The organism is Nocardia ignorata NBRC 108230 (assembly GCF_001612905.1).
GTDB lineage: Bacteria > Actinomycetota > Actinomycetes > Mycobacteriales > Mycobacteriaceae > Nocardia > Nocardia ignorata.
Genome location: NZ_BDBI01000016.1, coordinates 229,719 through 284,074, shown reverse-complemented (window position 1 = coordinate 284,074; position 54,356 = coordinate 229,719). Strand labels below are relative to the sequence as shown.

The 54,356-nt window shown below is 68.5% G+C and carries 45 protein-coding genes (1 of these 45 only partly in view); 30 read left to right on the top strand and 15 right to left on the bottom strand.

Annotation, left to right across the window (positions count from 1 at the left end):
- From NI2_RS15025 to NI2_RS15015, 3 genes are all read left to right on the top strand, one after another.
- The coding region (locus tag NI2_RS15025) for a non-ribosomal peptide synthetase (protein WP_157104665.1) at positions 1–5,350 on the top strand (5,350 nt) is incomplete at its 5' end.
- A 205-nt stretch (positions 5,351–5,555) separates the two neighbouring features.
- Positions 5,556–6,578, top strand: coding sequence for an alpha/beta hydrolase (locus tag NI2_RS15020; RefSeq protein WP_067491167.1), 1,023 nt, complete (start codon positions 5,556–5,558; stop codon positions 6,576–6,578).
- A 183-nt stretch (positions 6,579–6,761) separates the two neighbouring features.
- Positions 6,762–8,000, top strand: coding sequence for a TetR/AcrR family transcriptional regulator (locus tag NI2_RS15015; RefSeq protein WP_067491165.1), 1,239 nt, complete (start codon positions 6,762–6,764; stop codon positions 7,998–8,000).
- Here NI2_RS15015 and NI2_RS15010 read toward each other — a convergent pair.
- Entirely contained in the window at positions 7,983–9,482 is a 1,500-nt protein-coding gene (locus tag NI2_RS15010; RefSeq protein WP_067491229.1) for an aldehyde dehydrogenase family protein, read from the bottom strand. The genes NI2_RS15015 and NI2_RS15010 overlap by 18 nt on opposite strands.
- A gap of 214 nt (positions 9,483–9,696) precedes the next feature.
- Here NI2_RS15010 and NI2_RS15005 point away from each other — a divergent pair, with 214 nt between their 5' ends.
- Genes NI2_RS15005 through NI2_RS14995 form a run of 3 tightly spaced genes read left to right on the top strand, consistent with a single transcriptional unit; the run spans position 9,697 to position 12,331 of the window.
- Positions 9,697–10,698 (top strand): daunorubicin/doxorubicin resistance ABC transporter ATP-binding protein DrrA, encoded by a 1,002-nt coding sequence (locus NI2_RS15005; RefSeq protein WP_067491227.1) that lies wholly within the window; start codon positions 9,697–9,699, stop codon positions 10,696–10,698.
- A gap of 5 nt (positions 10,699–10,703) precedes the next feature.
- The gene (locus tag NI2_RS15000) at positions 10,704–11,507 is read left to right on the top strand and encodes an ABC transporter permease (protein ID WP_243749843.1); all 804 of its coding nucleotides are present in this window, start codon (positions 10,704–10,706) and stop codon (positions 11,505–11,507) included.
- Positions 11,504–12,331: an ABC transporter permease gene (locus NI2_RS14995; RefSeq protein ID WP_067491225.1), complete on the top strand. Its 828-nt coding sequence runs from the start codon at positions 11,504–11,506 to the stop codon at positions 12,329–12,331. Before NI2_RS15000 ends, NI2_RS14995 begins: the two co-directional genes overlap by 4 nt.
- 39 nt (positions 12,332–12,370) lie before the next feature.
- Here NI2_RS14995 and NI2_RS14990 read toward each other — a convergent pair whose 3' ends face one another.
- Genes NI2_RS14990 through NI2_RS14975 form a run of 4 tightly spaced genes read right to left on the bottom strand, consistent with a single transcriptional unit; the run spans position 12,371 to position 16,212 of the window.
- Positions 12,371–13,534 (bottom strand): lycopene cyclase family protein, encoded by a 1,164-nt coding sequence (locus NI2_RS14990; RefSeq protein WP_243749844.1) that lies wholly within the window; start codon positions 13,532–13,534, stop codon positions 12,371–12,373.
- 60 nt (positions 13,535–13,594) lie between these two features.
- Positions 13,595–14,761, bottom strand: a complete 1,167-nt coding sequence (locus tag NI2_RS14985; protein ID WP_067491160.1) for an ABC transporter permease — start codon at positions 14,759–14,761, stop codon at positions 13,595–13,597.
- A gap of 52 nt (positions 14,762–14,813) precedes the next feature.
- Entirely contained in the window at positions 14,814–15,686 is an 873-nt protein-coding gene (locus NI2_RS14980) for an ABC transporter ATP-binding protein (RefSeq protein ID WP_067491158.1), read from the bottom strand.
- A gap of 49 nt (positions 15,687–15,735) precedes the next feature.
- Positions 15,736–16,212 (bottom strand): hotdog fold domain-containing protein, encoded by a 477-nt coding sequence (locus NI2_RS14975; protein ID WP_067491156.1) that lies wholly within the window; start codon positions 16,210–16,212, stop codon positions 15,736–15,738.
- A 449-nt stretch (positions 16,213–16,661) separates the two neighbouring features.
- Between NI2_RS14975 and rpsJ the strand changes: the two genes are divergently transcribed.
- The 13 genes from rpsJ to NI2_RS14910 all read left to right on the top strand — a co-directional run bounded on the left by rpsJ (position 16,662) and on the right by NI2_RS14910 (position 22,691).
- The gene (gene rpsJ / locus NI2_RS14970; protein WP_003938093.1) at positions 16,662–16,967 is read left to right on the top strand and encodes a 30S ribosomal protein S10; all 306 of its coding nucleotides are present in this window, start codon (positions 16,662–16,664) and stop codon (positions 16,965–16,967) included.
- 14 nt (positions 16,968–16,981) lie between these two features.
- Entirely contained in the window at positions 16,982–17,647 is a 666-nt protein-coding gene (gene rplC / locus NI2_RS14965) for a 50S ribosomal protein L3 (RefSeq protein WP_067491154.1), read from the top strand.
- The gene (rplD, locus tag NI2_RS14960) at positions 17,644–18,318 is read left to right on the top strand and encodes a 50S ribosomal protein L4 (protein ID WP_067491153.1); all 675 of its coding nucleotides are present in this window, start codon (positions 17,644–17,646) and stop codon (positions 18,316–18,318) included. Before rplC ends, rplD begins: the two co-directional genes overlap by 4 nt.
- On the top strand, positions 18,315–18,620 hold the full coding sequence (gene rplW / locus NI2_RS14955) for a 50S ribosomal protein L23 (RefSeq protein WP_019045018.1): 306 nt from the start codon (positions 18,315–18,317) through the stop codon (positions 18,618–18,620). Before rplD ends, rplW begins: the two co-directional genes overlap by 4 nt.
- Before the next feature lie 33 nt (positions 18,621–18,653).
- Positions 18,654–19,490 carry a 50S ribosomal protein L2 gene (rplB, locus tag NI2_RS14950; protein WP_067491152.1) on the top strand — a complete coding sequence of 279 codons (837 nt, stop codon included), beginning with the start codon at positions 18,654–18,656 and terminating at the stop codon, positions 19,488–19,490.
- A gap of 15 nt (positions 19,491–19,505) precedes the next feature.
- On the top strand, positions 19,506–19,787 hold the full coding sequence (gene rpsS / locus NI2_RS14945) for a 30S ribosomal protein S19 (protein WP_067491151.1): 282 nt from the start codon (positions 19,506–19,508) through the stop codon (positions 19,785–19,787).
- Entirely contained in the window at positions 19,784–20,197 is a 414-nt protein-coding gene (gene rplV, locus NI2_RS14940) for a 50S ribosomal protein L22 (RefSeq protein WP_067491149.1), read from the top strand. The genes rpsS and rplV overlap by 4 nt, the downstream gene beginning before the upstream one ends.
- Positions 20,198–20,995: a 30S ribosomal protein S3 gene (gene rpsC / locus NI2_RS14935; protein ID WP_067491148.1), complete on the top strand. Its 798-nt coding sequence runs from the start codon at positions 20,198–20,200 to the stop codon at positions 20,993–20,995. It abuts the gene before it with no gap.
- Positions 20,996–20,998: 3 nt separating this feature from the next.
- A complete protein-coding gene (rplP, locus tag NI2_RS14930) occupies positions 20,999–21,415 on the top strand; it encodes a 50S ribosomal protein L16 (protein WP_067491147.1) in 417 nt (138 codons plus the stop codon).
- On the top strand, positions 21,415–21,654 hold the full coding sequence (gene rpmC, locus NI2_RS14925; RefSeq protein ID WP_019045024.1) for a 50S ribosomal protein L29: 240 nt from the start codon (positions 21,415–21,417) through the stop codon (positions 21,652–21,654). The genes rplP and rpmC overlap by 1 nt, the downstream gene beginning before the upstream one ends.
- Complete coding sequence (gene rpsQ / locus NI2_RS14920) at positions 21,651–21,920, top strand: 30S ribosomal protein S17 (protein ID WP_067491145.1); 270 nt, start codon at positions 21,651–21,653, stop codon at positions 21,918–21,920. The genes rpmC and rpsQ overlap by 4 nt, the downstream gene beginning before the upstream one ends.
- Positions 21,921–22,032: 112 nt before the next feature.
- Complete coding sequence (locus tag NI2_RS14915) at positions 22,033–22,257, top strand: ribbon-helix-helix protein, CopG family (protein ID WP_133733958.1); 225 nt, start codon at positions 22,033–22,035, stop codon at positions 22,255–22,257.
- On the top strand, positions 22,254–22,691 hold the full coding sequence (locus NI2_RS14910; protein WP_067491141.1) for a type II toxin-antitoxin system VapC family toxin: 438 nt from the start codon (positions 22,254–22,256) through the stop codon (positions 22,689–22,691). The genes NI2_RS14915 and NI2_RS14910 overlap by 4 nt, the downstream gene beginning before the upstream one ends.
- Before the next feature lie 158 nt (positions 22,692–22,849).
- Here NI2_RS14910 and NI2_RS34645 read toward each other — a convergent pair whose 3' ends face one another.
- The 6 genes from NI2_RS34645 to NI2_RS33800 form a co-directional block, all read right to left on the bottom strand.
- Complete coding sequence (locus tag NI2_RS34645; protein WP_174552210.1) at positions 22,850–25,153, bottom strand: hypothetical protein; 2,304 nt, start codon at positions 25,151–25,153, stop codon at positions 22,850–22,852.
- 122 nt (positions 25,154–25,275) lie between these two features.
- Positions 25,276–26,112: an SDR family oxidoreductase gene (locus NI2_RS14900; RefSeq protein WP_067491140.1), complete on the bottom strand. Its 837-nt coding sequence runs from the start codon at positions 26,110–26,112 to the stop codon at positions 25,276–25,278.
- A gap of 10 nt (positions 26,113–26,122) precedes the next feature.
- On the bottom strand, positions 26,123–26,851 hold the full coding sequence (locus NI2_RS14895) for a CPBP family intramembrane glutamic endopeptidase (RefSeq protein ID WP_133733959.1): 729 nt from the start codon (positions 26,849–26,851) through the stop codon (positions 26,123–26,125).
- Between the two features lie 46 nt (positions 26,852–26,897).
- The gene (locus NI2_RS14890) at positions 26,898–27,839 is read right to left on the bottom strand and encodes an RluA family pseudouridine synthase (RefSeq protein WP_067491137.1); all 942 of its coding nucleotides are present in this window, start codon (positions 27,837–27,839) and stop codon (positions 26,898–26,900) included.
- Positions 27,840–27,888: 49 nt separating this feature from the next.
- Positions 27,889–28,467 (bottom strand): putative glycolipid-binding domain-containing protein, encoded by a 579-nt coding sequence (locus tag NI2_RS14885; protein ID WP_255284020.1) that lies wholly within the window; start codon positions 28,465–28,467, stop codon positions 27,889–27,891.
- Between the two features lie 35 nt (positions 28,468–28,502).
- Positions 28,503–28,694, bottom strand: a complete 192-nt coding sequence (locus NI2_RS33800; RefSeq protein ID WP_067491136.1) for a hypothetical protein — start codon at positions 28,692–28,694, stop codon at positions 28,503–28,505.
- 180 nt (positions 28,695–28,874) lie between these two features.
- Between NI2_RS33800 and NI2_RS14875 the strand changes: the two genes are divergently transcribed.
- Together NI2_RS14875 and NI2_RS14870 are read left to right on the top strand one after the other, a co-directional pair.
- The gene (locus NI2_RS14875; protein ID WP_067491135.1) at positions 28,875–30,713 is read left to right on the top strand and encodes an ABC transporter ATP-binding protein; all 1,839 of its coding nucleotides are present in this window, start codon (positions 28,875–28,877) and stop codon (positions 30,711–30,713) included.
- Entirely contained in the window at positions 30,710–32,446 is a 1,737-nt protein-coding gene (locus tag NI2_RS14870) for an ABC transporter ATP-binding protein (protein WP_067491133.1), read from the top strand. The genes NI2_RS14875 and NI2_RS14870 overlap by 4 nt, the downstream gene beginning before the upstream one ends.
- A gap of 14 nt (positions 32,447–32,460) precedes the next feature.
- Here NI2_RS14870 and NI2_RS14865 read toward each other — a convergent pair whose 3' ends face one another.
- Together NI2_RS14865 and NI2_RS14860 are read right to left on the bottom strand one after the other, a co-directional pair.
- Positions 32,461–33,789, bottom strand: coding sequence for an alpha/beta hydrolase family protein (locus tag NI2_RS14865; protein WP_067491131.1), 1,329 nt, complete (start codon positions 33,787–33,789; stop codon positions 32,461–32,463).
- Positions 33,790–33,911: 122 nt separating this feature from the next.
- Complete coding sequence (locus NI2_RS14860; RefSeq protein ID WP_067491129.1) at positions 33,912–34,619, bottom strand: siderophore-interacting protein; 708 nt, start codon at positions 34,617–34,619, stop codon at positions 33,912–33,914.
- A gap of 78 nt (positions 34,620–34,697) precedes the next feature.
- On the opposite strand from NI2_RS14860, the gene NI2_RS14855 reads away from it, so the two are divergent.
- Positions 34,698–35,999 (top strand): SidA/IucD/PvdA family monooxygenase, encoded by a 1,302-nt coding sequence (locus tag NI2_RS14855; RefSeq protein WP_243749846.1) that lies wholly within the window; start codon positions 34,698–34,700, stop codon positions 35,997–35,999.
- A 55-nt stretch (positions 36,000–36,054) separates the two neighbouring features.
- On the opposite strand, the gene NI2_RS14850 is transcribed toward NI2_RS14855, so the two are convergent.
- A complete protein-coding gene (locus NI2_RS14850; protein WP_067491127.1) occupies positions 36,055–36,717 on the bottom strand; it encodes a GNAT family N-acetyltransferase in 663 nt (220 codons plus the stop codon).
- Between the two features lie 254 nt (positions 36,718–36,971).
- Between NI2_RS14850 and NI2_RS14845 the strand changes: the two genes are divergently transcribed.
- From NI2_RS14845 to NI2_RS14820, 6 genes are all read left to right on the top strand, one after another.
- On the top strand, positions 36,972–37,724 hold the full coding sequence (locus tag NI2_RS14845; RefSeq protein WP_067491125.1) for a thioesterase II family protein: 753 nt from the start codon (positions 36,972–36,974) through the stop codon (positions 37,722–37,724).
- Entirely contained in the window at positions 37,721–39,034 is a 1,314-nt protein-coding gene (locus NI2_RS14840) for a beta-ketoacyl [acyl carrier protein] synthase domain-containing protein (protein WP_067491123.1), read from the top strand. The genes NI2_RS14845 and NI2_RS14840 overlap by 4 nt, the downstream gene beginning before the upstream one ends.
- Positions 39,027–42,305, top strand: a complete 3,279-nt coding sequence (gene nbtC, locus NI2_RS14835; RefSeq protein WP_067491121.1) for a nocobactin polyketide synthase NbtC — start codon at positions 39,027–39,029, stop codon at positions 42,303–42,305. Before NI2_RS14840 ends, nbtC begins: the two co-directional genes overlap by 8 nt.
- A gap of 13 nt (positions 42,306–42,318) precedes the next feature.
- Positions 42,319–47,457, top strand: a complete 5,139-nt coding sequence (locus tag NI2_RS14830; protein WP_067491119.1) for a non-ribosomal peptide synthetase — start codon at positions 42,319–42,321, stop codon at positions 47,455–47,457.
- Between the two features lie 32 nt (positions 47,458–47,489).
- Complete coding sequence (locus NI2_RS14825) at positions 47,490–52,088, top strand: non-ribosomal peptide synthetase (RefSeq protein WP_067491117.1); 4,599 nt, start codon at positions 47,490–47,492, stop codon at positions 52,086–52,088.
- Between the two features lie 144 nt (positions 52,089–52,232).
- Complete coding sequence (locus tag NI2_RS14820; protein ID WP_067491115.1) at positions 52,233–52,565, top strand: VOC family protein; 333 nt, start codon at positions 52,233–52,235, stop codon at positions 52,563–52,565.
- Position 52,566: 1 nt separating this feature from the next.
- Here the strand turns inward: NI2_RS14820 and NI2_RS14815 are convergent, their stop codons facing one another.
- Complete coding sequence (locus NI2_RS14815) at positions 52,567–53,268, bottom strand: TetR/AcrR family transcriptional regulator (protein ID WP_208115340.1); 702 nt, start codon at positions 53,266–53,268, stop codon at positions 52,567–52,569.
- A 55-nt stretch (positions 53,269–53,323) separates the two neighbouring features.
- Here NI2_RS14815 and NI2_RS14810 point away from each other — a divergent pair, with 55 nt between their 5' ends.
- Both NI2_RS14810 and NI2_RS14805 read left to right on the top strand, forming a co-directional pair.
- On the top strand, positions 53,324–53,944 hold the full coding sequence (locus NI2_RS14810; RefSeq protein ID WP_067491111.1) for a DUF998 domain-containing protein: 621 nt from the start codon (positions 53,324–53,326) through the stop codon (positions 53,942–53,944).
- 114 nt (positions 53,945–54,058) lie between these two features.
- Positions 54,059–54,356: the beginning of a histidine phosphatase family protein gene (locus NI2_RS14805; protein WP_067491109.1), read on the top strand. 407 nt of this gene lie beyond the right edge of the window; only the first 298 of its 705 coding nucleotides appear in the window; the start codon lies at positions 54,059–54,061; its stop codon lies beyond the right edge, outside the window.

Genomic DNA, 54,356 nt, shown 5'->3' with positions numbered 1-54,356 from the left:
GTTCGCCGCGCGCACCGTCGGCGCCCTCGCCGAGCGCGCGCAACTCACCGCCGAGGCGACCACCCGGACCGGCGCCCTGCCGCTCACCGCCACCGCCGCCCAGCTCCTGGGAGCGGGGGAGCAGGCCGTCGAACCACGTGCCCTGCTGCTCGACGTGCCCGCCGACTGCCCCGACGAGGCCGTCGCCGCCGTCGCGGCCGCGGTGATGAACCAGCACCCCATGCTGTGGGCGGTCCTCGACCGCACCGAATCCGACCCGGTACTGCGCATCCCCCCGCCCGCGGAACGCACCGGTGGTGCCTTCCGCAGGCTGGCCGGTGAGGACGGCGAGGCCTCGCTGCCCGTGGACGACATCGTCGCCGCCGCGGCCGCCGCGCTCGACCCCGACGAGGGTCGCAACATCCACTTCATCCTCACCGGCGACGGCCCGTCCACCCTTGTCGTGGTCGCCAATGCGCTCGTGCTGGACGAGGTTTCCTGGCGGGCCGTGGTCGACCAGCTCACCACCGCGTGGAGCCGCGGCCGTCACGCCGCACCCTCGGCGCCCGACGCGGGTCTCGGCGACCTGATCCGCCGCCTGGCCGACTACCCGTCCTCGCCCGCCGCCCGCGCCGAACGCGAGTACTGGCACCGCGCCGTGCGCGCCAGGACAGCCGACTCGGGCGACCTGCGCCAGCGCCGCCGGGTATCGCTGAGCATCACCGGCGAGGGCACCGCCGCCGTCGGCACCGTCGCCGAGGCCTACCGCGCCACGGTCGACGAGGTGCTGCTCACCGCCGTCGCCATCGCACTGCACACCGCCGCCGATTCGGCGGCCGTCCGCGCGATCGGCAGCGTCGTCCGGTTGCGTGCCGACCAGCGCGTCCTCGGACGGCACGACGCCCAGAACGTGGTCGGCGGATTCACCACCGACTTCCCGCTCGCGCTTCGCCTCGACGGCGTCGACCCGGCCGACGCGCTCGTCGGCGGCCCCGCCGCGGGCACGGCGTTGTCCCAGATCAAAGAACTGTGCCGCACGGTCCCGGCCGGCGGCGCCGGCTTCGGACTGCTGCGCTACCTCGACGCAGACGCGGCCGACACCGTGCGCACCGTCGACCGCGGCCGCTTCGCGCTCCGGGTGCGCGACCTGCGACCCGCCCGCGTCCACACGGACGTGGCCGTCGACGATCTGGTTCTCGTGCTCACCGTCGACGCCACCGCCGACGGCATGGTCGCCCGCTTCGACTACGCCGCGACGGTCCTCGACGCCGACGCGGTGAAGCACTTCGCCGAGCACTGGATCCGCGCCCTCGGCGGACTCGCCGAACACGGCCTGCGACCCGACGCGGGCGGGTTCACCCCGTCGGACTTCGCCCTGGTCCGCCTCGGCCAGACCGAACTCGACCGCCTGGTGCGCCGCTACCCCCGGCTCAGCGACATCTGGCCGGTGACACCGCTGCAGTCCGGAATGCTGTTCCACGCCCTGCTCGCCGAGAACTCGGTCGACCCCTACATCACCCAGTTCGTGCTCGACCTCGACCCGGCCGTCGACACCGAACGCCTGCACACCGCCGCCCAGACCGTGCTCGACCGGCACGACAACCTGCGCGTCGCCTTCTCCACCGACCCGTCGGGCACACCGCTGCAGGTGGTCCTCGACGACGTGGACGTGCCGTGGCAGGTGATCGATGCCGACGAAGCCACCTACGAACGCATCCGAAGTGCGGACCTGGCAACGCATTTCGACATGGCCGTGGCGCCACAGCTGCGTTTCACCCTGGTCCGGACACCCCAGCGCGCACACCTGCTGGTGACCAGCCACCACATCCTCATCGACGGCTGGTCGATGCCGCTGCTGCTGCAGGAGCTGCTCGCCGCCTACACCGTCGGGCGCACCCGCCGCCTGCCGAAACCGGCGCCCTACCGCGACTACCTGGCCTGGCTCACCGAACAAGATCTCGACGCCGCCCGCCAGGCCTGGCGTGGCGCGCTCACCGGCCTGGCCGAACCGACCCCGCTGGCCCCGGTCGAGAAGGGCCGCGAAATCGCCTCGGGCACCGGGGAAACCGGCTTCGCGCTCACACCCGCCGATACCGCGGCCCTGACCCGGCTCGCCGCCGACCTCGGTGTCACGGTGAACACCGTGGTCCAGGCGGCCTGGGGTCTGCTCATCGCCCGCCTCGTCGACCGCGACGACGTGGTGTTCGGCGCCACGGTGTCGGGCAGGCCCGCCGCGCTGCCCGGCGTGGAACGCATGGTCGGGCTGTTCCTCAACGCCATCCCGGTGCGGGTGCGGGTGCGGCCCGAGCACACCGTCGCCGAGCTGCTGCGGACCCTGCAGGACGAGCAGGCCGCCCTGTTCGACTACCACTACCTCGGTCTCGGTGAGATCCAGGAGATCGTCGGTGTCGACGCGCTGTTCGATTCGCTCGTCGTGTTCGAGTCGTTCCCCGTCGACCGGGCGGCGATCGACCGGGCCGCCGGTGGGTCGGCCACCATCACCGGTCTCGACGCGACCAACGGCACCCACTACCCGCTCACCGTGCAGGTGGTGGCTGGCGAACAACTGCGCGTGTCGGTGAAGTACCTGCGCGACGTGTTCGACGCCTACACCGCACACCTGCTGTCCCAACGGTTCTCACTGCTGCTGGCCCGCTTCACCGCCGACCCGCAGTCCCGCCTCGGCGCACTCGACGTGCTGCTCGCCGACGAACGCGGCACCCTCACCGCGCTCAACGCCACCGACGCACCGGAACTGCTCGACGAGTCGACGCTGCTGACGCTGTTCGACGCCCAGGTGGCCCGCACACCCGACGCGGTCGCGGTGATCGACGGCGAGAACAGCTACACCTACGAGCAATTCGACGCCAGGTCACGGAAACTGGCCGCCACGCTGAGCGCGCTCGGAGCCGGTCCGGAGGTGCTGATCGCGGTCGCCATGCGTCGCGGTATCGACCTCGTCACCAGCATCTACGCGGTGTTGCGCACAGGGGCGGCCTACGTCCCGGTCGACCCGGACCATCCGGCCGAACGCACCGAACGCGTGCTCGCCGCCGCGGCACCGCTGTGTGTGCTCACGACCACGGGCACCGGATTCCACAGCAGCGCAAGGGTCGTAGAGATCGACACCCTCGCTCCCGATTCCGCCCTGCCGGCCGAACCGGCACCGGACAACCTCGCCTATGTGATCCACACTTCCGGTTCCACCGGAAAACCCAAGGGCGTCATGCTGACCCACCGTCAGCTCGTCGCCCAGTTCCGCTGGGCCCAACGCGACTACCTGCACAGCCCCGGCGATGTGGTGCTGCACAAGACACCGGTCACCTTCGACATCTCCACCTGGGAACTACTGTGGCCGTTGCAGACCGGTGCGGCGGTGGTCATCGCCCGGCCGGATGGTCATCGCGACCCCGACTACCTCGCCGAGGTCATCACCGAACATTCCGTCACCACCGTGCACTTCGTGCCGTCCATGCTCGACGCCTTCCTGACCGACCGCCGGGCGGGCCAACTGCCCTCGCTGCGACGGGTGTTCGCCGCAGGTGAGGCGCTGCAGGCAGCGACCGCGCGCCGGTTCGCCGAGGTGCTCCCCGGAGCCGACCTCGTCAACTGGTACGGCCCGGCCGAGGCCACCGTCGTCACGGCGACCGAAGTGACTGCGGGGGAGCAGATTCCGATCGGCGTACCGGTCGCCAACACTCGCGTCCACGTACTCGACCGGCACCTGCGGCCGGTCCCGCCCGGCATCGCGGGCGAGCTGTACCTCGAAGGCGTGCAGCTGGCGCGTGGGTACCTCGCCGCGCCCGCGCTCACCGCCGAACGGTTCGTCGCCCACCCGGGTGGCGGCAGGCTCTACCGCACCGGCGACGTGGTGCGGCTCGACGCCGACGGCGCACTGGAATACCTGGGGCGCAGCGACTTCCAGGTGAAGCTACGCGGTCAGCGGATCGAGCTCGGTGAAGTCGAAGCGGTCCTGCGCGGGCATCCGGCGGTGCGACACGCCGCCGTCGCCCTGGTCCACGGCCCGACCGGTGACCGCCTCGTCGGCTATGTCGTCCCCGCCGAAACGCGCGCCGAGCAGCCGGGAACCGTCACCCCGGCAGCTGGCTACTCCATCGAAAGTGGCGCGGGTACAAGTCGATTGGACGAAGCCGAAGTGCTGTCCTATGCCCGAACCGCGCTCCCGCCGTACATGGTCCCGGCCACGTTGGTCGTGCTCGCCGCGTTGCCGCTCAACGCCAGCGGCAAGCTCGACCGCAAAGCCCTGCCTGTCCCGGCGGCGACCACCCGGCCCTACCGGCCGCCGACCACCCCGGTCCAGCGCGCGGTCGCCGAGGTCTTCGCCGAGGTGCTCGGCGCGGGCAAGGTCGGCCTCGACGACGACTTCTTCGAGCTCGGCGGCAACTCGCTCGTCGCGACCAAGGCCATCAGCAGGCTGCGCACCCGCGTCGGCGCCGACGTGCGCGTGCAATGGTTCTTCAGCGACGCCACCGTGGCCGCGCTCGCCGAACGCATCGACGCCACCCAGGCGGGCGCCGGCGACTACGATCTCGAATCCGACGACGCCCTCGGCGTGCTGCTGCCCATCCGCAACCGCGTGCCGCACGGCACCGAGGCGGGTGGACCGCTGTTCTGCGTGCACCCGATGTACGGGCTGGCCTGGTGCTATGCCGGGCTGGCTCAATACATTCCGGCGCGCAGACCGATCTTCGGCCTGCAGTCACCCGCGCTCAGTGAGTCCGGATATCTGCCGGGCACCCTCGCCGCCATGGCCCGCCGCTATGTCATCGAGATCAAAGCCGTCCAGCCACAAGGCCCCTACCGGCTGATGGGCTGGTCGCTCGGCGGTGTGCTCGCCCACGCCGTCGCTACCGAACTGCAGGCCGACGGCGAGCAGGTGAGCCTGCTCGCCATGCTCGACTCGCATCCCGACATCGACGTCCCCGATTTCCACACCGCCGTGCGCGACGCGCTGGCCGAACTCGGGGTCGACCTGAGCGCCGCCGTGGCGACCAACGGGGTGCGCGAACTCAGCGACGAGGCGCTGGCCGCCCTGCACGCGATCATCCCGGCCAACATGGCCGTGCTCACCCCCGAGCGGGTGCGCCGCATCTATCGCAGCGCGGTGCGTTCGGCGGAACTGATCGCCGAGCACCGGCCCGCCGTATTCCGGGGCAGGCTGGAGTATTTCAGCGCGCTCGGACACGAGAAGGCGGCCGCGAACTGGGCCCGGTATGTCGACGGCGAAATCCGCGATCGGCCGGTCGCGGTGGTGCACGATCAGATGACCTCACCGCAGGCACTCGCCGAGATCGGGCCGCGGCTGGCGGAACTGCTCGACGCGGGCGACCGGGCAACCGGGGCGCGGTGAGGCGGCTGTGGCTGATGCGGCATGATGTGACCGCGCTGTTGTAACGATTACTACTGTTGTATCGAGTGCATAACCCGTAAGGTTCTGCCGTGGTGCAACTACGCCCCGGGAAACCGGGTGCGGACCGAGTCGGAATTCGAGACGAAGCGAAGGTGCGAAAGTGATCCGTCGGCACACCCGGCGTCGTGGCCTCCGAGCCGCGGCGATGATCGCGGCAACGGCAGTGGCCGCCGGACTGTTGTCCGGCCTCGGCATCGCACCGGCTTCGGCCGACCCGATCATCGATTCCAAGAGCCTGCTCGCCAACCCGGTCTCCGAGGACGGTTCCAAGATCGTCAAGGCCGAGGTGAAGGATTCGCGCAGCCTGCGGTTGCACGTGTACTCGGCGGCCATGGACCAGAACATCATCGTCGACGTGCAGCGTCCCGCCGACGCCTCGGTCCCGCGCCCCACCCTGTACCTGCTCAACGGTGCGGGCGGCGGCGAGGATTCGGCGTCCTGGGTCGCCAAGACCGACGCGCTGGAATTCCTGTCGGACAAGAACGTCAACGTGATCCAGCCGATCGGTGGCTCCTGGAGCTACTACACCGACTGGATCAAGGACGACCCGGTCGTCGGCCGCAACAAGTGGAAGACCTTCTTCACCGAGGAACTGCCCCCGCTCGTCGACGGCGCACTCGGCACCAACGGGGTGAACGCCATCGCGGGTCTGTCGACCTCCGGCACCACCGTCCTCGCGCTGCCGATCGCCAAGCCCGGCCTGTACAAGGCGGCCGCGGCCTACAGCGGTTGCGCGCAGACCTCCGACCCGGTCGGTTCGGAATTCGTGAAGCTCACCGTCGAGACCTGGGGCGGCGGCGACACCATGAACATGTGGGGTCCGCAGGGCTCGGAGGAATGGGTCAAGAACGACCCGTATGTGAACGCCGAAGGCCTGCGCGGCGTGGAACTCTACGTCTCCACCGGCAACGGCCTGCCCGGACCGTACGACACCCTCAACGGTCCCTACGCGCTGCCCGGTGCCTACGGTCTGGCCAACCAGATCGTCATCGGCGGCATCATCGAGGCGGGCACCAACTACTGCACCAACAACCTGGCCAACCGGCTGAAAGAGCTGAACATCCCGGCCACCTTCAACTTCCGTCCCAACGGCACCCACTCGTGGGGCTACTGGCAGGACGAGCTGAAGCTGTCGTGGCCGACGCTGGCCCGGGGTCTCGGCCTCTAAGTTCCCCACGATTCCACCCGAACCGTCCCGCTCGCACCGTCGCGAGCGGGACGGTTCGCGTTTGCCCGACTTCGTCACGCCGTTTGCGAATTGTGGTTAACTTAGGTTGACTGGTCCAGCGCCGTTGCCGGACGGCGCCGAGCCGTCGACGACGGTTCGCGCAACGGGAAGTGAGCAACGTACATGGTCGCCGATCGCAGGGAGTCCCACCGCGGCCCCGAGCAGGCGACCGCGCAGGCCAAGGTGGTCCGCCGCAGGCCAAAGGACCGCAAGATGCAGATCATGCGCGCCGCCGCCAGGGCGTTCAGCGCGCGCGGCTACTACCCGGTCGGCGTCGACGAGATCGCGGCCGAGGTCGGCATCTCCGGCCCCGCGCTCTACCGGCACTTCGCCAACAAATACGCACTGCTCGTCGCCGCCGCCGAAGAGGGCGCGCGTGGGCTGCGCGACGTGGCGAAAGCGGCCGATGACCCGGCACTGAGCCCGCACGACCGCCTCGACGCGCTGCTCACCGCCGTGGCCGAGCACAATATCGACATCCGGCGCGAAGCCGGTCTGTACCGCTGGGAACGTCGCTACCTCGAGCGTGAGGACCGGGTCCGTATCCGCGCGTTCTACCGGGAACTCGAGGCGATGGTCGCCACGCCCATCGCGGAATTGCGGCCCGACGCGAGCCCCGAGGACATCACGCTGCTCGCCGTCGGCGCACTCAGCGCCCTGGCGAGCATCGCCGCGCACCGCACCACCCTGTCGCATTCGCGCATGCTCGCCCTGCAACTCGACATGGCCTGGTCCATCGTGCGCGCCGACCTGCCGCCCACACCGGCGCCGGCCGAGCCCGGCAAGCAGAATCGTGGGCTGCCGGTGACATCGAAACGTGAACAGCTGCTCACCGAGGCGATCCGCATCTTCGGCCGCAACGGCTACCACGAGTCGGGTATCGAGGAGATCGGCGCCGCCGTCGGCATCAACGCCTCCAGCGTGTACCGCCACTTCGACAGCAAAGCCGACCTGCTCGCCGCCGCCTTCCACCGTGCGGGCGACCGCCTCGCCGTGGGGATCAGCGAGGCGCTCGCGCAGTCGAACGACCGCGCCGACGCCGCCCGTCGCATCGCCGACGAGCACGCCCGCCTCACCTTCGCGACGCCCGAGATCATGCCGGTGTACTACGCCGAATTCAGCAATCTGCCCCAGGCCGAACAGCATCGGCTGCGCGCGATCCAGCGCCAGAACATCCTCGAATGGGCCAACCTGCTCGACGGCGACCCGATCGAGGCGCGGTTCCGGGTGCACGCCGCGATCGGTCAGATCATCGACGTGGGCAGGCTGCTGCGCTTCGACTCCCGGCCCGAACAGCTCGCCCGGCTCGGCGCGCTCACCGGTGCGGTGCTGCTCGGCGGGCAGTCAGCGCCCGTGGCGTAACCGGAACGCCGCCTTGGCCAGGCGCAGATGTCCCGGCCTGCGATCGAACGTCGACAGGCGCACCGGCGCGCGGAAGCGCCTGCGCGCGATCGACATCGTCCGGCTGAATTCCTGCAAACCCTGCTGACCGTGGCTGTGCCCCTGCCCGTACTCGCCGACCCCGCCGAACGGCAGGGCCGGGATACCGGTGAAAGCGGTCGACGAATTCACCGTCACCACACCGACTTTCAGCTGGGCGGCGATGAACTCGGCGCTGACGATATCGCGGGTGAACACGGTGACGGCGATGCCGTTGCCCGCCGCGTTCACCCGGGTCACCGCGTCGGCCAGGTCCGACACCCGGTTCACCACCAGCACCGGGCCGATGCCCTCGCCGGTGATCGCGATGCTCTCCTCCGGCACCTCGGCGAGCACGATCGGCTCCACGTAGGGGTCGCGGAAGGAGTCGAGTCCGCCGAGCACGGCGTGCCCGCCGCGGGCGATGGCATCGCGCACCTGGGAGCGCACCACGTCGACCTGGTCGGCATTGATCATCGGCCCGTAGGCGGCGCGGTTGTCGGCGCCCGGCCGCAGCTTGGCGGCCCGGTCGGCGGCGCGGGCGAGGAAATCGTCGAAGACCGAGTCGGCGACATAGCAGCGCTGGATGCCCGAGGCGTTCTGACCGGAATTGGCCATGGCCCCGAACACGGCGGCCTCGGCGGCTTCGTCGAGGGCGGCGTCGACGTGCACGATCATGCTGCCCTTGCCGCTGTGCTCGACGACCACCGGCGTGAGCGAGCGCGCACACTGCGCGATCACCTCGCGGCCACCGGCCTCGGGACCGGCGTAGGCGATCTTGTCCACCTCCGCGCCGCACAGCGCGGTCGCGGTGCGCGCGTCGCCCGTCACGGCCTGCAGCACCGGATAATCAGGTACCACGCGCGACCAGCTCGCGGCCAGCCAGAGGCCGACACCGGTGGTGATCTCGTGCGGTTTGAACACCACCGTGTTTCCCGCGGCCATGGCGTAGGCGATGGAACCCATCGGCGTGAACACCGGGTTGTTCCACGCACCGAGCACGCCGACCACACCGAGCGGCAGATACCCCACCGACGCGTATTGATTGCGGGTGAACCAGCCCGAACGCAATCGTTTGCGGCCGAGTGCGCGTTCGGCATTGCGGGCGGCCCAATCCAGGTTCTCCACCGCGAGCATCACCTCGAGCGCGGCATCGGCCTCCGGTTTACCCGTCTCGTTGCGCAGGATCTCGACCAATTCGCCACTGCGCCTGGCGATATGGCTGCGCCAATCCAGCAGCAGGCTCCGGCGTTCACCGAAATCCAGTTCCCCCCACCAGTTCTGTGTCGCCCTCGCGGTGCGGACCGCGCGCGTGACCTCGGCGCCGCCCTGCACCGGATATTGCGCGAGTTGTTCGCCGGTGCGCGGATCGAACGACATCAGCAGATCGGTACGGCCCGGCAATGCGGCGGCCGATTCGGCCATGGTCACCTCCCTCTACCCGGATGCCAGGGTATGGGCGTGTCGTCGCGGCGACAAGGAATCGGACCGAATCTCCCCGGGCCTGCTGGAGTACCGACCCGGAAAATCGCCGGACCGGTAACATCGCGCCGAACGGTATGGATCACTTACCGGGAAGAAAAATTCCGTGGCGCGCACCCGTTCGATCGGCGCCGCCGCGGCCGATGGTGGAGAGTTGATGCCGAGTTCTATCTCAGTGGATTCGCCCGTGGGCGGCGTCGCGTCGCACGGCGGTGAGCCCGCGGTGCTCGTTTCCGACGTGCGCAAATCCTTCGGCGACGTGCACGCGCTGCAGGGCATCAGTTTCCAGGCAGAGAAGGCCAGCGTGCTCGGTATCCTCGGGCCCAACGGCGCGGGCAAGACCACCACGGTCAAAATCCTGTCCACGCTGCTGCGTCCGGACTCCGGCACCGCCGTCGTCGCCGGGCACGACGTGCTCACCGATGCCGCGGGCGTGCGCCGCTCGATCATGATGACCGGCCAGTACGCCGCGCTCGACGAGAACCTCACCGGACGCGAGAACCTCGAACTGTTCGGTCGCCTGATGGGCCTGACCAAGTCGGCCGCCCGCAAGCGCGCCGAGGTGCTGCTCGAGGAATTCGACCTGGTCAGCGCCGGTAAACGGGCCGTGCGCAACTATTCGGGTGGTATGCGTCGCCGGGTCGATATCGCCTGCGGGCTGGTGGTCCGGCCCGAGGTGGTGTTCCTCGACGAACCGACCACCGGGCTCGACCCGCGCAGCCGCCAGGGCGTGTGGGACCTGGTGACCGCGCTGAAGAACCAGGGCATCACGGTGCTGCTCACCACGCAGTACCTCGAAGAAGCCGACGTGCTCAGCGACAACATCATCGTCATCGACAAGGGCACCGTCATCGCCGAAGGCACCGCCGACCAGCTCAAGGCCAAGACCGGCGGCAGCTATTGCGAGATCATCCCGCTCGACCTCAGCCGCATCGCGGCCGCCGTGCAGGCCCTCGGCGACCTGGTCCCGGCCGCCGTCGCCGCCGAGATCGCGGGCGCCGACAAGCTGTCCATCCCCGCGCCCGACGGCGCGGCCACCCTCGCCGAGGCGCTGCGCAGGCTCGACAACGCGGGCATCGAACTGGCCGACATCGCCCTGCGGCGGCCCTCCCTCGACGACGTGTTCCTGTCGATCACCGGTCATTCGGGCGGCCACTAGTGAGCGTGTCCACCCCCGCGGCGCAGGGGCTCTTCGCCGACCTACCCGCGGTGCATCAGAGCAGTTTCGCGCAGTGGCGCGCGCTGACCGGTCGCATCGTGCGGACCATGGCGACCAAGGGTGAACTGATCGTCGCCGTGCTCACCCCGCTGGTGGTGACCGTCGCGTTCTACCTGCCGCTGCGCTACGTGATGAAGGTGCAGGGCATCGACTACGCGCAGTACGTGATGCCCATCATCGTGCTGCAGACCATGGCGATGACCATGATGTCGAATGCGCAGCTCGCGGCGTTCGAGGCGCTCACCGGGTTGAGTACCCGGTTGCAGACCATGCCGATCGGGTCGCTGGTTCCGCTGATGTCGCGGATCTGCGCCGGTCTTGTCCGTTCGCTGGTCTCGCTGGTCGCGACCGTCGGCTACGGGTACCTGATCGGATTCCGGTTCACCGGCGGCGTGGTGCAGGCACTGGCGTTCTGCGGGTTCGCGCTCGCCGTCGGTGTTGTGCTCACCCTCGGCGCCGACGCGCTGGGCAGCCTCACCAAGAACCCCGAGGCGCTCAGCCAGGCACTCACCCTGCCGATCCTGATCTTCGGCATGATGTCGACCGGCTTCGTGCCCGAGAACAGTTTCCCCACCTGGGCGCGCGGGTTCGCCCGCAATCAGCCGATCTCGCAGTTCGCGCAGACGCTCAGCGACATGGCCGCGGGTCAGCTGTCGTGGGCGGGTACCTGGGTGTCGCTGGTGTGGCTCGGCGTCGCGGCAGTTGTTTTCCTCCCACTGGCGGTGTGGGCGAGTGTGAGGCGATCATGACGACAACGGAAACGGCGGCCCAGCTGCCGGTGGTGCACGCCAAGCCGGAGAACTCGGTGTCGGTGTGGTTCAGCCACAGTCTCATCCAGACCAAACGACTGCTGATGGTGTGGTTGCGCGACCCGTCGACCACCATCCAGACCATCGCCTACCCGGCCGTGACGCTGCTGATGTTCCGCATCGTCCTCGGTGACTCCATCACCGCCGCGACCGGCACACCCAGCATCTACGGCCAGGCCGCGCTGCTCACCCTCGTGGCGGCGATGACCGGTGCGGTGGTGAGTGCGCTCGGCTTCAAACGCGAGAAGGCCTCGGGCCTGCTCAGCCGCTTCTACACGATGCCGCTGAACAAGGCCTCGCTGCTCACCGGGCGGCTGATCGCGGAGGCGTTGCGCATTCTCATCACCACGGTGATCGTGCTGCTCGTCGCCGTGCCGCTCGGCTTCCTCTTCATGGAAGACCCGCTCACCAATATCGCGCTGGTCTGCGTGCCGATCCTGTTCGGGCTCGGCTTCGCGGTGATGGTGACCGCGCTGGCCACCATCACCGAGGGCGTGATGCTCATCAGCCTGATCGGCATTCTCAACACCCTGCTGATGTTCTTCAACACCGGCTTCGTCCCGATCATCGCCTACCCCACCTGGTTGCAGACCGTGGTGGCGAACCAGCCGATGAGCTGCGCGATCGACGCGATGAAGGGGCTGTCCTACGGCGGTCCCGTCGCGGACCCGCTGCTCAAGACGGCCATGTGGACGGTGGGGATGATCGCGGTGTTCGCCTACCCAGCCATCCGTGGCTACAAGAAGGCCGCCGAGACCGCGTAGTTCTGTGGAAGGCCGCGCCGTTGCCCGGCGCGGCCTTTCTCATGCCGGTGCCGCGAACGGGTAGTCGACCCAGCGGTTGCGGTTGGTCCAGCCGACCAGGTCGTAGCGCCAGCGGAACGGCCAGGTGTGGGCGACGGTGTTGAACAGCACCGCGCCGAGGGCGGTGTAGTCGTCGTGGGCCGACAGCAGCGCGCGCTGGCCGCGTTCTGACTCGGTGAAGAACGCTTCGAACATGGCGATCGACTGGTCGGTGGTGAGTCGGCCCAGGCCCCACAGGCCGCGCATCCGCATCCAGTACACCGCGCGCGCCTGCCACGGCCACAGCGCCTCGACGGGGTCGGTGCCCTGCTGCACGGCCGAGACGGCGGTGTCGATGAGGGCGAGCGAATCGGCCACGCTGTAGCCGGTGCACGGGTGCATCATGCCGCCACGGGACCCGAACGGGATCGCCGCCGCGGCGCCCTTCTTCGGTGGCGGCTGGTCGAGCGGGTAGTGGGCGGCCTCGTGCGGTTCGTCGCCGGTGAGCCGAATACCGTGGGCGGCAAGACGATTCAACGTCCGCCTGCGCAGTTCGTGCTGGGGCATACCGCCGCGCAGACCAAGGCTCGTCTCTTCGAAGATGACGGTTCCGTCGCCGAGCGGCACCGCGTACAGGAACGACGGCGGTTCGTCCGGGCCCGCACCGTTCTCCGGTCGCCAGTCCAGCAGCAGACCCTCGCCGTCACCGACCATCGGCGCCGCGGTCTCGGCATCGACGAAGATCCCGTGCGCCGACGCCGCCCGCCGCTTGCCGAGCGTCGGCAGCCCACGGGTGTCGAACACCGTGCCCGCTGAGATCACCGTCCCGTCGGCCAGCTCCACTTCGTGCTGGTCCACCCGCCCGGCCCGCTGCGCGAACACCGTCGCGTCGTCGATCGCGAGCGCCGCGTGCAACCCCGCCTTCGACAGCACACAGTAGGCGCGCTCGATCCGATGCTCGGTCTTGGTCCACACCGTCGGCGCCGCGATCCGCTGCGCGATGGCACTCTCGGGCAACCAGCCCGGCAACTCGTCCACCCAGCACGAGAACGTCGGCGGAAACAGCCGCTCCGGCCGCGGATCCACCGCCGCCACCCGCAACCCGGCCCCGGCAGCCCGATGCGCCAACCCCCGCCCAGTCGGCCCCAACCCGACCACGCAAATATCGAACTCCCGCACACTCACCCCCGCATTCAATCCACACCCCACACCCGGGCGCAAGGAGACGTGACCGGTGTCCCGGTGTCAGTCCTCGAGGGCGAGGGCTTGGCGGAGGGTGAGGCGGCCCTGGGTTTGCATGAGGGAGCGGCGGTAGATCTTTTCGGCCAGGATGACGATGGCGTAGGTGGCGGCGGCCATCAGGGTGAGGGCGATGAGGGGTTCCCACCAGGCGGCGGTGCCTTCGGCCAGGCGGCTCGGCATGGCGATGATCGAGGTGATGGGGACGTAGGAGGCGATGACGCGGGCGGTTCCGGAGAGGAAGATGCCCGCGAACAGCACGATCATGATGAGCATCGACAGGGGAGTGGAGGTGGACTGCAGGTCCTCGCTGCGCGTCGACAGGGAGCCGGCCACCGCCCACAGGCTGGCCAGGGCGAGGAAGCCGACCACGAAGAACACGATGAACCAGCCTGCGGCACCGGCGATCCGGCCCAGCTGATCGGCCTTGCCGAGGAAGACCAATCCGCCGAGCCCGGCTGCGACGAACAGCACGAGCTGCCCGAACGCCAGCACCGCATTGCCGACCACCTTGCCGATCAGCAGCTGCCGCAACGGGATCGCGCTCGCCAGGATCTCCACGATCCGGTTCTGCTTCTCCTCGACCACACTCTGTGCGATCGACATCCCGAACAGAATCGACGCGAGATAGAAGAGGAAGGCGAAGACCAACGCCACGATTTTGGCCAGGCCAGGATCGATCGCGCTCTTGTCCAGCAACGTGTAGCTCACCTGGGCGCCACGGGTGAGGTCGTCCATGGTTGCCCCGAAATCGGCGGCATTGTGTTGCAAGGCCAGCTGCTGTGCGGCGGCGGTGATGTAGGTGGTCGCGTCGTCGTTCTCGGCGGAGTTGCCGATGAGCTCCCACCCGCCGGGTGTGGGAGCGAGACCGGCTTCCGCCTTTTCGTTCCGAACGTTCTGCTCGACCTCGGCTCGGTCGCGGGCCTGGTACCCCCGGAAGCTGATGTCGGTTCCCGACCGAGCGGCCAGCTCGTTGGCCAGGCTCAGCACTTCGCCTGCGCCGCTGCCGGTGGCGACGATGTCGATTCGTTCGGGTCTGCTGCCGAGAAACCCGCTCACCGCCACCGAGGCGATGATCGCCACGATGGTCACCACCGTAGAGATCACGAAATTGCGATCCCGCAGCTTCACCACGATCTCGCGCGCGGAAACGATCCGCCACACCCCGTTCACGCCGCACCTCCTCGGCACGCCGCGATCACGCGATCCGCTGACTCCGGCCGCATCACGCCGTCACCTCCCGATAGATCTCGGCAACGGTCGGCCTGACCTCGGTGAACTCACGCACCGATCCACGCGACAACGCCTCTTTCAGAATGGCATCGGTCTCCGAGGCCTCGAAAACCGCACGCCCACCGTCTATTTCAACGGACCGAATCCCGGGATGGGACCGTAACCACTCCGCGTCACCGTCGACGACGAGCCGATACCGCAACCCACCGGCGGAGCGGAGCTCGTCGACCGACCCCTGCCCGACCACCCGCCCCGAGGACAGAATGACGAGCCGGTCGCACAACCGCTCGACCAGATCGAGCTGATGCGAGGAGAACAGCACCGGCACACCCTTCGCCGCGTACTCCCGCAACAACTCCACCATCGAGTCGACGGCCAGCGGGTCCAGCCCGGAGAACGGTTCGTCGAGAATCAGCGCCGACGGCTCCGCGATCACCGCGGCCGCGATCTGCACCCGCTGCTGATTGCCGAGCGACAGCGACTCGAGCTTGTCCTTGGCCCGGTCGGCCAAACCGAACCGGTCGAGCAGGCCGAGCGCACGGGTCTCGGCCTCCTCGGCGGGCACAGCACGCAAGCGTGCGAGGTAGACGAGCTGATCGAGCACCGGTTGCTTGGGATAGAGCCCGCGTTCCTCCGGCATGTACCCGAAGGAGCGGCGATCCAGCGCCGTGACCGGCCGCCCGTCCCAGCGGACCTCGCCGGACTGCACGGCGAGCACGCCCATGATCATCCGCATGGTCGTGGTCTTGCCCGCCCCGTTCCCGCCGACGAACCCGGTGAGCATCCCCGGCGCCACCGTGAACGACACGTCGTCGACCGCGACCTTGTCGCCGAACCGGCGGACCACATGCGCGACTTCCAGCATCGAACCTCCCCGTCTGTAGCCGTGCTCACAACCGTACCGGCCCAACGGATTACCGTGGCGTGACCCAGGTGGTGATCTCGGCGTGCACCACCTCGACGCCGTCCTTGTCGAAGATCGACACCGGCACCGTCAGCTCGCGCCCTTCGGTGATCGCCGCGAAATCGGGGATCTCGGCCAGCTTCGCGACCGCGCGCAACCCCGACTCGGCCTTCGCCAGGTACTGCACATTCATGCCCTTGGGGATCCAGCGATGGGTGGTCGGCACCGTCGCCTCGCTCAGCATCCCCATCGCCACCTCGGCCAGATTGCACGCGGCGATGGCGTGGAAGGTGCCGAGATGATTGTGGATGCCGAACCATTTCGGCGAGGTCACCTCGCACAGCCCGGGCTCGAGCCGCACCACTTGCGGCAGCACCGTGCCGAAGTAGGGGACCCGGGCCACCATCCCGAGTGAGAACAGCGCGTGCCCGATGCGGTTGTCGGGCAGCTTCTTCCAGCCGCGGTACGTCGCGGTTTCCTGTGCCATCCCCGTATCTTACTCAAAAGTAAGATAAGCGGGAAGCCCACCTGACCAGCGCCGGTGACCCGCCAGCTACCATGGTCGAGCACAGTCCGATCAGTGACCGATGCCTCATGCCCCCCGATTTGAAGAGCCTTGTCGGCATGGTGCATACTGTTCGGGTTGCCTTGCGCAGGATCGTCGCCCTTCGGGGCCGACGGGTCGAGCAGGGCAGGCAGCAGTTGTGTATCCCACCGGTTCGCCGGTGTGGATACGTTCGGGACCACGTTGTAGCAAAAAGGGCGACACGCCCGACCGCGTGGACCGGAGAACCATGACAGATGAACAGCGGCGAGGACTGGGCGGTGCCCGGTGGCGATCTCGAAACCTCACGTGTGTTCGGGCTGTGCAAATGAGGGTGGTGCGGGAGCTTGCTCCTGTGACCACGAAGGAAAGCGGAGAAAAGGACACTTAGCGTGGCGGGACAAAAGATCCGCATCAGGCTCAAGGCCTATGACCACGAGGCGATCGATGCGTCTGCGCGCAAGATCGTGGAGACGGTGACCCGCACCGGCGCCCGTGTGGTCGGGCCTGTGCCGTTGCCCACCGAGAAGAACGTGTACTGCGTCATCCGTTCGCCGCACAAGTACAAGGACTCGCGCGAACACTTCGAGATGCGTACACACAAGCGCCTCATCGACATCCTCGACCCGACGCCGAAGACGGTCGACGCGCTCATGCGCATCGACCTGCCGGCCAGCGTCGACGTCAACATTCAGTGACGGGGACTCGAGATATGACTGACAACAAGAACCGGCCCGCAGCCGGCATCCTGGGCACCAAGCTCGGCATGACCCAGGTCTTCGACGAGAAGAACCGCGTCGTCCCGGTCACCGTCATCAAGGCGGGCCCGAACGTGGTCACCCAGATCCGCACCGTGGAGCGCGACGGCTACTCGGCCGTCCAGATCGCTTTCGGCGCCATCGACCCGCGCAAGGTGAACAAGCCGGTTTCCGGCCAGTTCGCCAAGGCCGGTGTCACCCCGCGCCGCCACGTCACCGAGATCCGCGTCGCGGATGCCTCCACCTTCGAGGTCGGCCAGGAGCTTTCCGCCGACGTCTTCGAAGAGGGCACCTACGTCGACGTGACCGGAATCAGCAAGGGCAAGGGTTTCGCAGGCACCATGAAGCGTCACGGCTTCAAGGGCCAGGGCGCCTCGCACGGTGCGCAGGCTGTGCACCGTCGCCCGGGTTCCATCGGTGGCTGTGCCACTCCCGGCCGCGTGTTCAAGGGCATGCGCATGTCGGGCCGTATGGGTAACGACCGCGTGACCACGCAGAACCTGTCGGTTCACAAGGTCGACGCCGAGAACGGCCTGCTCCTGGTCAAGGGTGCCATCCCCGGCCGCAAGGGCAACGTCGTGATCGTCAAGAGCGCCGTGAAGGGTGGTGCGCACGCATGACCAGCCTCGAGAAGAAGGCCAACCTGACGCTGACCGTTAAGGCTGCAGGCGGCAAGACCGAAGGCACCGTCGACCTCCCCGCGGAGATCTTCGACGTGACCGCCAACGTCGCGCTGATGCACCAGGTCGTCATCGCGCAGCTGGCCGCCGCTCGCCAGGGCACCCACGCCACGAAGACTCGTGGCCAGGTCTCCGGTGGTGGCAAGAAGCCTTACCGCCAGAAGGGCACCGGCCGCGCCCGCCAGGGTTCGACCCGTGCGCCGCAGTTCGCCGGCGGTGGCACCGTCCACGGCCCGCAGCCGCGTGACTACAGCCAGCGGACCCCCAAGAAGATGAAGGCCGCCGCCCTGCGCGGTGCCCTGTCCGACCGGGCCCGCAACGAGCGCATCCACGTGATCACCGAACTGGTCTCGGGTCAGACCCCGTCGACCAAGGCCGCGAAGAGCTTCCTGTCCGAGCTTTCGGACCGCAAGAAGTTCCTCGTCGTGGTCGGTCGCGAGGACGTCGCCGCGTGGAAGAGCGTGGCGAACCTGCAGAACGTGCTGCCGATCGCCCCGGATCAGCTCAACACCTACGACGTCCTCAACAGCGACGAACTGGTGTTCAGCGTCGAGGCCCTGAACGCGTTCGTTCACGGTCCCGCCGAGGCGGCCCAGGAGGAGAGCAAGTGAGCACCATCGCCGACCCCCGCGACATCCTGCTCGCACCGGTCATCTCGGAGAAGTCCTACGGACTGATCGAGGAAGGTACCTACACCTTCCTGGTGCACCCGGATTCGAACAAGACGCAGATCAAGATCGCCGTCGAGAAGGTTTTCGGCGTCAAGGTCACCAGCGTCAACACCGCCAACCGTCAGGGCAAGCGCAAGCGGACCCGCTTCGGTTACGGCAAGCGCAAGGACACCAAGCGCGCGCTCGTGACCATCTCGGCCGACAGCAAGCCCATCGAGATCTTCGGAGGACCGGTCGCGTAAGCGGCTGGCGATCCAGAAAGCAGAGAAGAACTCATGGCAATCCGTAAATACAAGCCGACTACACCGGGCCGTCGTGGCTCGAGTGTCTCGGACTTCGCCGAGATCACCCGGTCGACGCCGGAGAAGTCGCTGCTGCGCCCGCTCACCAAGTCCGGTGGTCGTAACGCGCACGGTCGCATCACCACGCGTCACCGCGGTGGCGGTCACAAGCGTGCCTACCGTGTCATCGACTTCCGTCGACTGGACAAGGACGGCATCCCGGCCAAGGTCGCGCACATCGAGTACGACCCCAACCGCACCGCCAACATCGCACTGCTGCACTTCGCCGACGGCGAGAAGCGCTACATCATCGCGCCGAAGGGCATCAAGCAGGGCAGCCCGATCGAGTCCGGCCCCACGGCCGACATCAAGCCGGGTAACAACCTGCCGCTGCGCAACATCCCGACCGGTACCACGATCCACAACGTGGAACTGCGTCCGGGCGGTGGCGCCAAGATGGCCCGTGCCGCAGGCATGAGCATCCAGCTGCTCGGCAAGGAAGGGCCGTACGCGACCCTTCGTATGCCGTCGGGTGAAATCCGCCGTGTCGACGTGCGCTGCCGCGCCACCGTCGGCGAGGTCGGCAACGCCGAGCAGTCGAACATCAACTGGGGCAAGGCCGGCCGTATGCGCTGGAAGGGCCGTCGTCCTACCGTCCGTGGTGTCGTCATGAACCCGGTCGACCACCCGCACGGTGGTGGTGAGGGTAAGACCTCCGGTGGTCGCCACCCGGTCTCCCCGTGGGGCCAGCCTGAGGGCCGTACCCGCAAGCCCAACCGCCCGAGCGACAAGCTCATCGTCCGCCGTCGCAAGACCGGCAAGAAGCGCTAAAGGAGGAGGTAAGAAATGCCACGCAGCCTCAAGAAGGGCCCGTTCGTCGACGACCACCTCCTGAAGAAGGTGGACGTCCAGAACGAAAAAGGCACCAAGCAGGTCATCAAGACCTGGTCGCGTCGCTCGACCATCATCCCCGATTTCATCGGTCACACTTTCGCCGTCCACGACGGTCGCAAGCACGTCCCGGTGTTCGTCTCGGACAACATGGTCGGCCACAAGCTCGGTGAGTTCGCGCCGACCAGGACGTTCAAGAGCCACGTCAAGGACGACCGGAAGAGCAAGCGGCGATGACTGAAACCAACACCGAAACGGTTCAGAACCCGACTGCCCGCGCTACCGCTAAGCATGTGCGGGTCACCCCGATGAAGGCGCGTCGCGTCGTGGACATGGTCCGCGGCAAGCGTGTCGAGGACGCGCTGGCCATCCTGCGGTTCGCCCCGCAGGCCGCCAGCGAGCCGGTGGCCAAGGTCGTGGCTTCGGCCGCGGCGAACGCCGAGAACAACCTCGGCCTCAACCCGGCCACCCTGGTCATCTCGACTGCGTTCGTCGACGAGGGTGCCACCATGAAGCGTTTCCAGCCGCGGGCCCAGGGCCGCGCGTTCCGGATTCGCAAGCGCACCAGCCACATCACCATCGAGGTCGAGAGCGTGCCCACTGCCGGCGCTGCCACTCGTAGCCGCCGGAAGGGAGGGGCAAAGTAAATGGGACAGAAAATCAACCCCCATGGCTTCCGCCTCGGTATCACCACCGACTGGAAGTCGCGTTGGTACGCGGACAAGCAGTACGCGGAATACGTGAAGGAAGACGTTCAGATCCGCAAGCTCCTCGCCACTGGCATGGAGCGGGCCGGCATCTCGAAGGTCGAGATCGAGCGCACCCGTGATCGCGTCCGTGTGGATATCCACACCGCGCGTCCCGGCATCGTGATCGGTCGCCGTGGCGCGGAGGCCGACCGCATCCGCGCCGAGCTGGAGAAGCTCACCAAGAAGCAGGTTCAGCTGAACATCCTCGAGGTCAAGAACCCCGAGTCGGATGCGCAGCTGGTTGCTCAGGGTGTCGCCGAGCAGCTGTCCAACCGTGTGGCGTTCCGTCGCGCGATGCGTAAGGCCATCCAGTCGGCCATGCGTTCGCCGAACGTCAAGGGCATCCGTGTGCAGTGCTCGGGCCGCCTCGGTGGCGCCGAAATGTCGCGCTCGGAGTTCTACCGTGAAGGTCGCGTCCCGCTGCACACGCTGCGCGCGGACATCGACTACGGCCTCTACGAGGCCAAGACCACCTTCGGTCGCATCGGCGTGAAGGTCTGGATCTACAAGGGTGACATCGTCGGTGGTCGTCGTGAGGTGACCGCTGCCGCTGCCGCTGCTCCGGATCGCCAGCGTCGCGAGCGTCCGAGCCGCCCCCGTCGGTCCGGTGCCACTGGCACCACCGCGACCAGCACCGAGGTCGGTCGCGCCGCCACCGCAGTGGCGGAGGCTCCGGCAGAGAACAAGGAGGGCTGACGCATGCTGATGCCCCGTAGGGTCAAGCACCGCAAGCAGCACCACCCCAGCCGCTCCGGCATGTCCAAGGGCGGCACCGCGGTGGCGTTCGGTGACTACGGCATCCAGGCTCTCGAGCCTGCCTACGTCACCAACCGTCAGATCGAGTCGGCGCGTATCGCGATGACCCGCCACATCAAGCGTGGCGGCAAGATCTGGATCAACATCTACCCCGACCGCCCGCTCACCAAGAAGCCTGCCGAGACCCGCATGGGTTCCGGTAAGGGTTCGCCGGAGTGGTGGGTCGCGAACGTGAAGCCCGGTCGGGTCATGTTCGAGATGTCTTACCCCAACGAGGAGACCGCTCGCGAGGCCCTGCGCCGCGCGATGCACAAGCTCCCCATGAAGTGCAGGATCGTGACCAGGGAGGAGCAGTTCTGATGGCTACCGGAACACCGGCCGCAGAGCTCCGCGAGCTCAACGAAGAAGAGCTCGTGGCCAAACTGCGCGAGTCGAAGGAAGAGCTGTTCAACCTGCGCTTCCAGATGGCGACGGGTCAGCTCGACAACAACCGTCGTCTGCGCGTCGTCCGCCACGAGATCGCGCGCATTTACACGGTCATGCGTGAGCGCGAGCTCGGCCTGGCCACGGCGCCCGCGGGCAAGGGAGATGCGGCATGAGCGAGAAGAAGGAAGAGCGCGGCAGCCGCAAGGTTCGTAGCGGCTACGTCGTCTCGGACAAGATGAACAAGACGATCGTCGTCGAGCTGGAAGACCGTCACCGGCACCCGCTCTACGGCAAGATCATTCGCACCACCTCCAAGGTGAAGGCGCATGACGAGAACGAGATCGCCGGCGTCGGCGACCGCGTTCAGCTGATGGAGACCCGTCCGCTGTCGGCCACCAAGCGCTGGCGTCTGGTCGAGGTCCTGGAGAAGGCCAAGTAAGGTCCCTCCTCGATCCATCGAGATCGTTGCCACGAAGGCCCGTTTCCCTCTGGGAAACGGGCCTTCGTCGTTGGTCTGGTCCATGTGGTGTCATGGTTGATACCATGTGCTCATGGCATGGACGATGCGGCTGACCGATGAGGAAGAAGCGGCGTTGGCGGCACAGGCCGACGGTGAAGGCCGCTCCAAGAACGAGATCATGCGCGATGCGCTGCGGGCTTATCTGCTGCGGAATCGCGTATGGGACACACCACTGTTGACGGATGAGGAGACCTTCGACCTCGGCGGGCCCATCGGTAAGGACGATATTCACGATGCGATGAACCGATCCGCATGATCGTCGTCGCCGATACTTCCGGCCTGCTCGCCATGTTCAACCGCAGTGACCCCGAGCATTTCGCTGTGCGCCGCGCGGCGGATTCAGCGAGTGCGCTCGTGGTGAGTCCGATGGCGTTGACCGAGGTACATCACGTCGCGAGCGTTCGCGCGGGTCGAAAGGTTGCCGATCGCATCATCGAGTTGCTCGCCGAGCGGGTCGCTTCGTCGCGTATCGTCCTCGCGGAGGTGGATGCGATCCAGCTCGCAACGTCGATCAAGGTTCGTGCGAACTATGGCGGCCTCGATCTCGATCTCGTCGACGCCGTGTGTGTGGTCCTGGCGGCCGAGTTCGATACCGACGCGGTCCTCACACTGGATCGCCGCGATTTCCGCGCACTCCGACCGCTCAACGGGTACCCGGCATTTCGTGTGCTTCCGGACGACGCCGACTGAACAATCGGCCATTCGAAGAAGGGCTTATGAGCAGCACTCATTCGTACAGCCGAGACCGCTTTCTTGCGGAGTTCTTCCCGGATGTGAACGAGCGCCGCGTGGTAGAAGAAGGGGCTCGGCGCATTGTCGCTGCCGGATTTCAGCGCTTCAGCGGGGTCTCAGCCGGTGAAGGCGTAGGGGTGGCGAATTTTTCGGGCGAATTCGACGACGTTGGTGACGGTTTTGCCGGGGACGCCCACTTCGGCGCCGATGCTGCGGGCTGACCAGGACTGGTCGGTGAGTTCGAGGATTTCCTCGATTTGTTCGAGGGTCAGGCGCAGGGGGCTGTGGGTGGCTATGCGGCGGGCCAAGGCGCGGACTTCGGTGTCGTCGTAGTCGAAGTCGTCGACAGGGTGGTCTTCGAGGAGGTCGTCCTCTGGGGCGGCTTCCTGCGCGGTGAGCGGTTCGTCGGCATCTGAGGTGTCAGTTGGCAGTGCGACCGGCGCAGTGGGCTCGGGGTCTTCGGCGGACGTCTCGGTCGGTGCGACCGGCTCAGATGTTCGGGCCGACGGTTCGACCCGTGCGATCGACTCGGATTTGCGGGTAGACGGGGTGGCCGGCGCGACGGTCTCGGTGACCGGGGTGGCCGGTGCCGTGGGCTTGGCGACTGCGGTGGCCGACGCGATCGGCTCGGTGACCTCAGTGACCGGTGCGACGGGCTCGGTGACCGCGGTGGGCGATGCGACGGGCTTGGTGACCCGGGCGGGTTCGGGCTCCAGCACCAGTTGCTCGGCGGGTTCCGTGGCGAGGGTGAGTTGTTCGGGCTCGTCGGCGGGGGCCGGTGAATTGTGTTGCGCTACCACCGGAGTGGGGGCAGACGTGTCGCCGTTGTGGTCACGGGCGACGGTGCCGGCGTGCGCCGTCGCCTCGGGAACGGGGTCGGTGCCGGTCGCTTCGCCGGGAGTGGGCTGGGCGGCGGCGGTGACAGGTATTCGCCGCAACGAGGGGGTGGCGCCATTGGTGTCGGCGTGGCCGTTGCGGCGGTGGTCGGCGGCGGCCCGGTGGATGAGTTCGAGAGTGCCGGGAGCAGTGTGTTTTTCGACGCTCGCGCGACGGCCGCCAGGGCGGTGGGCGGTCACCGGAATCTTGTTGCCCGCGCCGACTGCCGAGCCGGTGCGGGTATCGGTCGGGTCGCTGTGCGGGGCGGTGCCATCGTGCTGGACTTCATCACTGGACGTGGCGTCGTCGTCGGCCTGTGGGGATTCGCCGCGCTGGGCCTCGCTGTCGTGCGTGGCGTCGGCGTCGAGCGGGACGTCGGCATAGAGCGTGGGCTCGCTGCCGAGCTGGGTGCCCTTGCGGAGCCGGGCCTCGCTGTCGAGCGGGGTGTTGTTGTCGAGCCGGGCTTCGTGGCTGAGAGAAGCGCCGTCGCGAAGCGATTCATCGCCGCCGAGCCGTGCGCTGTCGCCATCTCGATCGCCTGGGAGTGTGCTCTCACCGTGTTCCGTGCGGTTGTCGAAGACGGCATCCTCGCCGACGACCACCGCGGGCTCGGCCCGGTCGGAATCCACGGGCCTTGCCGCACCGGCAGCAGCCGTCTGTGCTGTGGGGAGTGTCGCGGTATCGACCGTGGACAGGCGCGGGTCGTTGCCGATCGTCGACAGCGAGTTCGGCTGGGCGACAGCAGTATCCATCCGTTCGGCAGGCGAGTAGCTTCCCGGCACCTCGACCGAGGCTCCCTCGATCAACATCGCGTACCGCGCCGAAACCCAGGCATGCAACCAGATCACGACACCGACCATCACCGGCGCGATGGAGAACTCGGCCGCCCGCCCCCATGCACCGGAGGCCAGGTGGGGCCCGGCGTTGAGGGCGACGGTGGTGCCGAGGAGGGCGAGTTCGAACACGATGACCTTGCCGCGTTCGAGTTCACGCCCCCAGCGGGCGGCGGTGGTCGCGGCGATCATGATGACGATGATCGGGATGGAGATCATCGCCTCGATGCCGAAACTGAGCCAGTACAGCGGGTCGCTCATGTCCCCGCTCGGCACGAGGTTGTGCTGCACGTTCACCCCGGCCCACACCATGCCGAGCAGCACCACACCGATCAGTGCGCGCGAGGACCATTCGGCGCGCCGGTAGAGCTGCGCGAGCCGCGCGTCGGCACTCGACACGCGGCGGCGCGCGGCCAGTGCTCTGCGGTGCCAGCGGGCGTCGGCTTCGTCGGTGCGCCGGATCAGAGCGCCGGTGCGACGGTCACGTTTGTCGGCGGCGAGTTCGTCGGCGACAGCGCGACGCCGCTGTTTACGGCGCTGGGCCCGAATCCATTCGGCGAGTTCGCGTTCGGCGCGGATCTCCGCTTCCGAGAGGGCGTCGTAGAGCGCCGTGTCGTGCTGTAGCGGCAGCTTGCCCCTGGCGGTGGCGACCTGCTTGGCGAGGGCCGTGATCTCGGTATCGGCAGGGTCGATCGACCGATCGTCGGACATCTCGCGCCTTCCGCGTCACTCGAACATATGGACTATCGAACATATGTGTGATTGCAGAGAGCGTAAACGCCGACCGTTCCCGGGTCAACGATCATGGTGTGAAATCGGAGCGGAGAAAGCCTTCAGTCCCCGGAATCGCCGTCGAGTAAACGCTTTTCGTAAGTGGCTCGTGCGGACGAACCGCTAACGGCCGCAAGCTGATTCGGAACGGTCCGCCGCAGTATCAGATCTCGGGCCCACTGGGGAAGCACTCCGGCCCATCGCAGCATCGGCCCGAGCGATCCCGGCACCGTCATCTCGAACCGTGGCCGCTGGATCACCTCGACAACCGCCCGCGCCACGTCGACGGGCTGCAACAGCGGCGCCGCACCGGTGGACGTGCCCTTCGCGAGTTCGGTGTCGACGACCCCCGGCATGATCGCGCTCAACCGCACACCGCTACCGCGCAACTCCTCACGCACCCCCGTCAGGTACCCGAGCACGCCGTGTTTGGTCGCCGCGTAGGTCGCCTCCCCGGCGGGTGACACCTTCGATGCCACCGAGGCGATGGTGACGATATGTCCCCGCCCCCGTGCGCGCATGGCGGGCGCCGCCAGCCGCACACCCCGGATCACCCCGTGCAGATTCACCGCGAGCATCCGCGCGGTAGCACTGTCGGGTTCGTCGTCGAACGCCCCGACCCACATCACCCCGGCATTGTTGACCAGCACGTCGACCGGCCCGAGTAGCGCCTCGGTGACGGCGAGGAAGTCGTGGAACGACCGCTCCGAGGTCACATCGAGCTCGCACCCGTGCACCGTCCCCGGCAACTCGGCCGCCGCCGCCCGAGCCGCGTCACCGGACAGGTCCCCGATGCACACCAAGGCCCCCGCGGCCCCGAGTTCCCGGGCGATCTCCCGCCCGATCCCGGCCGCCCCGCCGGTCACCGCGACTACCAATCCGACAAGCACACGTTTCACCGGACCGATGCTAGGCCAGTGCGGTGTGCCAGACGAGGGCCGCGGCGAGGGCGCCTGCTCCGTTGAGGGACCAGTGCAGGGCGATGGGGGCGAGGAGGCTGCCGCTGCGGCGGCGCAGCCAGGTGAAGACGACGCCCGCGGCGGCGGTGGCGGCGACCGCGAGGGTGATGCCGATGACCTGACCCGCTAGGCCGCCGCCGACGATGCCGGACAGGCCGGTGTTGCTCGCGGTGAGGCCGAGGGAGGAGGCGATGTGCCAGAGGCCGAAGAGCAGCGAGCCCGCCGCGAACAGGCCGCGCACGCCGAGCACCCGGTCGAGGGTGCCGTGCAGGACGCCGCGGAAGGCGAGTTCCTCGGGGATCACGGTCTGCAACGGGATGACGATCATCGACGCGATCAGGGCGCCGGAGATCGTCGCGTACCGGTCGGCGAGGAAGAAGGGCCTGGTGATCGGCAGTAATGCCCCGATCGCGACAGCCGTGAGCACGATCCCCACCGCGCCGAGCGCGTAGACCGTTCCGCGTCGCCAGTGCCGAGGCGACAGCCCGAGTTCGGCCCAGCCGAGCCCGCGTTTGCGCATCAGGGCGAGCAGCAGAAAGGCCGCGACCGGCACTGTGACGATATTGGCCCAGGCGGTGGTGAAGTGTGCGATCAGATTGGTTCCGGCGAGCACAACCACCACGACGGCGATATCGATATAGGCGTGCAGTCCGGGTCGGGGATCGGCGGAGACGGGCACCCGGTCGAGTGTACGGATTTATTACAGAAGGGAAACGGTCCGTGAGCTACTCGACAGCTGATCCGGACCAACCGGGCAAATCGTGCCACGCCTGCAGAGTTCGCCGCGATTCGAATCGCCGTGGCACGCGACTGATCGGGTCGGTGAATTCGAGGGTGGCCGCCAGTAATTGCAGTGGCCGCGTGTAGTCGTCGACGGATTTGTCGGTGACGGCCGGATAGAAATCGTCACCGAGGATCGGCACGCCGAGGCTGTTCATATGCAGCCGGAGTTGATGGGTGCGCCCGGTGTGCGGCCGCAATCGGTACCGGCCGAGCCCGTCGCGATGCTCGACGAGCTCCACGTGGGTCTCGGCATTGGGCACTCCGGGCACTTCCTGCGCGGCGAGCACATGCTTTTCCTTGATGATCCGGCTGCGCACGACCCTCGGCAGTTCCAACGCGGGGTCGTAGGGCGCGATCGCCTCGTATTCCTTGCGCACGGTCCGGTGCCCGAACATCGTCTGATACGCCCCGCGCACGGCCGGGTTCACCACGAACAGGATCAGCCCGGCGGTCACCCGGTCGAGGCGGTGCGCCGGGATCAGGTCGGGCAGGTCGAGTTCGCGCCGCAACCGGACCAGCGCGGTCTGCACGATGTGCTGACCGCGCGGAATGGTCGCGAGGAAATGCGGTTTGTCGACGACGAGGATGTCGTCGTCACGGTGCACGATGCCGATCTCGAACGGCACCTCCTGTTCCACGGGCAGGTCGCGATGGAACCAGACCGCACCGCCCGCGACGTACGGCGCGTCGGGCGCGAGCGGCCCGTCCAGGTCGACGATCTCGCCCGCCCGCAACATCTCGTCGATGCGCGCCGGATCCACGCGCGGCAACCGCTCGACGAGGTGGTCGCGCACGGTCGCCCAGTGCCCGTCCTCCGGGAGCCGGAGCCGGGCTGGGTCGAGGCCGTGCCGCTTGGGCAGCGGCGGCTGCTGCCTGCGTCGCATACCGACAGTCTCGCCGCCGGACGACCCGGCCCCGTCACAGCCCCCCGGTTCAGACCGTGCGCCGGGCCAGACCCGGGTAGTCGACGATCAACCCCGCATCGTCGTAGGACAGGGTGGCACGGTAGTCGAAATCCGACGAGGTGTAGTCGTAGCGTGGCCCGTCGTCGCCGTCGGTGGCCCGGCGGTAGTGCTGCGGCAGTCGCACCGTCTTCAGGTCGGCGGCGCGGATGTAGACCGCGGGCGCGTCGGCGGAGTCGCCGATGTCGAGTGCCAGCCTGCGCACCGGGAGCGAGTTGGTGAATACCGATGCCTCGAGGTCGACGTCGAGGCACCCGTCCAGTTCGGGTGCGGTTGCGCCGTCGACCTGCCAGCGTCCGAGCCCGTCGGATTGCACGGTGAGCGTGCGCCTGCCGTCGGGATAGCGGCCGGTGATCTGCGCCGAACGGGTGTGCCAGCTGCCGTCGAGCCGCAGCCGGTAGTCGATCACCCAGACGGCGCCGTCCTCGGTTCCGGTGGCGCACCCTTCGACGAGCACGCCACGATCACCGTCGCGGAAATACGTCACTTCGAAACCGGTTCGCGCCTGGTGCTGTATCCAGGCGGCCGATGGGGGCAGGTGAGTGAACACGAAGGGGGCATGCCCCGAAATTCGGGTATCAATCCTCAGCCGGCGCGTTGATCCAGAACCATCAATTTCGCCTCGACGAGAATCTGGCGCGCACGCCGCCGCACCCGGCACAGGTCGACGCTGCATTCGAGGTGTATCTGCATGGCCCGATGCGCTTGTTCGGGTGTCATATTCCCGGGGTCGGTCCGGCAGTCCGCAATTGCCGAAATAATTGACGTGACAAACATTTTCGTACTCCCACCGCGTCGATGGATAACAAGGTAGGAGCAAATTACGCCCGATTCGGTGCGATATCGCCGGGGTTGACTGGCAGTTCACGCAACCTTCCCCACCCGGCCACAACCACTCAACTTAGGCTAACCTACATCGGCAGAGCTTGCTGTGGACCGGTCGAGAGGGCAGAACGTATGACGGTGCAGGTAGCGCCGCCGCGGGGGGTGGAGTCGGGCAACCGGCCGTCCAAGGCGGCCGCGAAAGCGCAGAAGCGACGAGAAGCGCAGGCGCGCAAGGACATCCTGGCTCCGGTGGCGGGCATGCTCACGGCGGCGAGCCTGATCGTCGCGGTGGCGTCGGTGTGCAGCGTGGTCCCGTTCCTGCTGATCGTCGAGTCGTGCCGCGAACTGCTCGCGAGCCCGGTCGACACCGACCGGGTGTGGTGGCTGTTCGGCGCGGCCGTCGCGGTCCTCGTCCTGCGGGCGCTGCTGCAGGCCGTCGCGCTCACCTGGTCGCACGCGGCCGACGCCGGTTATCAGCTCACCCTGCGCCGTCTGCTCGCGGCCAAACTCACCCGGGTGCCGCTCGGCTGGTTCGGCGAGCGCAGTTCCGGCGAGGTGAAGACCTATCTGCGCGACGATGTGGAGGCACTGCACTACCTGGTCGCGCACGCGCGGCTCGAGTTCGTCGGCGCGCTGGTGGTTCCGCTGGTCACCCTCGGGTACCTGTTCACCGTCGACTGGCGGCTCACGCTGGTGCTACTGATTCCGCTGATCGCCTACTTCGTGCTGTTCGGCCGGATCATGGACCGCGACGGTCGCGACCGGCTCGCCGTCTACACCCGGTGGGAGCGGCGCACGGCCGAGGCAACCATCGAGTTCGTCGACGGCATCCAGGTGGTTCGTGCGTTCGGTCAGGCGGGCAAGGCGCACAGCGAGTTCCAGGCCGCCGTCGACGGTCAGGTGGATGCCGCGCACCGGTTGAAGATGCCGATCATCCGGGTGCAGTCGGCCTCCGACATCGTCGTCACGCCGGTGTTCGTGATGCTCGTCGTCGTGCTCGCCGGGCTGGCGTTCATCGGAGCGGGCTGGGTGGAGCCGCTCGACCTGCTGCCGTTCCTCCTGGTCGGGCTCGGTATCGGCAGTTCGCTGCTCGGTCTCGGTTACGGGTCGCAGGCGTTGCGGGCCGGTGGCGCGGCGGCGCTGCGGTTGCACGAGCTGCGCCGGACGCCGGAACTCGAGATCGCCGAGTCGACCGGTGACGTGCCGGTCGAGCGCGGCGTGATCCGCTTCGAAGGTGTCGAATTCGGTTACCGCACAGGGCACAACGTGTTGCGTGGTATCGATCTGGAACTGGCGCCGGGCACCATCACCGCGCTGGTCGGCCCGAGTGGTTCGGGCAAATCCACCCTCGCCAAACTGCTGCCGCGTTTCTACGACGTCGGTGCGGGACGGATCACCATCGACGGTCGCGATATCCGCGAGTTCAGCAGCGAAGCGCTGTATCGCACGGTCGGTTTCGTGTTCCAGGACGTCCGCCTGATCCGCGGTTCGATCCGCGAGAATCTGCTGCTCGCCCGACCCGGTGCCGACGACGCGGCCATCGAACGGGCCGCCCGCGCCGCCCAGATCCACGACCGAATCGTCGCATTGCCGCGCGGATACGACTCCGAGATCGGTGACGACGCCACTTTCTCCGGGGGTGAGGCACAACGACTTTCGATCGCCCGGGCGCTCCTGGCCGACACTCCGGTCCTCGTCCTCGACGAGGCGACGGCCTTCGCCGACCCCGAGTCGGAGGCCGCCGTGCAGGACGCGCTCGCCGCGCTGGTGGCGGGCCGCACCGTGCTCGTCATCGCGCACCGCCTGCACACCATCACCGGTGTCGACCGGATTCTGGTGCTGGACAACGGGACTCTCGTCGAACAGGGCACCCACGACGAACTGCGCTCCACGGGCGGTCTGTATCAGCGCCTGTGGGACATCAACGAGGCCGCGCTCGGCACGCTCGCCCTGGTGGAGGAAACACGATGATCCGCAAGGTTTTCCGCCTCGTCCCCGACGAGCTCGCCCCGCTCGTTCCGCGTCTGCTGGCCGCCATCGTGCTGCAGGCCGTGTGCCAGGCGATCGCGTACCTGTCGCTCGTTCCACTGCTCGAGTCCCTGTTCGGCGACGACCTGACCGGCGCGTGGAAGTGGGCACTCGGCATGACCGTGGCCGTGGTGGGCGTGGTGGTGTTCGGGTACCTGCAGGCCGTCATCGGTCTGCGCATCGGCTTGGGTATGCAGCGTGGGCTGCAGACCCGCCTCGGCGACAAGCTCAACGAACTGCCGCTCGGCTGGTTCGAAGGCCGTGAGGCAGGCCCGCTCTCGCGGGTGATGGTCGAGCAGGTGCGCGAGATGCAGGGCCTGATCGCCTATCTGCTCACCAAGGTGCTCACCGGTGTGATCGTTCCGGTGGTCGTCGCGCTCGGCATGCTGTTCATCGATTGGCGCATCGGTGTCGCGATGCTGCTGGCCGCGCCGGTGCTGTACCTGGTCAACGCGGTCGCCAACCGCGCCTACACCGGTGCCGACGCACGGCTGCACGAGGCGGCGGCCGAAGCCGATTCGCGGGTGGTCGAATTCGCGCAGGCCCAGCCGGTGCTGCGTGCGTTCGGCGCGGTCGGAACTGGCAACAAGGCGCTCGAGGCGGCGCTGGTCCGCCAGCGTGGCGCGGTGCTGAAAATGATGGTGGCCACGGTGCCCGGCCTGATCGTGTTCGCCCTGTTCGTGCAGGCGGTGTTCCTCGTGCTCGCCTACCTCGCGGTGGTTCAGGTGACCGACGGGGCCATCTCGGCGGCGGCCGCCATCGCCCTGATCGCGGTGAGTTCGCGGTTCATCGAACCGGTGAACCAGGCCGCCCAGCTGGGCGCCGCGATGCGGTCGGCCGCCTCGGCCGCCGACCGCATCACCGAACTGCTGGCCGAGCCGACCCTGCCGATGCCGACCGAGCCGGTCACGCCCGGTGCGCCCGCCGTCGTCTTCGACAAGGTGAGCTTCGGCTACCGCCCCGGCGAACCCGTGCTCAGCGACCTGACCTTCACCGTCCCGGCGGGCACGACCACCGCCATCGTCGGGCCGAGCGGCGCGGGCAAGACCACCCTGCTGCGCCTGGCCGCCCGCTTCTACGACGTGGATTCCGGCGCGGTCTCGGTAGGCGAACACGATGTGCGCGAACAACCTTCGAACACACTGCTCGATCAGCTCGCCCTGGTCTTCCAGAACGTCTACCTGTTCAACCGCTCGGTGGCCGACAACATCCGCATCGGCAAGCCCGACGCGAGCGAGGACGAGGTGCTGCGCGCCGCCCGCGCCGCACGAGTCGACGAGATCGTCGACCGGCTGCCCGAAGGCTTCGACACCATGGTCGGCGAGGGCGGCGCGTCGCTCTCGGGCGGTGAGCGTCAGCGCGTGTCGATCGCCCGCGCCTTGCTCAAGGACGCCCCGATCGTGCTGCTCGACGAGGCGACCAGCGCGCTCGACCCGCACAGTGAGGCCGTCGTGGTGCGCGGCATCCACGAACTGGCAAGGGACAAAACCGTTCTCGTGGTCGCGCACCGCTTGGCGACCATCGCCCACGCCGACCAGATCCTGTTCCTCGACGGCGGCCGCATCGTCGAACAGGGCACGCACGCGGAGCTGCTCGCACTCGACGGCCGGTACGCCGCGTTCTGGAACGAACGCGAGCGGGCTTCCGGTTGGCGGCTGGAGCCGGTACCGGCCTGAATGCCGCCGGGTGGCTACCTCGCGGTGACACCCGGATGACGCGCGGCCGCCTGCGCGATCTCGGCGTGGTCGCCGAGCAGGAACGGCGTGAGGATGTCGTTGCCGAGCCGCTGGGTGTCGGCGGGTCCACGCGACCCGCCGACGAGCAGCGACGCCACGAAACGCACCGGCGCCGAGACGAAGTGCGGTGCGTCGGTGAAACTGATGTGGTCGGCCTCGCCGATCTCGTAGCGGAACGAGGGAGCGCGCAGCCGTCGCAGCAGGTCGGCATTGCCGTCGAGGTAGCGGTCCGAGTGGCCGGTGATCTCGCGGTCGCTTTCCAGAATCAGCACCGGTCGGTCGATCGTGCGCTGGGGGAGGTCGCCGTAGAGGGTGCCGTCGAGATTGGCGGCGGCGACGAGCCTTCGGTCCGCGGAGAGAGCGGACAATGCCGCTGCGCCGCCGAAGGAATGGCCGATGGCGGAGATATGGGTCAGGTCGAGCCGGTCGGCGAGCGGGCCGAGGTCGGTGCCCCCGCTGATCTGGTCGAGGACGAATCGCAGGTCGGCCGTGCGGATCGCCTGACGTTCCACCATGAAGCGCGGGTCGTCGACGGGCATGGTCTCCACGGTGTGGGCGATGGTGCCGTCGGCGAGCTCGGTGACGGCCGCCTCGTAGGGATGGTCGACGGCGAGGACGACGAAACCTCGGGCGGCGAGGTCGGCGACCAGCCCGGAATAGAAAGCCCGAGGTGCGCCGTAACCGGGGGAGAACAGCACGACCGGCCAGCGCTGCCGCGCCTGCGATACCGGAACATCGGCGTAGGCGTGGGTATCGATGCGGTCGTAGGCGCCCATGATGAGGCTCGGAACCATGGCGACCTGAGAGGGCAGATCCTCTTGTCCGTCGAGATAGACCCAGCGCCGCCCGGAGGCGAACTCGGCCGGATACCACGCCTGCACAACCACATTGCGCCGGTCGTCGGCCTCGGTGCGCGCCTCGGGCCGCGCCTGGTCCACCCAGCGGAAGATCGCCGACCCGACGGCGCGGGGCCCGGTCGGTTCCGGCAGTTCGGGCACCGGCGGCACCAGCCACACCGCCGCCGAGATCGCGGCTAGCACTCCGATGCCGATGCGTCCCAGCAGTTCCCGGCCGGTGGTCGCGACGAACACGAGCATCGCGACGAGCAGCAGGTACAGCGGCCACCACTGCCGATAGGGTTCGACCAGCCACAGCCCGGCGTGGCCGACGATCAGCACCGGCACGGCGACAACGCCCACCCGCCTGCCGAGTCGCGGCGAGACGACCAGCAGGATCGCCGCCGCCACGGGTGCGGCGAGCATCACGGCATCGATCACGGACACGGCGCGCTCGTTTCGATCGGGCCGGGGCGGAATCCCCGGCGTGATCGGACCAGCGTGCCGCACGAGAGCGTGCGTCCGCATCAGCCGACGGGCGCTCGCTCCTCATCCCGCAGGATGATTTCCTACTTCCAGTAGGCCTGGTACTTGATGGCGCTCTTGGGCAGGGCGTGATGGGTCTTGAGGGTTTTCACGATCGAGCGGGTGGTGTGGCCGTCGCAGGCGACCCAGGCGAAAGCGTCTGCGGGGCAAGTCATTGCGCTCGCCGCTTCGCGCAGCAGACGGCCGTCGTCGATGCGCTGCACCCAGGTGACCGTGTGGTGCGGCTTGTTGTGCACGGGGATCGTCGTGTCGGATTCGTACTGCCATTCCAGCCACACTCGCGTGGGGGTGTCGCCGATGGCGTCCAGTAGCGAGTTGATAGCGGGGAGCGAGGCGGTGTCGCCGAAGACGACGTACTCGCTCGGGGTCTGCTCGGGCAGTTGGAAGTCGGAGCCGAGGACGCTGGCGTCGAGCGGGTCGCCGGGCTTGGCGCGGCGGGCCCAGTTGGCGGCGGGTCCGTCGTGCAGCGCGAAGTCGATGCAGACGGTGTCCTCGGCCGGGTTCTGGTTCACCAGGGTGTAGCCGCGGTGGTGCAGTTTGTCACTGTGCTCGTCGGGAATCCACAGGCGGATCCACTGCGTGGGGTGCACCGGGTTGTCGGCCAGCAGCCCGCCCGCGGTGAAACTGATCCGCACGAATTTGTCCGTGATCTGCTCGTTGGCAGTCACCGTGAGGCGGTAGTCCGAGCCACCCCAAGCCTTGACCATCAGGCCGTTGAATCCCTTACCCATGAACGTTAGGTTAGCCTAACGACACTTACTTGTCTGCCCCCGGTGGATAAATAAGGTAAGCCTATGCAACCATGGGCCGTGCTTGAGAGAGTGGAGAACGAACCGGTGCAAACCCTGCTCGTGGTCGGCGCGGGGCCGAAAGCCCTTGCGGTAGCGGCCAAATCGCATGTCCTGCGCTCACTCGGCCTGCCCGCGCCACGCGTGGTCGTCGTCGAGGCGCACGCGGTGGGTGGCAACTGGTTGCCCACCGGTGGCTGGACCGACGGGCGGCACCGGCTCGGCACCAGCCCCGAGAAGGACATCGGGTTCCCGTACCACTCCACCTGGGCCCGCGGCCGCAATCGCGAGATCGATCGGGCCATGTCGGCCTACAGTTGGACCTCGTTCCTCATCGAGCACGGCACCTACGCCGAGTGGATCGACCGTGGCAGGCCCAGCCCGCAGCACCACGTGTGGGCGAAATACCTGCAGTGGGTGGCCAAGTCGATCGATCTCGAGCTGGTGATCGGCCGCGTCGAGCAGATCCGCCACGACGACCGCTGGCAGGTGCGCGTCGTCGACGCCGACGGCGCGGCCACCGAGTTGAGCGCCGACGGCCTGATGATCACCGGCCCCGGCCGCAGCAGCCGCGCGCTGGCCGCGCATCCGCGCGTGCTGAGCATCGCGAAGTTCTGGGATCTGGCGGGCAAACGCAGTCTGCCCGCCGCCTCGCGGGCCGCTGTGATCGGCGGCGGCGAGACCGCCGGCTCGGCGCTCGACGAACTCGTGCGCCACGAAATGCTCACCATCTCGGTGATCTCGCCCATGGCGACCATCTACACCCGTGGCGAAAGCTATTTCGAGAACGCGCTGTTCAGCGATCCGGTGAAGTGGAACGCGCTGAGCATCCAGGAGCGTCGCGACGTGATCCGGCGTACCGATCGCGGTGTGTTCTCGGTGCGCGTGCAGGAGAGCCTGCTCGGCGACAGCCGGGTTCATCACCTGCAGGGCCGGGTCACCAAGGTGGTGCCTGCCGGTGAGTCGCTCGCGCTCACGCTGACCAACGAGCTGCGCGCCGATCAGGTGCACAACTTCGACCTCGTCGTCGACGCGACCGGCGGCCAGCCGCTGTGGTTCTTGGAGATGTTCGATCAGCAGACCGCCGATCAGCTGGAACTCGCGGTGGGCGGCCCGCTCACGCAGAACCGCATCGAATCGTCGATCGGCTACGACTTGGCCGTCAACGGTCTGGCGAGCAAGCTTTACCTGCCGAACATGGCCGCCATGGCGCAGGGCCCCGGCTTCCCGAACCTCAGCTGCCTCGGTGAGCTGTCGGACCGCGTGCTGCGCACCGAGCCCGCACGCGGCCGGGTCGCCGTGGCCCACGCGACCGCGCGCTGACACACGAAAACGCCCTTCCCGGAGGGTTTTCGGAGAGGGCGTGCTGCTGTTCGGCTCAGCGTGCGACGGGTAGATCCGCCGGGGTGCGCGGAACCGTGTACAGCCCGATGCGGCGGTCCGGGCGAACTTCGAACGCGCCGATACGTTGCCAGATCGTCTTGTCGAGGGTCCGCCGGATCGCTTCGTTGCGAAGATCGGGGTCGCCCATCATGCGCTTGCAGTCGGGATTGGCAGCGAACACGGCGGCAGGTAGGAGTGAGAGCCAAGCCGTCATGATGCCTTTGCCCATCACCGCAGTCTCGGCGGTGGCGATGTGGACGCCGATGTCGCCGGGATCGGCGTGGTAGAGCTTGCCGATCTCGTCCTTGGCAGCGCGATACAACTCGATGTAGGCGACATCGACAAGGCCGCGTTCCGGCTGACCGATCACGGCCAGGTCGAGGCTGAGAATGCAGGGGCGTGAATAGGTTCCGGCCAGCTGGGTGCGGAAATTCTCGCGACGGCGCTGCGCGTCCCAATCCTGTTCCCAGGACTCGAGCAGATGCGGGCGGGCCATCCACTCTTCGAGCATGTCGGGGTCGGTACCGTCGGGATCGGCCATCCGCAGAGCGAAGGGCGCCTCGAACACCGGCAGGTTCGGCGCGGGGGCGGCGGCTACGTCGGCGGGCAGGTCTGTCTGCTCGCGGGGGAGCGCGGCGGGGGTCCCGGCGGGGTTCATCTGCTGGGTGCTCCATTCCATCGTTACCTTGGTCACCTCAATTGGTAAGGCTAGCCTATACTAATGGGTTGATGCTACTGTTGCCCGACCGATCGCCCGGTGGTTGCCGGAGCGCGCCCGGAGCTGGTTCGGGCTCGGCGGCAACAACATTCGCCCAGGTCCCGGACGACTGCGCCGGGTAGGCCCGTGTCCGGGCCCGGCGAGAGATAGTGCGAAACGGCCGCAGCTGGACGCGGTCGGTGAGGGAGAGCGACATGGCAAGAGAACTCGGCTGGATCAGGCAATTCCAGGCCCCCCGGACCGACTCCCTACCGCCACTGATCGTCTTCCCGCACGCGGGCGCGGGCGCATCGGCCTACCGGGTGTTCGCCAAGCGTATGGCGCAGGACTTCGACACCGTGATCGTGCAATACCCCGGCCGTCAGGACCGTCTGCGCGAACCGGCCGCCGAGACACTGCCCGAACTCGCCCGCGGCGCCTTCGAGGCCTTCCGTGGCTCCGCGCGCGACACCGGCGCCCCGATCACCGTGTTCGGCCACAGCATGGGTTCCATCGTGGCCTTCGAATTCGCCCGGCTCGCCGAGGCCGCCGGGTTGTCCGTGCGTTTGCTGGTGGTTTCCGCGGCCGCCGCGCCACAGCGGATCGCCGAGCTACCTGGTCATCCGACCGAGGACGAGGAATTGCTCGACCACATGGCGGCCCTCAATGGAACCGGCGCCGACGTGATGGCCAGCCGCGAGGTGATGCGCATGGCGCTGCCCGTGCTCAAGGCCGACTACCGCGCCTTCGACGCCTACTCCTGCGGTGCCGATGTGCGCGTCGCCGCACCCGTGCTCGTACTCGGCGGTGACGACGACCCGTTCGTCGGCCCGCGCGACCTCTACGGCTGGGACCAGGCCACCACGGGAGAAGTGGAGGTGAACCTCTTCGCGGGTGGGCACTTCTACGTCGACGAGAACATCGACGGCATCGCCGAGGTGCTGGCCGGGCAGGCGCTGACCCGATGAACGTGGATCCCATCGTCATCGTCGGGATGGGCGTCGAGGCCCCCGGCGGCATCGAAACCCTGCCGGACTTCTGGTCCGCGCTCGCCGGCGGCCGGGAGCTGATCGGCCCGTTCCCGCGCGACCGTGACTGGCCGCTGGCCGAACTGTTCGCCCTCGGCAGGCTCGACGGCTGGGCGCCCGTCCGCGACGCCGGTGGATTCCTGGACGGCGCGACGGAATTCGACGCCCAGTTCTTCGGCATCACCCCGCGTGAGGCGGTCGCGATGGACCCGCAGCAGCGGGTGGCCATGCGGGTGGCGTGGCGCGCGCTCGAGCACGCGGGCATCAACCCCGGTGCGCTCGACGGTGATCCGGCCGGTGTCTTCATGGGCGTGTCGATCACCGAATACGGTCCGCGCGCGGCGGGTGTCAACGAGTACAGCGGATACCGGGGCACCGGCACCGCGCTCGGTGCGGTGGCCGGGCGGATCTCGCACGGGCTCGGGCTGGTCGGCCCGTCGATCAGCGTGGATACCGCGTGCGCGTCGTCGCTCACCGCCGTGCATCAGGCCGGGTCGGCGATCCGGGCGGGGGAGTGCGACTGGGCGCTGGCAGGCGGCGTGTGCGTGATGGGCACGCCCGGCGCGTTCTACGAGTTCTCCAGGAACAACGCCCTGGCCACCGACGGCCACTGCCGTTCCTATGCCGCCGACCCGACCGGCACCCTGTGGGGTGAGGGCGCGGGCGTGATCGTGCTGGAACGAGAATCGCGCGCGAAGGCGCTGGGCCATCGGATCTACGGGCAGCTACTCGGTTCCCGGGTGAACCACAACGGCGCCGGTGCGCCGATCGCCGTGCCGAGCGCGGACGCACAGCGGCGACTGATCGAGGCGACCGTGGCCGCCGCGGGGGTGAGCGTCGACGATATCGGCCTGATCGAGGGCCACGGCACCGGAACCGCCGTCGGCGATCCGCTCGAATTGACCGCGCTCGCCGCGACTTACGGCACCCCCGATCGCTCCGATGCCCCGCTGCTCGGTTCGGTGAAGTCCAATGCCGGTCACGCGCAGGCGGCCTCGGGCATGCTCGGACTGATCAAGGTGCTGCTGTGCGGCGAGCACGGCACCATCGCGCCGAGCCTGTGGGCGGATCGGCCGACCACCGATATCGACTGGGGCGCAACCACTTTGCGTCTGGCGGCCGAAGCGACCGAGTGGAAGCCGCGCCCCGACGGGCTGCGCTACGCCGCGGTGTCGTCGTTCGGTGTCGCGGGAACCAACGCGCACGCCATTGTCGGCCTTCCGGTGCTGGAGGAAACCAATCATGGCTGAGTACCGTCTGCCCGACGGCAGCGTTCCTGTTCTGCTGTCCTCCGACAGTGCCGACGGACTGCGTGCGGAGGCGGCTGCCCTGCGCGACTACGTCGACGCGCACCCGGCGGTGACACCGGAACGGCTGGCCGACATGCTGTTTCGCACCCGGATGCCGCGCCGTCGGCGGGCGCTGATCGTGGCCCGGCCCATTGTGCGCGGGAACGGTGCCGAGTCGTCGAGTGAGCTGCGCGCCGCGCTGAATGCGATCGCGACCGGCGCCGAGCACGACACTGTCGTTCTCGGTGACGTCCCCGCGAGCTCTCGCCGCATCGGTTTCGTCTTTCCCGGTCAGGGCAGCCAGCGACCCGGCATGGGTGCGCTGTTCTACGCGCAATCGCAGGCCTACCGCACCGTCGTCGACGAGTGCGCCGCCATCCACCACGAACGGTTCGGCCACTCCCAGCCGATGCACTACCTGCTCGGCGACGAGGGGCAGTACGAGGACACGGTGTGGGAAGTACAGCCCGCCCTGATGTTCCACATGACCGGCCTCGCCGCACTGTGGCGGGCCGCAGGCGTGGCGCCGCAGGCGACGATCGGGCACAGCCAGGGCGAGCTCGCCGCCGGTGCGGTGTCGGGTGTGATGACCCTGCGCGACGCGGTCCTCGCCGTAACCCACCGCGCCCGCCTGGTCGAGCGCATCTCCCCGCGCGGCTACTCGATGGCCGTGCTCGGTATGGACCGCGAGTCCTGCGAGGCGTTGCTGGCCAGGCATTCGGGCTGGGCCGAGCTGTCGGTGGTGAACTCGCCGCACATCCTTGCCATCTCCGGTGACCGCGAGACGATTGTCGATCTGGTCGCCACCGCGACCGAACGCGGCCAGTTCGCTCGCGAGATCCGCGTGGCCTACCCCGCACACACCTCCATCGTGGCCGAGCTGCGCGCCGATTTCGTGGACATGCTCGGCGACGAGATGAGCGGCACGCACTTCACCGAATCCGAGATCGATTGCTACGGAGCGACGCTCGGCGCGAAGATCGGCTCCGACCTGAATCACCAGGACTACTGGTACTGGAACCTGCGCAACCGGGTGCGTTTCGACAAGGCCGTGATCGCGGCGGGTAGCGATGGCGTGGACCTGCTGATCGAGGTCGCCGAACACCCCGTGCTGCAGCTGGCGCTACAGGAGAACCTCGGCCTCGTGCCGTCGCGTCCCGGCCTGCCGCAGCGCGACTTCCGTGTCCTCGGAACGTCGCTGCGCACCGCCGAGGGCCTCTCGGAGTTCACCCGCAATCTCGCCCAGGTCGCGGTGCTCGACGCCGGCTACCGCTGGGACGCGCTGCGCGTGGACGACACCGTCACGCTGCCGCTGCGCGACTTCCCGCATACCGTCACCGCCCCGAAGCGCCTCTGGGCCGCCCCCGACGAGTCGGCGACCCCGCCCGAACTTCTGGTCACCACGCCGAAACCCCAACGGCTGGTCGAACAATGGACCCCACTCCAGCGCCGCACCCTGACCGCCCCGCGCAGCCTGCTCGTCGTGGACCACACAGGTGAGTGTGCCGCTCTGGCCGCCGCCCTGGTGAAGGCCGCGGACCGTCACGGTGCCGAGGCTCGTGTGCTCGGTCCGTCAGAACTGAACCCGGCTGTCGGCGCGGGCGCTGAGGCGGACGATCGAGGACCCGCCGCCGGTGCGATGAGCTCCGCCGAACCCGGTGAAGAGCATGCCGCGCGTGGCCTGCCCGACTCGGTGCGTACGCAGCCGTTCGATTCCGTCGTTGTCCTGCTGCCACCGTCGGCGGCCGACGACACTGCGACGGCTGTCGATGCACTGACCTCGTTTTTCGCCGAAAGGCACTGGGCCCCAGCGCTTTCCGTGCTACGTCCGGGCGGCGAATGCTGGCTGCTGACCGTCGGTGGCGAGACCGTGCACGAGAGCGATCCGATCCCCGGTCTGTTCCAGGCAGGCGTCGCGGCCGGGTTCCGCAGCGTCGGGATCGAACAACCCGGCACCGTGTTTCGCCATCTCGACCTCGCCGCGAACGAGGATCCGATCGCGCAGGCGGGCAGGATCGTCGGTGCGGTGCATTCCAGCGGTGAGGCTGAGCTGGCGCTGCGAGCGGGCAAGCTCTTCGTCAAGCGATTGGTGGTCGACGAGTCCGCCGAAACCGGTTCGCTCGCCGAGGGTCTCGATCATGTGGTGATCGTCGGCGGTACCGGTCAGCTCGGCCTGCGCTTCGCCGATCAGCTGGCGCGCACGGGCACCGGCCGTGTCACCCTGCTCAGCCGCAGCGGTGAAACCCTCGCGCTGGCAACGGAACTGGCGCGTCTGCGTGGCCTCGGTGCCACTGAGATCGTCGTGCGGTCCTGTGATGTGAGCGATCCGGAATCGGCGAAGGCCTTCGCTGCCGAGATCGCCGATCGCCCGGCCGACCTGGTGATCCACGCTGCCGTGAACTACGTCGACGCCGAACTCGACCAGGTCACCGCCGAGGCCGTCCACACCGCCGCCCGCGCCAAGCTGCACGGCCTCGACACCCTGATCGACATCGTGCCGCTGACCACCGACTGCCGTGTGCTGCTGTGCTCCTCGATGGCCGCGACCATCGGCGGGCGCGGCCAGATCCTGTACGCGGTCACCAACCGCATGCTCGATGTCGCCGCCCGCAGGCTGCGCGCCCGTGGCATCGCCGCGGCCAGCCTGCAGTGGGGGCTGTGGAGCGTGGCGGGCCCGCTCGACGACGCCGGGTTCGCCCGCGTGGAAGAGGCCGGTGTGCTCCCCATGGTCCCTGCCGACGCCATCGGGGCGGGTTTCACCGCGCCGGTGCGCGACGGCATGATCATCGCCGCCGACTGGGACTTCCTGCGCGAGGTACTCGGCGCGTTCGGCCAGGACAGCGTGCTCACCGGACTCGAGTGCGCGACTGTACCGGTTTCCGCTGTCGCGCCGAAGCCCGCGCCGGTTTCAATTGTCACCCAAGGGATTCCGCTCACGTCCGCGCAGTCGTCCGCGGCCGTATCCGCCGAATCGGCGGCGCGGCCCGACAACTCCTCGCTCGAGTTGCGCATGCGTACCGAACTGCTGAAGGTGATCGGAGGCGACAGCGCCGAATCCATCGACGCGACCATGCCCTTGGTCGCCCTCGGCCTGGACTCGTTGCAGGCCTTGGACTTCCGCAAGCGCGTGAAGGCGGAGCTAAACCGGGATCTGCCGATCGCGGCGATTCTCGGCGGCGCGTCGCTCGACGACGTCGTGCAGCTGATGGCACAGAACACCAACCAGGGCTAGGGGCCGAAAGAAGATGTCAGACACCGAAGCCACCCTGTCCGTCGCGGAACGCCGCAAGCAGCTGCTGCAGCAGAAGCTGCGCGAGCGCGGCATGGCCGCGTCCACCGCACCCGTCGCCGTGCCGCGCATCGCGGCGGGGGAGCACCGCCCGCTCACGCCGGGCCAGCGCCGCATGTGGTTCCTGCAGACCCGCGACCCGCAGGACACCGCCCTCAACATCTGCGTGGCCTACCGCCTCACCGGTCCGCTCGACGCCGACCGCCTGCACACCGCGTTCGACGCCGTCGTCGCCCGCCACGACATCCTGCGCACCACCTACGGTGTGGACGCCGAGGGTGAACCATTCCAGGTCTTCACCACCGACGCCCGCGCCGAGTGGACCACCCACGACCTGACCGACCTCGCCGAATCCGGCCGTGACCTGCGGGTGGAGGTGCTGGCGCAGCGCGAGTTCAGCCGCCCCTTCGCCCTCGGCACCGAGCTGCCGTTGCGCGCCACCTTGATCCGCACCGGCGCCGACCAGCACGTGGTGCTGTTCACCATCCACCACATCTGCTGGGACGACGACTCCTGGGCTGTCTTCTTCACCGAGCTCAACGCCGCCTACCGCACCGTGCCCGCGCAGGACGGCAGCGCGCCCGCACAATCCGACGGCATCCCCGGCCGGGCCAACAGCGTCCCCACGCCAGCCGACAGCGCGCACGCGCAGGCAGACACCGTGCAGTTCGCCGCCATCGCCCCCACCGCTGAACCCGCGGCCGACGACGTCGCCTACTGGCGTGACGCCCTGCGGCCCCTGCCCGAACCGCTAGAACTGCCCGGCTCGGCCTCGGCCACCGCGGGCAGACAGGCGCAGCGCCGCACCCACCGGCTCCCGGCCGACCTCGTCACCCGCACCGAACAATTCGCGCGCGAACACGCCGCGACCCCGTTCATGGTGCTGCTGGCCGCCTTCGACGCCCTCGTGCACCGCTACACCGCCGCCGACGACTTCCTCGTCTCCATCCCGGTTACCGACCGCCCGGCAGGTACTGAACAGCTCATCGGCTACTTCGGCAACACCCTGCTGCTGCGCGCGGGCATCGGTACCGGTGACGACTTCGCTACCCTCGTCGCCGCCGTCCGCGAGACCTGCACCGGTGCGTTCGCGCGCCGCGGTGTCGGTATCGATCGCGTGGTGCGTGAGGCGAACCCGGACCGCGTCGCCGGTCGCGACGGTCTCGACCAGCTGGTCCGTCTCGGCTTCAGCGTGCGCAAGAGCGCCGACGGTTTCGCCTTCGACGGCGTCTCCTCCACCCTGCTCGAACTCGGCGCCGTGAGCGCGCAGGTGCCGCTGGCCTTCGCCGTGGTGCTCGACGCCGACGGCACCGCCGTCGTCGAGGCCGAATACCAGACCGATGTGCTGTCCGACGCCCTGGTCGATCAGTTGCTCGGGCATTTCGGTGTGCTCCTCGACAGCGCGTTGCGCGAGCCGACCCGCAGGCTGCGCGACCTCGAGATGCTCGCCGCCGACGAGCGCGCCGCACTGCTCGACCGCTCCCACGGTCTGCTCGTCGACCAGCCCGCCACCACCCTTGTAGCCCTGTTCGAATCGGCCGCCGCCGCATCACCCGACGCGCTCGCACTGGTCTCCGACACCGCCGAACTCACCTACGCCGAGCTGCACACCCGCGCGAATCGCCTGGCGCACTGGCTGATCGGGCAGGGCATCGGCACCGAGGACGTCGTCGGCCTGCGCCTGGGCACCTCGGTCGAGTTCATCGTCGCCGTGCTCGCCGTGCTGAAGGCGGGCGGCGCGTACCTGCCGATCGATCCGGCCTACCCGGAAGACCGCATCGAGTACCTCGTCGAGGACGCGCAGCCCCGATTGCTGCTCGGTGCGGCCGAATTGGCCGCCGCCGAGGAGGCGGCGGCCGGGCTCCCCGGCTCGGCGCCGACCGACGACCACCGGTTGCGCCCGCTGCGCCCGGCCAACCTCGCCTACGTCATCTACACCTCTGGCTCCACCGGTAAGCCCAAGGGTGTTCCGGTGCCGCACAATGCGATCGCCGAACACATCGTGTGTTTCTGCGCCGAGTGGGACATGACGCCCGCCGACCGGATGATGCAGTCGTCGTCGGTGAGTTTCGACGCCTCGCTCGCCGATATCGCCATCACGCTGTCGGTCGGTGCGCAGCTGATCGTGCCGAAACCCAAGCCGTTCCGCGACATCCGCTACGTCGCCGACCTCATCATGCGGCGTCAGGTGACCGTGCTGCACATGGTCCCGTCGATGCTGAGCACCTTCCTGCTGCTGCCCGAGGTGAGCGAATGGCGTTCGCTGCGTCAGGTTCCCGTGGGTGGCGAGGCGCTGCCCGGCGAGGTGGCCGACCGCTTCGCCAACACTCTGGAAGCCGAACTTCGCAACCACTACGGGCCTACCGAGGCCGTGGTCTGCTCGACGTACATGCCGGTGCACGGGCCGCAGGGCACCGGCGTTGTGCCGATCGGTGTGCCCAACCGCAACGTCTACACCTACGTCCTCGACGAGGCGCTGCAGCTGGTGCCCGATGGTGTGGTCGGTGAGCTCTACCTCGGCGGCGATCAGCTCGCCCGCGGTTATCTCGACCGCCCCGCGCTGAGCGCGCAGCGTTTCGTCGCCGATCCGTTCACCCCCGGCGCACGGTTGTACCGGTCCGGTGACCTGGTGCGCCGCAACAACTTCGGTGAGCTCGAGTTCATCGGCCGGGCCGACGAGCAGGTGAAGGTGCGTGGTTTCCGCATCGAACTCGGTGAGGTGGAAGCCGCCGTCGCCGCGCACCCGTCGGTCGCCCAGTGCGTGGTCGTCGTGACCGAGGACCCGGCCATCGGCGCCATGCTCGCCGCCTATGTGGTGCCCGCCGAGGGGTTCATCGACCTCGAGCAGATCCAGGCCTTCGCCGCGGCGGGTCTGCCGGACTTCATGGTGCCCAGCGCGTTCGCGGTGATCCCGGAGGTCCCGCTCACGGTCAACGGCAAGCTCGACAAGCGCGCCCTGCCCGCCGCTACCCCGGCCGTCGCGCGGACCCACCGCGCGCCCGCCACGGCCACCGAACGCAAGATGTGCGCACTGTTCGGCGCCCTGTTCGGTCTCGACGAGGTCGGCGCGGAGGACTCGTTCTTCGAACTCGGCGGACACTCGCTGCTCGCCGCCCGCCTGGTCGCGCAGGTCCGCGCGGAATTCGGCATCGAACTCGACGTGCGCGTCATCTTCGACAGCCCGACTCCCGCCGCGCTCGCCGCGAATCTGGTCGCCCGGTTCCTCGCCGAGTTCGACATGGACCTGGATGCGGTCGACTCCGATGTCGACGAGGCAGCCGAACCGGCGCCCGCGGCGAGCGCCGATGCGGTCACTGCGGCACCGACCACCCGGCCCGCGATCGGCGGACGACCGCGCGGCGAGCGCATCCCGCTGTCGTACTCGCAGCTGGCGATGTGGTTCCAGTACCGCATGGAAGGTGCGGGTTCGGTCGGCAACCTCCCGCTGGCCATGCGCTTCGACGGCCCGCTCGACATCGCCGCGTTGCGCGCCGCGCTCGGTGACGTCGTGGCCCGCCACGAGTCCCTGCGCAGCACGTTCCCGGAGTACGAGGGTGTGCCCTACCAGGTGATCCATCCGGCTACCGAGGTCGCGCTGCCGGTCAGGGAGATCACCGCCGACCAGGTGTCGGCCGAGCTGGCCGAGACCGCCCGCTACGCCTTCACCCTCGACGGTGAGCCGCTGCTGCGCGCCGAACTCCTCGAAGTCGACGCGAACACCCACGTGCTGTCGTTGCTGGTGCACCACATCGTCGCCGACCACGCCTCCTTCGGTGTGCTGCTCGACGACCTGACCACGGCCTACCGCGCCCGCAGCGAACAGGACAGCGCCCCTGCCTGGGAGCCCCTGCCGATCCAGTTCGCCGACTACGCCCTCTGGCAGCGCGAGTTGTTCGACCAGGCGGCCCCGAGCGAGTTCGCGCAAGCCCAGATCGACTTCTGGCGCACCGCGCTGGCCGGGGTGCCCGACGAGATCTCGGTGGCCCACGACCGTCCGCGTCCGCCGGTGCTCGGCAAGCGCGGCGAGGTGGTCACCTTCTCGTTGCCCGCGAGCGTCCGCTCCGGTCTCGAGTCCCTCGCGAAGGGCAGTGGCGCAACCGAATTCATGGTGTGCGAGGCGGCGGTCGCGACCCTGCTGCACACGCTCGGCGGCGGCACCGACATCACCCTCGGCACGCCCGTCGCGGCACGCACCGATCCGGCCACCACGAACCTGATCGGGCTGTTCGCGAACATGGTCGTGCTCCGCAACGATCTGTCGGGCGCGACCACCCTGCGCGACACCGTGATCCGGGCCCGTGACGTGGTGCTCGATGCCAACGCGCACCAGGAACTGCCGATCGAGCGCCTCGTCGAGGCACTCAATCCGCGCCGTTCGCGGTCGCGGAACCCGTTGTTCCAGAGCATGATCCACTTCCGTGGGGCCGACTGGGCGCCGACCACCTTGCCGTTCGCGACCTCCGGTGCCAGTACGGTCACCGTGCTGCCCGCCGACTTCGACGTCTCGTTCCTCGATCTGAACCTGAGCCTGAACGTGACCGCCGAGGGCGGCATGGACGTGCGCGTCGTCGTCAACGCCGACCTGTACGAACCGGCTACCGCCGCGCTCATCGCCGACGCCCTGGCCGCCACCCTGCGCGCCTTCGCCGACAACCCGGACCAGCCGATCGCCGACCTGCGGGTGCTGCCGCAGGCCGACCTGGACCGGCTGCTCGCCGTCCCGGCACCCGTCGCCACGACGGCCGCCGCCGGGGGAGCCGCCGATTCGGACACCGAGCGCACCCTGATCGCCCTGATCGAGGAGCTCCTCGAGATCGACGACGTCACCGGCGACGACAACTTCTTCGCCCTCGGCGGCGACAGCGTCATCTCCATCCAGTGGTCGGCCCGTGCCGCCGCCCAGGGATTGCCGCTGACCCCGCAGATGGTGTTCGAGTGCGCGACCATCACCGAACTGGCCGCCGCCGTCGACGCCGCGCCCCGCGAGGCGGAAACCGAAGTGCCCGAGCAGGTCGAGCACGCGCCGATGAGCGCGTCCGGCCTCGACTCCGACGCCCTGTCCGCCCTCACCGCGGCCTGGTCCGCACAGGGATGAACAACGGCTCGACCACTAGGAAAGGACGCAGCATGAGTGCGCCGCAGATCGAAGACGTACTCGCGTTGAGCCCCCTGCAGGAGGGGTTGTTCTCCCTGTCGCGGATGGCCGGGACCGAGATCGACCTCTACACGATGCAATTCGTGGTCGACATCGACGGCCCGCTGGACACCGCCCTGCTGCGCCGCAGCGCCCAGGCCATGCTCGACCGTCACCCGAACCTGCGGGCCGCGTTCTGGGACACCGACGTGCCCAAGCCGGTGCAGATCATCCCGTCGCACGCCGAGTTGCCGTGGGCCGAACGTGACGCGGTGGCGAGCGAATTCGATTCCATCGCGGAGTCGGAGCGGCGCGTGCCGTTCACCCTGAGCCGTGGTCCGGCCCTGCGGATCCTGTTGCTGAACGTCACCGACGCGCCGCAGCCGCGCAAGCGGATGATCCTCACCGCCCACCACATCCTGATGGACGGCTGGGCGGTCGCGGTGTTCTTCACCGAACTGCTCGCGGTGTACCAGGCGGGCGGCAGTCTCGACGGGTTGCCCGCCCCGCGCCCGTACCGCGACTACATCGGCTGGCTCGGCGCCCAGGACCACGATGCCGCCGCGCGTCGCTGGGCCGAGTACCTAGGTCAGGTCAGCGCGCCGTTGGTGCTGGCCGACGGTACCGGTGCGCGCGATTCCTCGGTGCCCGAGACCACGCGACTTCGCCTGTCGGCCTGCGAAACCGAAGCCTTGCAGCAGTGGGCGCGCGCCAACGGCATGACGCTCAATACCGCCGTGCAGTTCGCCTGGACGGTGCTGCTCGGCCGGATCACCGACCGCACGGACGTCGTCTACGGCACCACCATCAGCGGCCGCCCCGAAAAGCTGGCCGGTGTCGAGGGCATGGTCGGGCTGTTCATCAACACCGTCCCCGTCGTGTACCGGCTCGAGTCGACCGAACCGGTCGTCGCGCAATGCGCTCGGCTGCAACGTGATTCGTCGACCATGCGCGATATCGGCTACCTGAGCCTGTCGACCCTGCAGCGCGCGGCCGGTCACGGCGCCCTGTTCGACACCCTGTTCGTCTTCGAGAACGCCCCCATCGACGACGCGATCAAGACCGTCACCGCCGCCGACGGCGCCCAGTTCCGGCCCATCGAGATGGAAAGTCTCGCCCACTACCCGCTCACGGTGGTCTCGCACATGAGCGAAGGGGAACTGCTCGTCCTCGTCGAGGCGGTGCCCGCCTTGCTCGGCCACCTCGACCCCGCCGACCTCGGCGCCCGTCTGGTCGCCATCCTGCGCACTCTGCCCACACTCGACGCCGAGGCGACCCTCGACGCCATCGACCTGCTCACGCCCGCCGAGCATGCCGAACTGGCCAGTGCTGCCGCGGACCTCGTGCCCGCGCCCTCGTCCACACCCTGGGAGCTGTTCGAGCAGCAGGTCGCCGCGACCCCGGACGCCACCGCCCTCACGACCACCTCGGGCGAACGCTTCACCTACCGCGAGCTGCACGATCGTGCCTGCCGCCTGGGCGCCGAGTTCGCCGCACACGGTGTCGGCCCGGAAACCGTTGTCGCCCTGATGCTTCCGCGCGGCACCGATGCGATCGTGGCCATTCTTGCCACGTTCGCCGCCGGTGCGGCCTACGTCCCGGTCGATATCAGCTTGCCCGTAGGTCGCATCGAATCGATTCTGCGCCAGTCGAACCCGGTGATCGCCGTCGTTCTCGGCAAGGATCCTCACCTGCCGGACGGGATCGCGGGCTCCGGCGCCGCGGTGCTCACGTTGGACGACGCCGAGGTTGTCCAACGGATCGCGCGCCGCCCCGCGCAAGCCCCCGTCGTCCGTCGCGAACTCGACCACGCCGCCTACATCATCTTCACCTCCGGCTCCACGGGCGAGCCCAAGGGTGTCGTCGGCACGAACGCCGCGCTGGCCGGATACTTCGCCGACCATCTCGAGCGGTTCTACCGCCCGGCGATGGCGAAACTCGGCCGCCCGCTGCGCATCGCGCACGCCTGGTCGCTCGGGTTCGATGCCTCCTGGCAGCCGATGGTCGGCTTCTTCGCGGGCCAGGCCCTGCACCTTTTCGATGCCGACGAGATGCGCGACGCACACCGAATCGTCTCGGGCATGGCTGAATTCGACATCGACATGATCGACACGACCCCCTCGATGCTGGCCCAGTTGGCGGCGGCGGGCTTGCTCGATCGTGAGCTGTCCGTCCTCGCACTCGGTGGTGAGGCCATCGACACCGCCCTGTGGGCACGTTTGCGCGCGCTCCCGGGGACGGCTGTGTACAACTGCTACGGGCCGACCGAGACGACCGTCGAAGCCGTCGTCGCCCCGGTCGCCACCTCGGAAATCCCGACGATCGGCACCGCCAACGGCGGCATGGTCGGCTACGTCCTCGACTCACGGCTGCGCCCGGTTCCACAGGGAATCGTCGGCGAGCTGTACCTGTCCGGCGTGCAACTGGCCCGCGGCTACCTGGGCAAACCTGCCATCACCGCCGACCGGTTCGTCGCCGACCCGGCCCGCCCGGGGCAGCGCATGTACCGCACCGGTGACCTCATCCGCCGCCTGCCGGGTGGTCGCTTCGGTTACCTCGGCCGCGCCGACGCGCAGGTGAAGGTGCGCGGCTACCGCATCGAGGTCGGCGAGATCGAGACCGCGCTGCGCCGCTCGGCCGATATCGACACCGCCGCCGTCACCGTGGTCCGTCGTGCCGGTGGCGCGTCGCTGGTCGGCTTCGTCGTCGGCAAGGCCGGACGTGCCGTCGTGGTGAGCCGGGTGCGCGCCGACCTCGCCCAGCGCCTGCCCGCGTACATGATCCCCGCGCGCATCGTCGTCCTCGACCGGTTGCCGGTGAACGTCAACGGCAAACTCGACGGGCACGCACTGAACGAGCTCGCCGAACAAGCGCTTTCGTCGGCCGACAGCAATGCCGCCGCCGAGACGCCGACCGAGATCGCGCTGAGCGAGGTCTTCGCCGAACTCTTCGACGGCCGCGCCCCCGGTATCGACGCCGACTTCTACGAACTCGGTGTCGACTCCATCGTCGCCATCTCCCTGGTGAACAAGGCCCGCCGCCGAAGCCTCGCGCTCAACCCGCGCATGGTTCTGGCCTGCCCGACCATCCGCGAACTCGCCGCCGCGGTCGACGACGCACCCGCCGCCGCCCAGGCAGGCGCCGACTCCTACGGTGTGGTTCCGCCGCTGCCGGTGGTGTCGTGGATGTACGAGTACGGCAACTACCGCCGCTTCACCCAGACCGCACTGCTCCGCCTGCCCGCCGGAATCGACCGTGCCGGCCTGGAATCCACGCTCCAAGCCCTCCTCGACGCACACGACACCCTGCGTGCCGTGCTCACCGATACGCCCGATGGTCCGCGCCTGCTCACCCGCGCGCCCGGTGTCGTTGCCGCGGGCGACGTGGTGATCGAAGCGCCGCGTGGACTCGCCGGTTCCGAACTGGATTCCGTCATCACGGAATACGCGCGTATCGCCAACGACGCGATCGACCCGAGGTCGGGGGAGATGGTGCGCGCGGTGTGGTTCGCGGGTGCACCGGGCTCGTCGGAAGTCGACCAGAGCTCGCGCGACGCGAAGAATTCCGGGGACGACGCTGATGGCGATCCCGGCGACATCCTTTTGCTCGCGGTGCACCACCTGGCTGTCGACGTGGTGTCCTGGCACATCATGATCGACGGACTCGCCGCCGCCTGGCAGCAGATCCAGTCCGGCGTCACCCCGAAGATGCTGCCCGAGTTCACCTCCTACCGGCAGTGGTCGGAGGGCATGTGGCAGCGCGCCAGCACACCGGAAGTGCTTGCTCAGCGCGACTATTGGGCGGCCCAGGTGCGCCAACCGGACGCGCCCCTCGGTTCCCGGCACCCCGCCCCCGCGTCCGACACCTGGTCGAGTCTGCGCGTGAACACCGTCGCCACCCCCGTCGAGGTGACCCAGCGCCTCCTCGACCGCATCGGCAAGGACGAGGGCGTCCGCGAATTCCTGCTCACCGCCCTCACCATGACCATGGCCTCGCTGCACGCGAACAACGGAAACGATCCAGCCGCAGGCGCTTTGATCGCCCTCGAGGGCCACGGCCGCGCCGACGCCGAACTCGGCACCGACACCGCCAACACCCTCGGCTGGTTCACCAGCGTGTTCCCCGTCCGACTCGGCGTCGGCGGCCAGTGCGTGGATGTCGCACGCGCCCAAGCTGATCCGGCTTCCGCGCGGTCACTGCTCGACGCCGTCACTCGGCATATTCGTGAAATTCCCAACCAGGGACTCGATTACGGCCTGCTCCGCTACGTCGACCGGGTCCCCGAACTCCGCAACGCCGCCGAACCCCAGGTCGAATTCAACTACCTCGGCCGAATCGACCTCAGCGGCAACAACACCGACCCGTGGTCTCTGCTGGTCGGCGCCCACGACACCGCCCTCCCACTCGACCCCGAACCCGACCTACCCCTGCGCTACGCGATAGACGTCATCGCCGGCATCGGCACCACCGCCGCCGGCCCCGCCCTGACGACCAACTTCCGCTGGAGCACCGCCCTGTTCACCGAAGCACAGGCCAACCGTTTCGCCGACCTGTGGACCCTGGCTGTGCAAACCCTGGCCGCCGCTCTCTGAGCACCTGGACGCGGGCAGCCTCGCCTGCCCGCGTCCGGCATGCCCCCCGCGATGGATCCGCCTGTTCGGCGTTATCGCTGGTTACGCTGGTTCTCGACCGTTTTCCATTCGACGCAGTCCCGCTGTTCTTCGGAAGGAAGCACCATGAGTCCCGCCATCGGCGCCGTCGTCATTCCCGTCTCCGACCTGGAAGCCGCCAAAAAGGTCTATACGGCCCTCTACGGCCAGCCCCACACCGACCAGCCGTACTACGTCGGTTACAACGTCAACGGCTTCGAGATCAGCCTCAACCCCCAGGGCGACCGCGCCACCGGACCGGTCGCGATGACCGACGTCGACGACCTCGACGCCACCCGGAACGCCCTGCTCGCCGCAGGAGCCACCGAGAAATCGGGCCCGCAGACAGTTGCTCCCGACCTCCGCATCTGCACGCTGGCCGATCCCGACGGCAACCCCTTCGGCCTGCGCGGCAAGTAGGTCACCGACGCGCTTCGATGCCGTCGAGCACCTGCTCGAGGCCGGTGTCGAACTGCCAGCGCAGGTCGTCCTTGCGCCGTGCCTCGTGCACATAACGCTGGAAGGTCGGATAGTGGCCGGTGCCGAGCAGCCAGGTCATCTGAGTGGACAGACCGGTGCGCGCCTGTGCGCCGGTGGTCCAGCCGCGATCGTCCATGAGCGCGCGTAGGCCGATCTCGGCACCGGTCGCACCCTGCACATACGCGAAAACCGTTCGCGCGGCCGCCATTGCCGTGTCGAGGTCGAGACCGAGGTCGTCGTGGAGCGCGGTCAGGGCGTGCTCGGTCACGGCCATGCGGTTGGGTGTGAGTTCGTAGACCAGCTCCGGTGCGGTGAGCCGGGTGAGCCAGGGGTGCCGCAGGATCAGCGCCTGAAGTGCCGTCGCCAGCTCACGTAGCGTCGCGCGCCAGCCGTCGCCGGCCGCGTATTCGACCTCGCCGTAGACGAGGTCGACCATCAGCTCCAGCACCTCGTCCTTGCTCGCCACATGCCGGTAGGCAGCCATCGGCGCCACCCCGAGCTCCGTGGCGAGCCGGCGCATCGTGATGGCGTCGAGCCCGTCGACGTCGGCCACCGCCACCGCGGTCTCGGCAATTCGCCTGGCGGACAAGGGTTTACCGGCGTTCCGGTCGCCTTCTGTGAGCCGTTCCCAGAGAGAAGTCACGCCTGTTCCACTCCTGATGTGTACTTAGTACGCACGAAATGTGTACTTTGTATCTGTGAGCATACGCAGTACACATCTGCTGGTGGCGGGCACCTTCGGTCCGGCCGTCTTCGTCCTCGGCTACCTGATCAACGGCGCACTCCAGGCCGGCTACGACTCCTCCCACGACACCATCAGCGCCCTCAGCCTCGCCCCCCACGGCTGGATCCAGAACAGCAACTTCGTCCTCTACGGCATCCTGACGGTGCTCTTCGCCGAAGGGCTCCGCCGCACCGCGTCCCTGCGCACCGTCGGGTACCTCGCCCTGCTGGTCGCCGCCGCCGGACTGATCGTCATCGGATTCTTCCCCACCGACCCGGTACTCGGCTTCCCCGAAGGCGCCCCGACGGTCGTCACCGCGACCGGCGGAATCCACAACCTCGGCGCCCTTGTCGTCTTCACGGCCTTCCCCGTGGCGGCCCTCGCCGCTGTCACCCGCCGTTCCCGCCTGTGGTCGGTCTTCTCCATCGCCACCGCCGTGTTCTCGATAGCAGCGGTCGGAGCCTTCTTCGCCGCCGTGGAATCGACACCGGTCGGCGGCCAATCGTCGGCCGGTTTCTACGAACGCCTCCCGACGCTGTTCATCGGCCTCTGGCAATTCGTCTTCGTCTACCGGGTCCTCACGAAAAGTAGATAACGTGCCGTTCATCGGGAGACGACGTGGCGACCGGTCGGGCGCGAACCTACCGTCCCGGAACGGGTCGCATTCATACACCAGCGTGGGCCCACACCGGTTACTCGAGGAGTCCCTATGCCCCAGATCGCGTCACGTCTGTCCGTGGTCATCGCCGCGGTTGCCATGATCACCGCCGGCGGCGGAAGTGCGGCCGCCGCACCGCAGACAGGTGAAATGACCCTCACCTTCGTCCGCCACGCCGAATCGGCCGGCAACGCATCAGGCCTGATCGACACGTCCGTCCCAGGCCCCGACCTCACCGACAAAGGCTGGGAGCAAGCCGCCGCGGCCGCGCTGCGCCTGGCCGACTGCAAGTTCGACGGCGTCTACGCCTCGACAATGGTGCGGACACAGCAGACCGCACTACCCACTT

Bases quoted from the DNA above. Each gene is read 5' to 3' on its own strand.
- NI2_RS15020 (WP_067491167.1), top strand. From the start codon at position 5,556: ATGATCGCGGCAACGGCAGTGGCCGCCGGACTGTTGTCCGGCCTCGGC.
- NI2_RS15015 (WP_067491165.1), top strand. From the start codon at position 6,762: ATGGTCGCCGATCGCAGGGAGTCCCACCGCGGCCCCGAGCAGGCGACC.
- NI2_RS15010 (WP_067491229.1), bottom strand. From the start codon at position 9,482: ATGGCCGAATCGGCCGCCGCATTGCCGGGCCGTACCGATCTGCTGATG.
- NI2_RS15005 (WP_067491227.1), top strand. From the start codon at position 9,697: ATGCCGAGTTCTATCTCAGTGGATTCGCCCGTGGGCGGCGTCGCGTCG.
- NI2_RS14995 (WP_067491225.1), top strand. From the start codon at position 11,504: ATGACGACAACGGAAACGGCGGCCCAGCTGCCGGTGGTGCACGCCAAG.
- NI2_RS14980 (WP_067491158.1), bottom strand. From the start codon at position 15,686: ATGCTGGAAGTCGCGCATGTGGTCCGCCGGTTCGGCGACAAGGTCGCG.
- NI2_RS14975 (WP_067491156.1), bottom strand. From the start codon at position 16,212: ATGGCACAGGAAACCGCGACGTACCGCGGCTGGAAGAAGCTGCCCGAC.
- rplC (WP_067491154.1), top strand. From the start codon at position 16,982: ATGACTGACAACAAGAACCGGCCCGCAGCCGGCATCCTGGGCACCAAG.
- rplD (WP_067491153.1), top strand. From the start codon at position 17,644: ATGACCAGCCTCGAGAAGAAGGCCAACCTGACGCTGACCGTTAAGGCT.
- rplB (WP_067491152.1), top strand. From the start codon at position 18,654: ATGGCAATCCGTAAATACAAGCCGACTACACCGGGCCGTCGTGGCTCG.
- rpsS (WP_067491151.1), top strand. From the start codon at position 19,506: ATGCCACGCAGCCTCAAGAAGGGCCCGTTCGTCGACGACCACCTCCTG.
- rplV (WP_067491149.1), top strand. From the start codon at position 19,784: ATGACTGAAACCAACACCGAAACGGTTCAGAACCCGACTGCCCGCGCT.
- rpsC (WP_067491148.1), top strand. From the start codon at position 20,198: ATGGGACAGAAAATCAACCCCCATGGCTTCCGCCTCGGTATCACCACC.
- rplP (WP_067491147.1), top strand. From the start codon at position 20,999: ATGCTGATGCCCCGTAGGGTCAAGCACCGCAAGCAGCACCACCCCAGC.
- rpmC (WP_019045024.1), top strand. From the start codon at position 21,415: ATGGCTACCGGAACACCGGCCGCAGAGCTCCGCGAGCTCAACGAAGAA.
- rpsQ (WP_067491145.1), top strand. From the start codon at position 21,651: ATGAGCGAGAAGAAGGAAGAGCGCGGCAGCCGCAAGGTTCGTAGCGGC.
- NI2_RS14915 (WP_133733958.1), top strand. From the start codon at position 22,033: ATGGCATGGACGATGCGGCTGACCGATGAGGAAGAAGCGGCGTTGGCG.
- NI2_RS14910 (WP_067491141.1), top strand. From the start codon at position 22,254: ATGATCGTCGTCGCCGATACTTCCGGCCTGCTCGCCATGTTCAACCGC.
- NI2_RS34645 (WP_174552210.1), bottom strand. From the start codon at position 25,153: ATGTCCGACGATCGGTCGATCGACCCTGCCGATACCGAGATCACGGCC.
- NI2_RS14890 (WP_067491137.1), bottom strand. From the start codon at position 27,839: ATGCGACGCAGGCAGCAGCCGCCGCTGCCCAAGCGGCACGGCCTCGAC.
- NI2_RS33800 (WP_067491136.1), bottom strand. From the start codon at position 28,694: ATGTTTGTCACGTCAATTATTTCGGCAATTGCGGACTGCCGGACCGAC.
- NI2_RS14875 (WP_067491135.1), top strand. From the start codon at position 28,875: ATGACGGTGCAGGTAGCGCCGCCGCGGGGGGTGGAGTCGGGCAACCGG.
- NI2_RS14870 (WP_067491133.1), top strand. From the start codon at position 30,710: ATGATCCGCAAGGTTTTCCGCCTCGTCCCCGACGAGCTCGCCCCGCTC.
- NI2_RS14860 (WP_067491129.1), bottom strand. From the start codon at position 34,619: ATGGGTAAGGGATTCAACGGCCTGATGGTCAAGGCTTGGGGTGGCTCG.
- NI2_RS14850 (WP_067491127.1), bottom strand. From the start codon at position 36,717: ATGAACCCCGCCGGGACCCCCGCCGCGCTCCCCCGCGAGCAGACAGAC.
- NI2_RS14845 (WP_067491125.1), top strand. From the start codon at position 36,972: ATGGCAAGAGAACTCGGCTGGATCAGGCAATTCCAGGCCCCCCGGACC.
- NI2_RS14840 (WP_067491123.1), top strand. From the start codon at position 37,721: ATGAACGTGGATCCCATCGTCATCGTCGGGATGGGCGTCGAGGCCCCC.
- nbtC (WP_067491121.1), top strand. From the start codon at position 39,027: ATGGCTGAGTACCGTCTGCCCGACGGCAGCGTTCCTGTTCTGCTGTCC.
- NI2_RS14830 (WP_067491119.1), top strand. From the start codon at position 42,319: ATGTCAGACACCGAAGCCACCCTGTCCGTCGCGGAACGCCGCAAGCAG.
- NI2_RS14825 (WP_067491117.1), top strand. From the start codon at position 47,490: ATGAGTGCGCCGCAGATCGAAGACGTACTCGCGTTGAGCCCCCTGCAG.
- NI2_RS14820 (WP_067491115.1), top strand. From the start codon at position 52,233: ATGAGTCCCGCCATCGGCGCCGTCGTCATTCCCGTCTCCGACCTGGAA.